We start from the raw sequence: 57671 nt of genomic DNA, 5'->3' as shown, positions 1-57671 counted from the left end.
ACGAGTAGAGGGCCGGCCCGTGTTCCAGATAGAGGTCGCGCAGTGCCCGTTCCTCGGGCGAGACCGCGCTTGCCGATCCGATGGCAGTCACGTTCATGGAAGTGCTCCTGCTCCTCGGGTTGACCGCCCGGGCCGTTCGCGGGCCGGGCGGTGTTCGTGGGGAACGGAGTGTTCCGGGGGACGGTCCACGTCTGTTTGACGCCTGGTGTACGAGGTGATTGACGGGCCGGTCAGCGCGAGTGCGCCGGAGTGCGCGTGGGCGCGCACGAGGCCTCAGATGTGCGCCCCCTCCAGCGTTGTCACGTATCCGTGGACCTCTTCGGCGAGTTCGGCGTGGCCGGACGGAAGCGGACCCCGACGGCCCAACATGTCCCACATGTGCAGCAGTTCGCGTCCATGGGTCACGGCGGCCTGGGAGTCGTCGAGCCGCTGCCAGGCCGCCGCCGCCCGCGCCACGTCCATCGGCGCCCGCTCGTCCCCGGCGCCACACCGCATCCGTGCCACGGCCAGCGCCAGAACGACGGATTCGCGGTGGTCGCCGCGCAGATGCGCGAGGTATGCCTCCATGGCTCGCGCCTCCACCGCGTGCGGATGCTCGGCGCCCAGCGAGCCGGTCAGGCGTTCGCGCAGTGCGGTCGCCCGGGCGAACGCCTCGTCGAGCCGGCCCGCGGCCCCCAACGTGTTGATGTGGCCGATCTGTTCGGCGAGCTCGGTCGGAAGCAGGTCCTCGTCAGGGACGGGCTCCGGCACGGCGGTGCGGGTGGTGGTGGCGGTGGCGTGTGCGCGGGAGACCGCGGTGGCGATGGCGGTGACGGCGGTCACCGTGACGGTGGGCGGGGGCACATCGTCGGCGGACGGCTCGAAGGCCGGCCCGGGTTCCGGCCGGGAAGCCGACCGGGGTTCGGGTTCCGGTGTTTCCCCGGAGTCATACGCGAGGACGTGGCTGGAGCCGTCCGGCAGCACCCGGAGGACGAAGTGGGCCGCGTCGGGGCCGTCGCCGACCGTGGCGTCCACGGCCGCGCCGGACTCTTCGGCGTACCGGTGCAACTGGTCGAGTACGGCCTCGTGCACGGACTGGCCGGGGGCGGGGACGAGCGGATCGCCGTTGATCTCGGCGAGGCCGTCGCCGGAGACGTACACCTTGAAGCGGTCCAGGTCCATGTCTGTACTCCTCGTACGGCAGGTCCGGTCAAGCGGCGGGTGTGTCAGTTCGTGTCTGTCGGCGCCGTGGTGGGTGTGACGCCGGGGGTGGCGCCCGAGGGCGGGGCTGCGATGCCCTGGTATTTGGCGAACTGGGCACGGATGGCGAGGACGTAGCTCAGCGCGTCGTTCGACTGCGGGACGCCTTTGGCCGCCTTCACGGCGTCCATCCCGATGGCGTAGCCGGCCAGGGAGAGGTCCAGGACGCTGTTGGTGGTGTTGCCGTTCCGGTCGGTGGTCTTCACGACCGTGCCGTTGTCGAGCAATGTCTGTCCCTGGCTCGCCAGATCGCACATGTAGCGGCTCAGGGCCATGATCGAGTCCTTGTTGTCCGTCGCCTGCGTCGTCCCGTTGCCGTCGTCGTCTTTGCCGTACTTGCTGAAGATGTCCGGCGTCAGCTGTGAGATGCCCGTCTCGCCGTGCGGGCCGACCAGCGTCGAGTTGAAGCCGGACGCCTTCTCCAGTTGGGAGGCGATGACGATCGGGCCGATCGCGTCGCACTGCTCACCGGCCTTCTGGATGGGGTCCACCAGGTCCGTGGGGACGGTGGCTGTGTCCAACTCGCCCTTCCCGTCGCCCTGGAGGACGCCCACCATCTGGTTTGCGGTGTCGTTGGCGCTGCTGTAGTCGTCGGCGCTGCCGCCGCCTCCTCCGAAAAGAAGGATCAGCGCGATCAGGGGGGCGAACAGGACTCCGAGCCCGCCGAAGATGATGATCAACGGCACGGCGCCCGCCACGGCGATCGGGATCATCACGCAGCCGCCCACGCCTGCGCCTGCCACGCCGTACATGACGGCGTTCGAGCCTGCGCCGCCTTCGCTCTCCTTGGCGCCCATCCGCGTCCCACGCCTTCTTCCGCTCGTCTTGAACCGCTGTGGCCACATGGCCCGTTGTGCTGTCCGTCCGACCCGGTAGACCGAAACGGGCCTGGCGTAGAAAAGGTTCAAAACAGTGGAAACCAGATGAGTCAGAGCAGTGGAAGCACGAGCCAGGAGGGGGGCGGGAAAAACATCGTGGGCACTCCTTCGGCGCCACAACCGATCCCGCAGTCATGGGTACGGGGACCCAAGTCCACACAACCGGCACACCCGGCGACGGACGGCGACACGGCCGCTCCCGCCGGGCGCACGTCATCCTCTCCGCGCCAGGGCCTCGGTGGCGGCCTGCCGTCCCCACCCGCGCGGCAGGGTGCACCGGCAGCGCAGGCGCAGAGCGTCGTACAGCCGGTGCCGAACCCGCTCACTCCGGCCGCTCCCCGGCCCGTCGCACCCGTCGTACGGCAGACCTCCGTCCCTCAGGCCAACGTCCCTACGCGCATGACCACTTCGGGCCGTCCGGCGGAGCAGGACCGGAGCCGGCCGAGGCGACCAAGGACAGCGGCGCGCGGCAGGTCGCGCGAGGACGTCGGGTGGGTCAAGGCACACGGTGGCTCCGGGGCCACCTCGCTGGCCGAGGCCCTCGGAGGCGTGGACGTGGGCGCCCGCTGGCCGGAGCCCGCGCGGGGCGAGCCGTACCGGATCGCCCTGGTCGGCCGGACCAGCGCGAGCGGACTGCGGTCCGTGTCCCAGGCCCTCGGCGCGCTCAAGGACGGCAAGGCCCCGCAGGGACTCGAACTGCTGTCCGTGGTGCTCGTCGCCGACGCCCCAGGGCGGCTGCCGCTCACTCTGCTGCGCCACATCCGGGTCCTGCGCTCCGTCGCCCGTGTGCACCGCGTGCCGTGGATCCCGGCGTGGCGCACGGACAGCCGGATGAGTCACATCCCTCGGCAACTCGTCACGCTCGCCCGGCTGGTGGGCAGCGACGTCTTCGGCGAGGGAGCCGTGTCGTGAGTCGACTCCTGTCTGTCAGGCGGTACGTGGCCGACGGGTACGACCCGGGCGACGACGGTCACCTGATCATCAACACCCTCTGCTGGTGCGCCTCTGCCTGTGGCGTCGCCGGACTGATCATCGTCGGCATAAAGATGGCGCTCCAGTTGCGCCGCGGCGACCCGGGCGAGGGCGCTGAGCACTTCCGCGGTGTCTTCCTCGTCGCCCTCGCCTGCGTGATCGCCACCACGGCCGGTCCGCTCGTCACGTTCCTCGGCGATCTGACCCTTCAAGGTCCCTGAGGCCGACAGGCCGTCCGACACCGCCAGTTCACCTTCTCGCCCACCGCTCGAGCCGGGCGCCGACTCCTCGGAGAACCCTCATGTCCGCAATGCTCCACGAAGCCTCCACCTTCCTCGCCGCCAATGTGCCGCAGCCGACCAGCAACGCCCCCGGTGACCTGACCGCCAAGGTGAACCTCGTCCTCGGCATCCTCGCCTGGGCCGGCACCGCGGCCGGTGTCTGCGGCGTGCTGGTCACCGGCGCGATGATGGCCATCTCCGTCAAGCGGGGCGAGAGTTCGGAGCACATGAGCCGCCTCGGCATGGTGCTCGGCGGCTGTGTCCTGGTGGCCACCGCCGGTCCGCTCGTCCAGTTCGTCTTCAACTAGAGAGCGCGCGACGGTGGGCATCTTCAAGCGCGGAGAACAGCGGTCCGAGGAGTCCGGACCGTACTGGAAGCAGCGCAGTTGGCAGGCGTCGGCGGTATTCCTCGCGCTGGTCGTCGTCCTCGGCGTGATCGGCACGCTGACGTCCGGCTCGGGCCCGGGAGGCCGTGCCGAGGCGTCGGTGTCCAAAGGCCCGCTGTCCGGCACCGTGACCAGGAAGGACGGCCGCCCCGGCGGCTGCCGTACCGACGACAGCGCGGGCGACGCGATACCAGCGTCCGTGCCCAAGGACATCACGTGGTACACGCTCGACATCGGGCGGGTACCGGTATCCGCCTCGGCGGGTCCGACGAAGTTCCAGGGCGCCGTGTGGTGGTGCTTCGCGCACACGCCGATGGGCGCCGTGCTGGCCGCCACCGTGATCCCCACCCGGATGAGCGGATCCGAGTGGCGCACCGTCACCGACCAGCAGGTGGTCGCCGGGCAGGGACGCAGGCTGTTCGTGTTCCAGCGCACCGCCGTGCCGGACACGGACAGTTCCGACGGCGCTCCGGTCTCGTCGTCCTACGCCGGGTTCCGGGTGACCTCGTACACCGGCGAGGCGGCGACCGTCATGCTGTTGATCAAGAACGACCAAGGCTTTGCCAGGACGAGTGTCTCCGTGCGCTGGAGCGGTGGCGACTGGAAGATCCAGCCCGACGGAAGCGGGGGTCTGTACTCGCAGTTGGCCCCCGAGCAGAGCGCCGTCGGCTACACGCTGTGGGGGGTTTGACGTGGCGGCCTGCAACAACGGGAATCCGCTCGCGGACGCGATCACCGGGTTTTTCAGCTTTCTCGGCGACCCGGTCGGGACCGTCATCGGTTTGATCGCGAAATCGATCCTCGCCGCCGCGATCGCGGTGTTCGCGGGGCTGGCCGACAGTGTCCCCACCCTGGAGGACACGACCACTTCGCACGACCTCAGTGGCAAGACGTCGTGGATCGTGGTCTATCTGGCCGTCGGTTCCCTGCTGTTCGCGGCCGGCAAGATGGCGCTGGAGCGCAAGGGCACCGCGGGTATCACCGCTCTGAAAGGCATCCTGCGCGTCGTACTCGTGTCGGGCGCCGCCACCACCATCTGCCTGGCCGCCGCCAGGATCGCGGACAGCTACTCCACCTACCTGTTCAACAACTCCGTCCAGAACACGCTCGACAGTGTCGGCGCCTGCGGGGACAACAGCCGCATCCAGTCCTTCCTGCTGCTGATCCTTGCCTTCCTGCTGCTGCTCGCGGGCATCCTGCACACGATCCTGATGTACATCCGGCTCGGCGTCATGATGATCATGCTCGGCACCTTTCCGATGGCCGCCGCGGCCTCGATGACGGACTGGGGCGCCGGCTGGTGGCGCAAGCACATCGGCTGGACGATCTCCTGGCTGCTCTACAAGCCCGCGGTCGCTCTCGTGCTGAACGCCGGCATGACGATGATCACCGAGGGCAAGACCAGCTCGAACGCCAACGTCAACACCCGTATCGCCGGTATCGGAGTGATGCTGCTCTCGGCCATCGCACTCCCCGCGCTGCTGAAGCTCGTCGTACCCGCCACCGCCGCCATGGGCACCGGCGATCCGATGGCCTCCATGGGCCAGGCGGGCAGCCAGCTGGCGACCGGGGCCGTGACGGTCGCCGTCATGAGCAGCATGTCCGGCAGCAGCGGACAAGCGGGTCCGAGCGGAGCGAGCAGCACCGGTGGCGCCGGTGGTGCAGGCGGGGCGGACGGCGCGGACGGCGCATCCGGTCCGAGCGGTGCGAGCAAGGCCGGTGCCGGCAAGGCCGCGAGCGGCGCGGGCAAGGAAGCCGGAGCGGCGCTGGGCGGCCCCGCAGCCATCGCGATCCTCGGGGGCGTGGCAGTGGCCCAGACCGCCGGTTCGACCGTCTCCGGCGCCGTCGAGGGCGGCGACGGAGACCTCGGCAACAACAAATGAGCCCGGGGGAGTCGACGACACCCAGGCCGTACGCCCGTACGTCCTCCCAGTGTCGCCTCCCCCGACGTATGGCCGCCGGGCGCCCTTCCCCCAGGGCGTCCGGCGGTCTCCCCACCGGCCCGCGACCCACGCCGTACCGGCGTCACGTCACTTCACGAAAGGAAACCGGTCACATGTCCACGGAAGCCGTCTCCCATCCGACCTACGGGAACTGGCGCAGGCCGAGGCGCGCGGGGCTCGGACCGCTCGGACTCGTCGGCACCTTCGTGATCTTCGGGGGTCTCGTCGCCACCCTGCTGGCGTCACTGATCTCGCTGTACGCGGCGCTCGTCGTGTTCGTTCCGGTCGTGCTCTTCCTCATCCCACTGACCATCCGCACCCAGGACGGCCGCAACGTCTACCAGCTGTTCGCGCTGCGCGTCGGCTGGTGGCGCCGGAAGGCCGCGGGCTCGCACCTCTACGTCTCCGGCCCGCTGTCAGCGCGGCCCGGCGGCCGGTTCCGCCCGCCGGGGCTGCTCAACAAGGTCACCGCGAGCGAGGGCCGTGACGCCTACGACCGTCCGTTCGGGATCCTGCACCACCCGCAGCGTGACCTGTACACGATCGTCCTGGGCTGCGATCCCGACGGTGGTTCGCTCATCGACCCGGACCAGGTCGACGTGTGGGTCGCGCTGTGGGGCGAGTGGCTGGCCCGGCTCTCCCACGAACCCGGTCTGAAGGGCGCCACCGTGATCGTGGAGACCGCCCCCGACCCTGGCACCCGGCTCGCCCACGAGGTGCTCCCGCGCATCCACCCCGACGCGCCGGCCGCCGCCCGCGCCGTGATGGAGGAGGTCGTCGACAACTACCCGAGCGCCTCTTCCGAGATGCACACCTACGTCACCCTCACCTACGGCAACCCGGCGGGCCAGCGGCGCAGGAAGGAGGACGTGATGACCGAACTGGCCATCCGCATCCCCGGCCTGCTCAGCGGGCTCGCCGCGGCCGGCGGCGGTGCCGCCTACCCGCTGTCGGTCGAGCGGATCGCCGAGGTCGTCCGGGTGGCCTACGACCCCGCCGTCGCCGCCGACGTCCTCAACGCCCGCGCCCAGGACGGCGGTACGGGCCTGGAGTGGGACGACGCCGGCCCCGCCGCCGCCGTCGAGACCGTGAACGCCTACCAGCACGACTCCGGTGTGTCCCGGACCTGGATGCTGACCCTGGCACCCCGCGGCACCGTCCGCTCCTCGGTGCTGCGCGGCATGCTGGAGGCCGCCCCCGGCACCCGGCGTAAGCGGGTCGCCCTGGTCTACCGGGCCATCGACCCCGCCACCTCGGCCCGGATTGTCGAGGCGGACCGGCGCAGCGCCCAGTTCATGGCCACGTCCGGCAAGGGCATGGTCCAGGCGCGCGCGGCCTCCGAGGTGCGGGCGGCCGAACAGACCGCCGCCGAGGAGGCGGCCGGCGCCGGGCTCGTGGAGTTCTCGCTGATGCTGACGGTCACCGTCGACAACGTGGAGGAACTGGCCGACGCCAGTGTCACCGTACGCAACCTGACCGCCGCGTCCCGGGTGCTGATGCGTCCCGCCGACCGGATGCAGGCAGCCGCGTTCAGCTGCACCCTGCCCGCCGGAATCCTTCCGTGGGAACAGACCCTCGTCCCGTACGAACTCCAGGAGGCGCTGTGAGCCGCCGTAGCGAAGAGAAGCTGGCCGAGCGGGCCGACCTGATGGTCGAGGAGGAGGCGCTCCGGGACCTGGCCGCGGGCGGGTCGGGACTGGTCGGCCTGGACGGACCCGGCGCCGGGACCGCCGCGAAGTCCGCGAAGGCCAAGTCCGGCGGTGGGCGCGGCGGCAAGGAGAAGGACCCGGCCAGGCCCCGGCAGCCGTACGTCCCGGCCCGCGGGTGGCCGGGCGCCGGCGGTGGCCGCGTCGGCTACATGGATCCGCCCACCATGTGGCGTGCCACCACCGTGCAGGCCTGCGGCATGTGGCCGTTCGCCGCGGGTTCGGGCTCGCCCATGACCGGAGTGCCGCTCGGCCAGCACCTGTTCACCGGCGCCACGGTCTGCGGCGACCCGCTGAACTGGTTCACCCGGGCCCGCTACATCTCCAACCCCTCCCTGTTCATGCTCGGCATGCCGGGCCTGGGCAAGTCCACCCTCGTCAACCGGATGCTGATCGGGCTCGCCGCGACCGGTGTCGTCCCGCTCGTCCTCGGCGACCTCAAGCCCGACTACGCCGACACCGTCCGCGCGCTCGGCGGCCAGGTCATCTCCATCGGCCGCGGCCGGGGCGGCATCAACGTCCTGGACCCGGGCGCCATGGGGGAGGCCGCCGCGAGGATCGGCGGCGACGCCGGCGAGGTCCTGAAGGCGGAGGCCCACGGCCGGGTGCTGAACATGGTCGCTGCCCTCATCACCATCGTGCGCGGCCGGCCCATGGACGACCACGAGCAGTCCGTGCTCTCCGCCGTCCTGCACCACCTGCGCGAACGCACCCCGCCCGGCCGCGCCGTGCTGCTGCCCGACGTGCTGCGGGTCCTCACCGAGGGCCCCGACCGGGTCCGCGCGGTCACTCTGGACCGAGGGTCCGACACCCGCTACCGAGACGCCGTCGACCCGCTGCACCGCTCCCTGCTCGGCATTCTCGACGGCCCGCTCGGCGACACCTTCGCCTCCGAGACGTCCACCCGGATCGACGCGAACGCGCCCGCCGTGTGCATCGACATCTCCGGCATCGGCGAGGCCGACACCCAGCTCACCGCCGCCGCGATGCTCGCCGCGTGGTCCGACGGCCTCGGCGCGGTCGCCGCCTCGCACGCCCTCGCGGACGCCGGACTCGCGCCCCGGCGCTGGTTCTTCACCGTCCTCGACGAGCTGTGGCGCCCGTTGCGTGCCGCCTCCGGCATCGTCGACCGTATCGACGCCCTCACCCGCCTCAACCGCTCCCTCGGCCTGGGCGACGCCAAGATCACCCACACCCTCAAGGACGCCGAGGCCCTCGGCACCGACGCCGACCGCGCCAAGGCGCGCGGCTTCGTCGAGCGGGCCGGCATGGTCGTCTGCGCCGGACTGCCGAAGACCGAGATGGAGGACCTCGGCAAGGTCGTCGGACTCTCCCGCCGCGAGATCGACCTCGTGTCGTCCTGGTCCTCGCCGCCCGGCTGGGGCGTGCGGGGCGAGGACGACGAACCTCCGGGCCGCGGCCGTTTCCTCATCAAGGTCGGTGGCCGCCCCGGCATCCCGATCAAGGTCGCCATCACCGACGCCGAACGCGAACTGCACAACACCAACACCCGCTGGACGACCAACGAGGCGGCCGTCGAGCGGGCCGCCGCCCGCATCGCCCGGGAGGTCGCGCGGCCCGCCCAGGAAGGGCCGCCGCCGGCACTCGCGGGCGGCCCGGCCGCCCTCGCCCTCCCCGGCGACCCGGGCTTCCCCGCCGTGGAGGCGTCGGCCGGGGGGTGGACGGCGTGAGCGGACCCCGCGGCACCGACCCCGGTGACCAGGTGCAGTGGGCCGTCGCCGCGCTGGCCGCGTTCGGCATCCTCGCGTTCACCATGGTCTGGGCCGGCGGGACCTTCGGCGCCGGTCTCGCCGGCTACGGCTGGGACGCCCCGCCGTTCGCCCTGTCCACCGTCTCCACCCTGCTCTCCGCCGGGCCGGCCGCGCTGTGGCCGGGCGCCCCGGCCGCCGTGACCTACGCGGGCATGTTCGGTGTGCTGACGATGGTGTCCGTCTCTGTCGTCCTCGTCATCAACCTCTTCATGGACCGCGGCAGGGCACCCAAGGGCCTCGCCGGGAAGCGTGAACTCGCCGCCATGTGCCCCCAGGGCATCGAGGCCCGCGCCCGCGAACTGCGCCCCACCCTCAAGGGCCGCGAAAGGCTCCACCCCGACGAGACCGGCAACCTCCTCGGCGACCTCGACCCCAAGGGCCCCGAACTGCGCAGCAGTTACGAGGACGTGGAGCTCGACCTGATGGCGCCCCGGGCCGGCAAGTCCACCGGCATCGCCGTGCCCCGGGTGCTGCGCGCCCAGGGCGCCGTCCTGCTGACCTCGAACAAGTCCGACGTGTACGCCGTCACCCGCGCCCAGCGGGAAAAGGCGGGCACGGTATGGACGTTCGACCCGCAGGGCATCGCCCACGCCCCGCGCGCCATGTGGTGGAACATCCTCGGCGAGTGCCACACCATCGAGGGCGCCCGCCGGATGGCCGGTCACTTCGTGGCGTCCGTCAACGACGACACCGCGAAGAAGGACTTCTGGATCTCGGCCGCCCAGAACACCCTCACCGCGCTGTTCCTGGCCGCCGCCCGCGGCCGGGCCCCGCTGACCGAAGTGTTGGCCTGGCTCGCCGATCCCGCCGACCGCACCCCCATCGACCTGCTCCGCGAGGTCGGACTCGTCGCGATGGCCGAGCAGTTGCAGGGCACCGTGCGCGGCGCGGTGGAGACCCGGGACGGCATCTACGAGACCGCCCGCCAGACCGCGGCCTGCCTCCTCGACCCCGAGATCCTCGCGTGGGTCACCCCCGACCCGCACCTCCCGGAGTTCCGCCCGCACGAGCACGTCCTGGGCACCGACACCCTCTACCTGCTGTCCAAGGACGGCGGCGGTTCGGCGGCCGGTGTCATCGCGGGTCTCGCCGACGCGACGATGCGGGCGGGTGTCGTGGCCGCCGAGCGGATGGGCGGCCGGCTCGACCCGCCGCTGACCGCGGTCCTCGACGAGGCGGCCAACGTGTGCCGCATCTCCGATCTCCCCGACCTGTACTCCCACTTCGGCTCGCGCGGCATCAACGTCGTGACCCTGCTCCAGAGTTACCGTCAGGGCGCCCGGGTGTGGGGCGAGGTCGGCATGGACGCGCTGTGGAGCGCGGCGACCGTCAAACTCCTCGGCGCGGGCCTGGACGACGCCGACTTCGTGCAGAAGATCTCCACCCTGGTCGGACAGCACGACGTGAGGACCCCGAGCATCTCCCGCAGCAAGGACGGCACTTCACGCTCGTACTCCTACCGCCAGGAGTCCGTCCTGCCGCCCGACCGGATCCGCGCCCTGCCCAAGGGCACCGCCCTGCTCCTCGCCACCGGCGTCAAACCGGCCCTGATCCGGCTGCGCCCCTGGTACAAGGAGCCCGGCGCCGCCGAGATCTCGGCGGCGGCGAAGGCGGAGACGGCGGCGATCACGGAACGCGCAGCGGCTCGGCTGCTGCCGGGCCTGAGCCTGGGGAAGGAGAGCGACCGGGGCGCCGTCCGAGCGTGACGGTCCGCAGCACCAGCTCGGCCGGCCCGTACCGCACTCGCTCCATCAGCCTTGATTCCAGGGTGAGTTGGCTGCCGTGGGGCAGCGCACACCCGGCCAGGACGACGGCGGTGCCGACCCGGTCGTGTCGCCCGAGGCTGTGACCGGTGAGGACGAACGCGAGGGCCAGCGACTGCGAGAGGTACGGGGTGAGGACCATGCGCCCGGAGGCGACCAGCACCCGCGCCGCCGCCGGGCGCGCGCCCGTGAGCAGCAGGAGTAGGCCGCAGGCGTACGACGCCGTCAGCGCGGGCGCGGTCAGCGGCGACACCGCGTGTCCGACCAGGAACCAGCGGCTGTCCAGCGGCCCGTGCGCAGAGCAGGCGGTGACCACACCATCGGCCAGACCGACCGGCAGCCACCGTACGACGACCTTCCAGTCCTAGGACGGCGTACGTCATCAGGATGTCGCCCTGAAGAGCAGCACCGCGTGCAGGAACCAGAGGCCGAACAGCCCTGCCGTACGCCCAAGATGGTGCGCGGCGGACCCGCTGTTCGGCTGCCGGGCGGAGCGTTGCCGGGGGGCGAATCTGTAGCCGAAGGGGAACGAGAGCCGCTGGTAGAGGGTGGTCGTGCGGCCACCGCCCAGGCGGTGGCCCGGTAGGCGCCGGAGGTGTGCGGACCAACGCCGAGCGGGGTGCGAGGACCCGCCATCAGTTGGGCGTTGAGGAACAGGATGCCGACGAGGGCAAATCTGCGCAGTACATCGACGTCCCGGACCCGCCCGGCACCGGCCGCCTCGCGCCCGCTCACCGCGTCAGCCGGGTTCCGCACACGAACACCACCGTTGATGTCAGGAACCAACCGAACGCCGGCGACAGCAGATACCGCGGGGTCCAGAGCCGGGCCGCCGCGGGCCGGTTCCGCGGGTAGCACACGGGCACCGTCCCGCCGACCCGCGGCAGTCCGCGCAACGGCCCGTACGCGCCGGTGTCGACGATGACGGGCCGTCCCAGGTGGTCGGTGAACAGCACCAGCCCGGTCCGCCGCCGGTCGCCCGCGATGCGCGGGATCACCGTGCCCGTCACGAGCACTCCCCGCACCCACAGCCGCGCCACGGCCACCAACTGCCGTACGGCCAGAAGGAGGAACCCCAGACCCACCCCCGTGCACAAGGCGAACAGCAGCAACTTGGCGTCCATACGGTCCCCTTCACCGGCCGTCGTACCTCTTCGCGCACAACGTCCGCCGCGCGCTGTGGGTTCACGCCGTCCCATCTTCATTGAACCGCCGTACGGGTGGCGCCCGTTGTGTCAGGCATCCTCACCGACGCGTACGAAGGGATCTTCGGCTCAGATGAGACGGCCTCTGCGCACCCACAGCCACCGGGCGGCGGCAGCCGTCGCCCTGGCCTGCGTCCTGACGGCGGTGAGCCAACAGGGCGCCCGAGCCGACCCTCAGACCCTCACCGAGGTACAGGACAAGCTGGAGAGCCTGTACCACCAGGCGGAGGTGGCGACCGACAAGTACGACGCGGCCGACGTCAAGGTGAAGGCACAGCAGAGCCGTGTCGCCTCACTCAACTCCCGGGTCCGCACGGCCGAGGGGAAACTGACTCGCCTCAACTCCTACGCCGGAGCGGCGGCCAGGGCCCAGTACCGGGGCGGCGGCATGCCCGCCGAGCTCCAGTTCGCCCTGGCGGGCGACCCCGAACAGGCCCTCAACAACGGGGTGGTGGCGCTCCAGGCCCAGCAGAAGACACAGAACCTCGTCACCGATCTGAAGACGACGAAGTCCGTCCTGCGCCGCCGCACGGACGAGGCGGCGGCCGAACTGAAGCGACTACGGGCGAGCCGCCGCACGATGGCGACACAGCGCACGACGATCGAGCGGCACATCACCGAGGCGAAGGCGCTGGAATCCTCGCTCGCGGCCAAGGAGCGGGCCCGCCTCGCCGACCTGGAGAAGCAGCGGTCGGAACAGGCCCAGGCCGAGTGGGAGAGGACAGGCATCCTCAAGAAGATCGGCACCGAGGCGACGCCCGCCGGTAAGAAGGCCATCGCCTTCGCCAGCCGACAGATCGGCAAGCCCTACGTCTGGGGTGCCGAGGGCCCCGACTCCTACGACTGCTCCGGCCTCACCAGCCAGGCGTGGCTGGCTGCGGGCGTCACGATCCCCCGAACGTCGGAGATGCAGTGGGCCCAGCTGAAGCACATCCCGATCGTGGACATGCGCCCGGGGGACCTGATCATCTACTTCTCCGACGCGAGCCATGTGGCCATCTACGTCGGGCGAGGGAACATCATCTCCGCGCCGCGGCCGGGGCGGTACGTGTACGAGTCCCCGGCGGCCTCGATGCGGATTCTGGGGGTGGTACGGCCCGACGCGTGACACCTCGTCCCCACCGAAAGCCCCGCCGAACGACAGCAGGAGTGCCATGTCGACCACACAGACGGAGAAGCCCGACGTCCCAGCAGCCGGAGGCAACGCACCTCCCGGCGAGAAACCCAGTGCCGGCGGGGACGACGCGGCTCCTCGGGAAAAACCCCTGTCGCCACCGCAGTTCATCCTCTATCTGGAGGGGCCCGCCTACGCCAACTCGCTGCGCCAGCTGACCCTGTGGACGCACCACGTGCTACTCCCCGTCTACGGCAGGGAGATCACGTCGACGGCGCCTTGGTGCGGGCGCTGGTGGGAGCACCCCGAAGCGGTCGCGCAACTCCACTCCCTGTGGCTCGCGTGGGGTGAACTGACCGGCCCGGGTTCCGCGGTGGTCGGTCCCGCCACCTGGCACCGTGACTATCTGACGACCGCCATGACCGCCCTGCGAGACCCTCAGGGCCCCTTCGCCGGATGCAAGCCAGGCATGCATCGCCCGAAAGAAGCGCCCAAGGTCGACGCCATGGATCCGTTCGGGCCGCCTCCTCCACCCCCGGCGTGATGTCGACAAGGCTGGCGAAAAAACGGAACTTGAAGGGAAAGGAGGTGAACCGAAGCTCCAGTGACAGCGTTGTAACGGCCGAGCGGACACGAACCGAATGGTCGCACCGAGTTCGCCGCCTTCACGGAAGTGGTACTCGGCGACCGCCACTCAGAAGGAAGGATCACATGCCACGTTCACAGGGATCAGACGACAGCCGCGACTCCAACGCCAGTTCCTTTCACTCTGTCGAGGTGACTGACAAAGGGAAGGGCAAGGCCATTGCCAAAGAGTCGAGAAAGGAAGTGCCGGAAGATTCCGCCCCTACGCTCTTCAAGGGCGCCGAGGTCGGCATGTACGACCAGGCCAGCAAGAGCTTCTATGCGGTCACCACAAACAACCCTCGGATCCCCAAAGTCTCACGCTGGGACGAGCAGGCGACAAAGTGGGTCGCAGAGAACAGCAAAAAGATCGTGAAAGCTCTGGTCGAGATCGTGCCGACCCTAATCCAGGGTGCCGCCAACCTCGTACCAGAGGGCAAGGCCAAGATGATCACCAACGCGATAGGAGTCGGCGCTCAGGGGGTCGCGGTCGGGACCGAGCTGTACCACGCGTACAAGGCCCACGGTGCCGGCGAGGCCACTGACGCGTGGACGACGACTGCGACGGCGGCCCGGTTCGGCGCATTGGGAGCCAACCTCACCGCTGCTCTGGTCCCCACTGGATCCGTCGCCGCCACGATATCGAGCGGTTTGGGTACCTACGGAACCGCCCTCTCAACCGGGATCAACCTGGCGCATACCCCACAGGGTCGGGGTGGCCCGATGTACCAGCACCCGCGCACAAACATCGGATACGAAATGGGGGATGTCGAACCCGGGCTTGAGACGCCCGACACCCGGTCGTCCCACTCCTCCCTGCCGACTCAGGCCAACGCGGCGTATTACAACCCGACGATGCATGACCAGGCGTACTACGCTCAGCAGCCGAGTTCCAGTGCTGCGGCGTCGTCCTCAAAGGCGAAGGCCCCGGAGCAGTCGCACCTCGTGCGCCGCTGACCGGGACATCCCACTGGCGTGACTCACACGGCCGCACTCCGGAGGGTGCGGCCGTTGCGCCGACGCGTCACGCTCAAGCCCCCGCCCGCACAGTTCAAGACTGCTGCCCCGAACTGCCCGTCGCCCGTCAACTTGTCCGGGACTTCGGCGACATGCCCACTCTCGTAAAGAGGCAGCTCTTCGGCCGCCTCGAACCGTCGGTACCGTTCGCCCGGCGCCCGCGGCGTTGAACCACGCGGCACACGCGATCTGTTGCATGTCTCGAACCGGCACCGGCAGCCGGCCGATACAGCCCGGTCGGCGGAACGGGGAGGAATTCACATGTCCGGGGTCGGGGTACGCGATGGCGTGACGCAGCGCAAGGAGCACGGCAGGCCGGCCTTCGGTCCGGAACGGTTCGCGCCGCAGGGCCTGCTACGGCGTCGCGCGCCGGCGTCCGACGCGGACGGCTGGTACTCCCGTCGGGATCTGCCCCGACCGGCGGGCGGCACTCCGCCCCCTCCCACGATGTCCCTGCCCGCCGGTCTGCTGCCGTTGCCGACGGGATTCGAACCGGCGACGGAACCCGAGGTGCCGTAGCCCGCGACGAATCCCGTGCGGCCTCCCTGACATCCGCGCCGACGAGTGAACCATCCCCCATACCCGTCCGTCGTGCCCCCGGCGGCGAAACCTGACCGCCGATCACCATCACCACGCGCGCCTCCGACGGAGAGGCACCCCGTATGCGCAGACGCGCCTCAATCCTTCAGGCCCCGTTCCTCGTCATAGTTGGAGTCTCCGGTACCGCCGTAGCGATCCAGACCCACCGGTCAAGCAGCGGTACGATCATCGACGGAACCCTCACCGCGGACATCGCCGACCACACCATCACCCTCCAGGACCGCACCGGCAGCCGTATCTGGGTCGGCAGTGAGGTCAACGCGGACGGTTCGGCGGCGATCACTGGGCTGCCGACGCTGGACCCGGGGCAGTCCGCCACGATCAGGGCATCCCGAGCACGAGGGCGCCGGGCACGGGCGCGGCACCTTCTTAGCCCGTCAGGGGTGCGGTGGTGACGTCGGGGGCACGTTCCACTGCGCCGTCGGCGACTGCGGTCCGTATGCCCACCGCTGTTCCGTCGGGCAACAGCTCACCGAACGGGTCGAGTTCAATTCGACCCTGCCGACTCCCTGACGCCCTGGTACGACGTCAGCTGCGTCGACGCTGTCGCCGCGCCGGTCACCATCACACCGAACGACGTGACGCCGCCAGCGAGCGGCGAGCGCGCGGTGGCCGGCTGTGCGCAGGACTTCCTGTCCTCCTGCCCGGCCGATGACCTGACCAAGGATCCGACCACCGGACAGCCGCTCGTCTGTGTCAACCCGAACCGGGACGCGGAGACCCCGCACAGCGACATGGTCAACCAGCAGTGCCCGCGGCGTGCAACTGGTCGAAGCAGGACGCCGAGCCGGGCAACAAGGTCGTGTACCAGTGCACCAGGTGCAGCGGCCTGACCGTCGCCTTCGGAACCGGCACCACTGGACCCTGTCTCTGCCCAGCCCGCCCCGGTCACCGCCTCCGCGACCATCGCCGCCCCGCTCCGCAAGAGCCTCAGTCTCAACCCCGTCGACGCTGCCTCCCAGGCGCTCGCCGCCTCGGGCGCCTCCACCGGCGCGGTCACCAAGCCGGGCGGCGTCCACTACGTCCCGATGATCTGGGGCCCAGGCTCCGTCACCGACGCCGAATTGAACGCTACGACCCAGGGCGGCACCATCGAACTGCTCGGCTGCAACGAGCACGACAACGCAGGACAGTCCAAAATGACGCCCAAGCAAGCCCTCAACCGGTGGCCCAAGTCGGAGGCCGCAGGCCTGCGCCTGGGCGCACCTGCGGTCGCCGCAAACGCCGAATTGGGCGGCGGCTGGCTGGACCGCTTCATGAAGGGAGCCGCCATCCGCCACCTGCGCGTCGCCTTCATCCCGCGGCACTGGCACGGCTCCGCTTCGGCCCGGACGCCGCGAACCAGCTGCGCGGCTATCTGTAAGCCGTCTGGGACCGCGACCACAGGCCGATCTGGCTGACCGAGTACGGCCTGATCGACTTCTCCCGGCCCACTCCCCGCTACCCCGGCGAGCAGGAACAGACCGCCTTCATCACGTCGTCGACACAGATGCTTGACAGCCTGGGCTTCGTGGAGCGCTACGCCTGGTTCACCCTCTCCACGCGGACCAGCCCGACCGGCCTCCACGACGGTACGACCGCCAACGCCAGCGGCCGTACGTACCACGACGAGCTGACCCGGGAGTTGAACTCTCGTCATCTTCGGCCCCTTGTACTGGAAACGGCAGCCACGGACCGCTCCTCAGCCCAGACCGTGTCGAGGAGCTCGGCGAGTGCGACAGCGCGCCCCCGACGGAGCAGCAGCGCCGCCAGGACGGCCTGCTGCTGTGGCGAACCAAGGTCCAGTTCCGTTTCGCCGCTCCAGGCTCGGACCGGCCCCAGGACGGCGAAACGCATGGAAGCTTCATAGCCGGCCGTTCACCCCTCGGACTGGACGTAGCAGCCCGTCAGCAGCGGCCGCCTGACCGCCAGTCACTGCCCGTTCGGATCGTCACTGTCCCGTCGGCCGAGGGATTGAACCGTTCCGCTACGGCGCCCGTTGCGACACCCGGGGACCGTACGACGTTCCCGACCGGGGTCATTCGGCCGGGCAGCGCCAGAAAGGAAGAGCGATGAGCCGGGGTGAAGAGGAAGAACTCGACGAGCGGAGCACGGGAGATGATGACGCCGTGCCGGAGGAACGGCCGGATCTCAGCAAGCCGGAATCCGCCGGGGAGCCGCCCGAGCCGGCGCCACGCCCCGCGGTGGTCATCTCCGGTGACGGCTCGGCCGCCATCGACGGAGAACCCGTTCCGGTCGCGGAAGGGGAGTCGCTCGACGCTGCGATCCTCGACAGGCTGCAGGAGTACGCACGTGACCTGAACGCCGGCGTGAGGGCGACTATCTCCGATCCCGCCGCGGGGTACGTGGCGTACGTCGAGGTCGCCCCGGACGGTTCGAGCAGCCTTCTGGAGCAGCAGCAGCAGGAGGAGCAGGAGCAGCGGGCACAGCCGGGTTTCCCGCCCGAGCCTGCCGTGCCTCACGATCTCGATGACACCGGCACCGGCACCGTTGACAACAACGAAGACGGTGCCGAATGCTTCGACGTCCCGGCGCCCACACCCGAGCAGCCGCCGCAGCTCACCACGCCTCCACTGCCCGTCGTTCGCCTCGGCCCGAAGGTCGCTCCAGGGAAGGGGAGGCGTCAGTCGGACGAGGAGTACAAGTCGCCTGGTCTGCTTCACAAACCCCTGGCCGTCGGGCTGGTGGCGCTCGGCGTGGCCGCCCTGGTCATCGTTCCGTTGGTGGTCCTGGGCAGCGGCGCATCGGACAAGGGAGAGCACCAGAAGCAGGCCGCCCGTTCGAGCAGTAGGAAGGGGAACCCTCTGGAGGTGGTCACGGCGCCTGCCGCCTCCTCGTCCGAGAGCGCCCCGCCAAGCGCGACAGCCACCTCACCGTCTGCCAAGCCGTGGGCCTCGGAGAGTGCGAAGGCCCCGAAGAACGGAGGAACAGCGGGCGGAGCAGGAGGAGCGGGAGGCACCACCGTGACCGCGAAGCCGCCGCAGGCAACCGTGACCGCGAAGCCGCCGCGGGCCACTGTGACCGCGAAGCCCGCCCAGGACACCGCCGCCACCGCGGTGAACCGGCTCCATCGGAGCGACCCGTCAGGGCGCCACATCTGCTACCGCGCGTACCTCTCCGGACAGGGCTGGCAGAAGCCCGTATGCGACGGCACGCTCGCGGGAACGACCAGCGGGAGCCACCCGATCCAGGCTCTCAACATCGCGGTGTACGGCGGCAACGGCTCGGCCGCCAACGCCTTCGTGCACGACGCCAAGTCGGCCAACGGCCAGGGCAAGTGGGAACCACAGTGGACGGCCGTCATCGGTGACGGCAGGAACAACTATGTCGGTAGCACGAAGTCGGGCGCTCCCTATATGACAGGTTTCGCTATCAACATCGGCAGTGGCCGGGTCTGCCGGACGACCAAGGTCCACGGCTACGACTGGGGGAGCGAGGGCTGCACCCAGTCGCGCCCCAGGTACATCTTCGGGGGCGCCCTGGAGAACACGCGCTGGCTCGAGGCCGTCAAGTTCTGGGTGTGATGCGTTGAGAGGGGTGGCCGCTGCTGCGATGGACGTCATTCGATGGTGATCACGTATGCGCCCGCACCGATGCGGGCGCGGTCGTCGAGGGTCGGCACTCCTGGGACCGGGCGCTGGTGGATCGGGACCTGGCGGCCCGCCGACGACGGCGCGCGCGGTCCCGATCGATCTCGCCCAGCCGTTGTCGCTCCTCTCTTTTTGTCGGAAGTGGTTAGTAAGCGACTTCATGGATTGGCTTACATAGTGAGAACGAGAGCTGGACGGCAGAAGACAGTAGCTGTTCTGGGAGGGGGGGTAGCGGGGCTCACTGCCGCCATGGAGCTGAACGAAAGAGGATATGACGTCACGGTATTCGAACCTGCAGGGTGGGGAGGCAAAGCCCGCAGCACCTCCCTTCCTGGGACGGGCATAGGCGGGCGTCTCGATCTCCCAGCTGAGCATGGATTCCGATTTTTCCCGAGCTTCTATAAAAGCCTTCCAGACACGATGCGCCGCATACCGTATCGCAACCTCTCTGACGGCGTGCACGGAAATCTTTGCGAAGCACCCGAGGTGATGCTCGCACGTTCAGGCAGGGTCGGCGAGAGAATGATCGACGTATCGACTGAAACAGGTCCCCGAAATCCGGCGCAGATCCTGCGGTCACTTGGCTTGGAACTTGGAAATGGAAAGGGGCTCAGCCCTGAACTGCTGTACTTCGCGAACCGTGTCATGGTCTACATGTCCAGCAGTGAAGAACGCCGTCTGGGTCAGTGGGAAAATATGTCGTGGTGGGAATTTACCCGAGCCGCGCAAGCCTCGGAGGAATACCGGAAGCTCTGTGTTGTGGGTGTTACGCGTATGGTCGTTGCCGCTCGGGCCGAGGCAAGTAGCACCCACACGGTAGGGGGATTCATCGAAGCCATGGTGCACGGGTTTCTGGGGCAGGGGGAAGCCGCGGCAGACCGCGTTTTAAATGCTCCTACGAACACCGCGTGGATAGACCCGTGGACCGACTGCCTGACTGGTCGAGGCGTGCGTCTCGAGTTTGGATATAGGGCCGAACGTCTGACCGTCCGAAACGGACAGATTAAGGGAGTGACTCTACGAGATTCTCTGGGCCGCGTCCGTCAATTGGAGTCTGACTGGTACGTCTGCGCTTTGCCTGTGGAACGAGTTCGAGGCTTGCTGGAACGCGGACTCGCCCAGGCCGACCATCGACTCACTACCGTGTCTGATTTGCATACGGACTGGATGGTCGGGATCCAGTTCTACCTCAGGGAACGCACTCCCATAGCCCACGGTCATGTAATTTACCTCGACTCGCCCTGGGCCCTGACGTCCATCAGTCAGGCACAGTTCTGGAACGTTCATTTTCCCTCCACATACGGTGATGGGACTGTCGAAGACTGCCTGTCCGTCGATATCTCGGCATGGGACACTCCCGGAATTTTGTACGGAAAGCCAGCACGGGAATGCACACGGGCCGAGGTTGCAGCAGAGGTCTGGGCTCAGCTTAGTGAGGCGCTGGATGACGGGAGCAAGAGTGTAGCGAAATCGTCTTTGGTGCACTCCTGGCACCTAGACCCGGCGGTACACGGTCTGGACGGCCCAGGCCCGGCCTGGAACGAAGAACCTCTGATGATCAATACGAAGGGATCCTGGCGGTTGAGGCCGCAAGCCGCCACCGGAGCATCCAACCTGTTCATGGCCGGAGACTACGTAAGGTGCCCGGTGAATCTTGCCACGATGGAGGGTGCGAACCAGAGCGGCCGTGCTGCGGTTAACGCACTGCTGACTGCGGCGAACGACCCAGCTCCTCCGGCCGTGGTGCATGCACCGTACGAGCCCGAACAACTACGCCGGCTCAAAGAGGTGGACGCTCAGCTCTACTCCCAAGGAAGGGCACATGTCTTCGACACGCCGGCGCCTTGGGAAAAAATAAAAGACAGACTACCGACTCCGCGCGATGAGGTCAGATTTGAGGTCCAAAGGACATCTGCGCCAACACCGCGGCCGTACGGGAATTGATGGTTAATCCCGCTTTTCGACTGAACGGGCTCAGCACATTAGGAAAGACAGGACACACGGCGAACCGATCGGCGACCGAAGCCTATCGTGCCTGTATATGGGGCCGACGTTGGGTGGTGCGGCTGACGCAGCAAGATCGCAAAATGCGGAGCGGATCTAATCAAGAGATGGCCGAGTGTGAACCACCGGCCATGCCATTTGCATGAGGCTGGTCAAGTTGACGATGACAAGAGGCGACAGAGTTCTCGGCTGGACAATCGAAACATGTGCTCCCGAATTGCGCCGGTGGATCGAGGCATTGGGTGGAACTGCGAGCCGGATCACGGCCTATCAGTTTGGTTGGTCCGACGACTACACGGCGAACCCGCGCCATGGCGGCAAGCACATAAGAGCGGCGCTAGCGCTGCTCTGTGCACGCGCTGCGGGCAGCGACCCCCGCCGGGCTCTGCCGGCAGCGGCAGCTGTCGAAATGGTGCACGCCCTATCGCTGCTCTACGACGACGTTCTTGATTCCGACGATATCCGACGGCATCGCCCTACGGCGTGGCGAGTTTTCGGCCGCGGACCCGTAACAGGCGCAGCCGACGGTTTGATATTCCTCGCCTTTGAAGCATTTTCCGGATCTGACGGACCTCCTGAAATCGCCCGAGCGGCGTCGGTCAGTTTGTTCGAAACACTCGTCCAGTTGGCGATAGGCGAGAGTCTCGATCTCCTTTTCGAAGAAAGGCGACATGTGGAGATAGCAGAATGTGCGGAAATGATCTCGGGCAAGACAGCATCCCTGTTCTCCTGCGCCTGTCGGCTGGGTGCGTTGTTCGGCCACGCCGACGACACCGACATCAGGAGGTTCGCCTCCTTCGGTCACGACCTCGGCATGTTATACCAACTGGAGGACGACCTCCTCGGAATCTGGGGCGACAGTAATCTCACTGGAAAGCCGGTCTTCATGGACCTTAATCGCCGCAAGATGTCCATGCCGGTCGTCGCCGCACTGGCGTCGGGTACTCCGGCCGCGAAGGAACTCGCAGATCGGTATGCCCTTCCCCCGGGCGAGGACCTGCGTGAAGAGGGCGAAAAGCTGGCAGCATTGATCGAAGAGGCAGGTGGCAGACAATGGACGAACCGAGTGGCAGGCGCATATCTGGACGCCGCCATGCGATGGCTCAAGGAGCTCCGCGTGCGAGCTGACGTGGAGCGAGAGGACATCGACGATCTGGAAGCAATTTGTGATCTGATGGTGAATCGGTCTCGCTGACCGGTCTCGCTTCTCCGCCCAGGGCTTCGGTGTAGTCGACGGGCGTCCGTTTCGTGAATATTTGAGGCCGGGCAGGGGGAGCGGGCGGACTGCGTTGCGGGCGTTGTATCGCAGAGTTGCGGCGATGTTGGTCGCGCCGTCCAGTGGCAGGGTTCTGAAGGGGCCCGGCGCGTGCGGCGATGGTGTCGAGGAGCGTGTCCCAGTGGGCGTCGGTGAGGACGGGCAAGTGGATGACGGAGCGGTAGGGGAGGGGACTGCTGCCCTGGACGGCGGCTTTGACCTGGCCGGGGGCGATGGTGACGGAGCCAACCATGCCTTTGCGGGCGCGGGTGCGTCCGCGGGACAGGCGCCCCGAGTCCAGGGTGGAGTCCTCCAGGGCTGTCCCCCATGCCTGGCCCCACCAAGTGGCGGCGAAGGCGCGCTTGCCGCAGGCGGGCGCGCGGCGCTGGCCGGTAATGGAAGGGCTCATGTCTGCCTCCCCAAGGCGACGAGTTCGGCGAGCTCGGCGTCGGACAGTTCGGTCAGGGCGGCCTCTCCGGAGCCGGCGACGTTGTCGGCGAGAGTGCGCTTGGCTGCGAGGAGCTGTGCGACCTTGTCCTCCACGGTTTCCTCTGCGAGGAGTTTGTGGACCTGGACAGGCTTGTCCTGGCCGATGCGGTAGGCGCGGTGTCGGCGTACACGTGAACGTGGCCCTGGCAAGATTTTCGTGAAGCGGGGCTGTGCCACCGTGCGCCGGTGACGCTCCGTCACGGATAGTGGCGTCGGCGGTGTGCGATGAGGACGACGCGGTGGCGCAGGAGCGGAACGCCGGCGCGGCTGGCCATGATCCGTTTCTGGAGCTTCAGGTCCGTGATGCGGCCTTCGTTGACGCCGGAGTTGAACGGGGTGGTGATCCCCTGTACGACCGCCAGCTGGTCTTCGCGGATGGCGTTGGCCAGGCTCGCCAAGGCAGAGAGGCCAGAGGCCGCGAGTTGGTCGAGCCAGGCCGGGAGCGGAGGCGTCGAGGGCATCGAGCATGGCCGCGAACTGCCTTGCCAGAGCGTGGGTTTGGTCGAGCTCCGGGCAGTGTTCAAGCAGCCGACGGAGTGCCTCGGTGGGGTGCAGGCCGCGCTTCGGCGGTGTGGTGGTGATCCATCGGGCGACCTGGCGGGGCGATGGTGGCCGCTCGCGCGGCGTGTCGATCGGAAGACCGCGGCGTAGCGGCGCGATGGCCATCTTGACCCGCTGGTAGTGGCCGCCGTAGCCCTTGGCGGCAATCTCCTGGTGCAGCACAGTCGCGGTGTGCTCGCCTTCCTCCCATCGCTGCCTCAGATACTCCAGATACGGGTCGAGGCTCGTGGACCGGCGGGGCGGAGTGCGCCGTACGCACTCCTGCCAACAGGCGGCGCGTGCGTACTTGGCCACAATGCGGCGACATAATTCGTACGCGGGGTGTCACCGGCGCACGGTGGCACAGCCCCGCTTCACGAAAATCTTGCCAGGGCCACTCAGACAAGTACGCGGACAGGTGGCCACCTTGCTTCGGACCATCTTCGAACAGCCCGACACCGACGCCGTTCAAGCCCAGATGAGGCATGTCCTGGAAGCGCTGTAAGCCAAGTTCCCCAAGGCCGTAGCCCATTTGGACACCGCCCAGCACGATCTGCTGGCCTTCACCGCGTTCCCGCGTGAGATCTGGCGGCAGATCGGGTCGAACAATCCGCAGGTACGGCTGAACAAAGAAATCCGCCGACGCACCGACATGGTCGGCATCTTCCGCACCGCCCTGATCCGCCTCGTCGGAGCGGTCCTGGCCGAGCAGAACGACGAATGGACCGAGGCCCGCCGCTACATGGGCCGCGAACTCCTCGCCAAGACCCTCCTCCACCCGATCGAGTCAGGAACCGACGACACCGCCCTGCCCACCGAGCTCACCGCATAGCCTCAAAACGAGATCACCGAGTGGCCGTCGCTACACCACTCCCGCGGACGTGACCCTTGCCACTGGTGGTGAGCCGCTACGAGGTGCTTACCTCATCATCGACTGGTCATTTCGCCGACTGGTTTGGCTTGCCCGTCCTTGTGGGGTGTCGGCAGAGTGTCCTCGTTGATGCTCGCGGCCGGGGTCCTCAGGAAGCCGTCGGTGGTACGTGACCGCAATTACCTGGTCGACCTTCACTGCCGGGAGCTGGTGCTCCGGTCCGAGGAAGGGGGGTTCTGGGAGGGAATGCGTCCTGAGACCCGTCGCGACGCTGCGGCCGGGTCTGGCCGCAGGGCGACCACCGCGAGTAGAGCGGCGGCGAGGAGGGTCCCCCCGCTCAACGCCATGGCCAGGTGGATGCCGTCGGTGAAGGCTCGGCCCGCCGCAGTGACAACGGCGCGAGTCTGCGGTTCGGGAGGCAGTTCCCCCAGGGCCCGCAGGCCGCCTCGGTTCAGCAGGGACTGCGCTCGGTCCGCGGTTTCTGGGTTCACCTGACGTGCAGCGAGTTCGTGAGGCAGCTGGGTGTGGACCCGGCTGGTGACCACGGCGCTCAGCACGGCCGGACCGAGCGCGCCGCCGGTCTGTCGCAGGGTGTTGGTCGCGGCGCCGGCCACGCCCACGAGGGGTGTGGGGACCGCACTGACTGCGATCGCGGTCATCGAGGCAAGGACGAGACCGACACCCGCGCCGATCGCGACGAGCCGCCACCAGACGTCGCCGAGGATGCTGTGTGGGGACAGCCCGATCAGGCTGAGCATGCCGGCACCCCCCAGCACGAGCCCGACTATCAGCGGCACGCGCGGGTGCAGACGCTGGGCCGTGCGGGCGGCCACCGGGCCGGTGATCACGATGGGCCCGGTGACCAGCAGGAACCGCAGGGCGACGGCACCCACCGGTTCCTGCTGGAGGCCGCCGAAGAAGAGGCTCAGCAGAAAGAGTGTTCCCACCAGGCCGAACATCACCAACACGGCCACGATGCAGGCAGCCACGAAGTGCCGGCTACGGAACAGTCGCAGGTCGAGCATGGGCGAGGCCGTGCGACTCTCTCGCCACACGAATCCGGCCAGAGTGGCGGCGCTGAGCACGAAACCGCCCACCACTCGTGGCGAGTTCCATCCGCTGCCCGGTCCCTCAATCACAGCGAACACGAGGAGAGCGATCCCTAGGGCGGCCGTGACCTGCCCCGGCGCGTCGAGGGCACGGCTTGTGCGCCGCGGCGTCTCCTCGACGCCGATACCGGCGATCAGCAGGCCGATGAGGGCGAAGGGCGCGACCCCGGCGTAGATCCATGTCCATCGTGCACCCATCGCGTCGATGACTGCGGTGCTCAGCCATGGTCCGACGACGAGGCCGGACGCCAGCGACGAGGCCCACGCGGCGATCGCCTTCGCACGTCGATGAGGGTCCGGAACAGCATGGGACACCACGGCGAGGGATGACGCGAGGAGAGAGGCCGCGGCCAGCCCGAGGACGGCCTGGGCCGTCCACAGCAGGACCACCGACGAACCGGCGCACAGGCCCAGCAGGGAGCCGCCGCAGATGAGCGAGAGGCCTCCGATTAGAACCCTTTTGTGTCCGTGCCGTTCGCCCAGCGTTCCAGACAGCAGGATGAAGGCGGCCATGGTCAGGACCAACGCGTCGAGCACCCAGGTCAGTTCGCTGGTCGACACGCCGAGATCCGCCTGGATGGACGGCAGCGCCACCGCCACCGCGGTCAGCGGCACGTAGGCGCAGAAGATGGCGACACAGGCGGCCACCACACTCAGCGTCTGCCGACGGCGCAGTGCCCCGTCTTCTGGCTTCCTGGATCGTGCGGTTTTGGACCGTGGGGTAATGGACGTCGGCGATTCGGAACGCGGCGACGAGTTCGACGCGGTGGTCATAAAGCGCACCTCTGGGCACTCGGCGAGACATTTAAAAGGTGGAAGTGAATACTCCGCCACACCTACCAACAGGGCTGCACTGAGGTGTGTAGCGTGGATTCTCATGTGTCCGAGTGTAAAGCAAGCGTGGTCCGCTCATTCAGAGCGGCGACCGACGTAAATCCGTCTTTCATGTAAGCCTCGAAGAGGGATTACGCAGGTCGTGAGGTCGCTCTTTTCAGGCTTGATCGGAACCCGGCACTGGAATCCAAGAGCAGCAGGCTAGGGCCACTACGCATGCCTAGGTCCCGGCTCTGAATGCGGTCCTGGCATCAATGTGATGGTGGAGTGAGGCCGTAACGCTGGATGACGTCATCCAACCATTCTGGGTGCCCGTAGGTGAGGCCGTACTTCGCAGCGAGTTCGGTGAACGCAGGCCGATCGGTCACGCTTGCGGCCATCAACTCACCAAGGTCGCGGAAGTAATATTCGAAGCCACCGGGGATGATGATCTCAATGATCCGTCCGGCAACATTGCCGGCATTCCACATGGCATGCATCTGGCCGCGCGGCTTTACGATATAGCCACCCGGGCCGAGAACCGTTTCAGACTCATCGGAGCGAAATCCGATTTCGCCGTCTATGACGATGGAATACTCGTCCTCACGGCTGTGCATGTGGGGCGCGCTGATGGTACCCACTTCAAACGGGTGCTCAACAATGGACACGGCCTGGTACGTTCGATTGCTCGGAATTTTGAAAGTAGCTCCGAAACCAGGAATGCGCACATGCTCACCCTCCCCTGTAGCCACGACGGTGAGAGGGGGAATGGGGCTTAGGTTCATCTTTTCGACTCCCTATGTCTTGTGTAGCTGAAAAATCTTAGTGATGGGCGCAAACATCCGACTTCGAGGTTACTATTTGCCTACTGGCCCCAGGCAGCTCAAGGAGTATTTTCGATCCACTCCATCGGAGTCGCAAGGCAAAGAGAAACCGTCAACACGAACCGGCCATCCTCTTGCGACACTCCAGAGCAGTCATGATGACCAGAGGAGGGCAGGAGGACAAGGCTGACGAGACCACGGTGAAAATAATCGGTGGCCTTGAAGTTCTGCTCAAGAAACGCAAGAAATGGTGCGGAGTCGAGAATCGTGATCCGGTCCGTTTAGTCCGGGGTTCGGTTCGACTCGGCCGCATTCGATTTGATGCAAGCAGCCCCGACGGTATGACAAACTGGAAGCAGTAGCCACGCGTACAGCGCATGGCTACTTTCTGGAATTGCCTGACGCGGCTGTCTTTTCTCGGTTGCCAGCATGCGATGCCGCTGAGTTGCGCACCGCTCTCTGGGTCAGTTTCCCAGCAGAGTATTTTCGACCTGACGCCTTGGTTACTCTAGTACCTACGCTTGAACAGGTCTGCGAGCAGTACTCGACACCAGGTTGCCGACTGCAATGGAATTCCGCCCAGCGTGGTTCACGGTACCTGCGCGGTCAACGAATAGTCCGCGGGAACCGAATCGTGAGGTCAGCTACGGATTCTTCATCTAGGTATGCGCGAGCAACATTATTGCCTTATGCCAGGGTTTCTATCCCGAGATGACGCTCGGACGGCGATCGAGTCAGGCAACGCAAGCCGGGCGTGCGCGCTCAGCCAGAGTGACGAGCTCGGCGAGCAATGCGCGCAGCAGGCTCTTGGTCACGTCGTCACCGATGAAGCCACCGTTGCTGTCAAAGCGCCGGTGGGATTGGAAGACGGTGACTTCCGGGTGGGCCACGACCGGGACCTGCATGCGGTGCAGGATCTGACGGAGGATCAGTTGACCGCGGGCAGTGCCGAACTGGGAAGGGGACGCACCGAGAATGGCAGCAGGCTTGACACCCAGGACGGGCGGGTCAGCAGGCCGTGACAACCAGTCGAGGGCATTCACCAGAACGCCTGGGATGGCTGAGTTGTATTCGGGGGTCGCGATAATGACACCGTCGGCCTCTCGCACGCGTCGACGGAGGTCCGCGACGGGGGCGGGTTCGGGACCGTTCTCGAGATCCTGATCAAAGAACGGGAGCGCACCAAGCTCCTCGTACAGGTCGATGGTGACGCCGTCCGGAGCCAGGTTCTGCACAGCACGCAACAGGCCAGTGTTGTGGGAGGTGCGGCGCAGGCTGCCCGAAATGGCAAGGAAAGTCGGGTTAGACATCGAGCTGGATCCTCAGGTTGCTCAGGGATAAGTGAGTGCATCGGGTAGCCGACGACTTGGGCCGGGAGTCGGCCGTGAGCTGACGCCGACGACGGTGTGGCTTCAGCGTCTGCCTCGCGTACCTAGCAGCAGTCACTCATCCAAGGTTCGTGGTGTTCGTGCGGTTCCCCTGGGGGGTATGCACCAGCGTCGAGTCGCCTCGCTCTGATCGGGTACTGGTGCCGAAGACGGGCGCGCTCAGCGCTGAGGCGCTGCCTGACGAGTCAATCGTGCAACAGAGTTTCGTTACAGTCAATAGCTGTAATTAAATTGCCCTGCGAGCCTGCCCCAGCGCGCTCGATCCTGCCAGCGACAGGTATCCGCGTGGCGCGCGCCAACGGTCACCGCCTGAACGCCCCCATGCCGGCTCCAGGTTGGTCCGCGGGACAGGTTTCGGGTAAACCTCGCTTCGCCCTCGAAGGTGATGTAGCCCCTGCAAGCCACCCGAGCCCTTTGGACTCCGCCCGATCGCCTCCTTCACGCAATCAACGACCCGCTCGTCACACTCGGCGAACCGCCGTGCGGAGACCTACAGGCCGGAGCCGAACCGGTGCTCAGCCCCGCGGTATCGGAGAACTGGAGGAGACGCACAACTTCCTGCCGATCAGCGTGGCCGCCCTCGATCCTCACGACCGCCGTCCCGCCACAACTGACGCCAACGATGAGCGGACTTCACGCCCACCCGCCGCCGGGCAACCTCCGACGACTTGAACTCCCGCTCGAACACTTCGGCGCTCCCCATCCCCTGCCATCTGCCGGCACCGGCACCCCCGGAGGGGGGGAAGCCCGCTCCCGTCCGCATGTCTTACACCACGCGTGCAGCCCTGCCCACCAACTCATCAGAGGCTTCGCGAAGACTCACTCCGCCAAGCTGAAGTAAGTAATGTAAGGCTTGTGGGTACGCCAACAAGGAGAGACGCGTCGTGAGCAGCAAGGGCCGATCGGTAGCCGGGTCGCATGGCCAGGACACACCAGAAGCAGTGCCCAACGCGTTGGCGCGGCGCCCTCAGCGCACTGGAGGCAGGCCGCGAGATCCTGCGATCGAAGAAGCGATTCTCCAAGCCACCCGCAAACGCCTGGCCACCGATGGCTACTCACGGATGACGCTTGGTGACGTGGTGGCGGACGCCGGCGTGACACGTCCCACTCTGTATCGACGCTGGCCGAACAAGTACGAGCTCGTCGTCGATGCGCTGGCTTATGGGCTGCAGAAGCAGCGCGACGCCTACCCGCCCCTAGACGTGGACGGTATGGCGCCGGTGGAGGCTTTCACCAAAGCCGTCGAACGGCTTGACCCTCGGTACCACAATGAACGCGCCATGGCTTTGCATGGCAACTTCATGGGTGATGCCGAGCGCGAGCCGGCGCTCTTTGAACAGTTCCGCGAGCAGGGCATTTATCCGCGCTGCGCAGAACTGTTGCAGACGTTGCAGCATCTACAGGAGGCAGGCGCAGTGAGGGCGGACGCTGACCTTGACGCCACCGTAGTTCTCTGCTTCGGTAGCTACTTCGGCGACTATCTGCTGACCGGTCGGAGCGCCCCACCAAACCACTCCGACCGAGTGGTCGCTGCCCTCTGGCCTTCGATCCGGGCAGAAGGTTACTAGTCAAGTAGACAAGCTTGAAAGGTCGTTCTGTTTCCGAGTGCCGTGTGTGGGCGCCGCTAGTCAGACCTGACATATGCTGCGGCGCATTGATCAGCTTCCGAGTAACTTAGACAGGGAAGCTTTCTGCATGTGCGTAGAGACACGGGACGGCATTACCCGCCCGCGGTGCTATGCCTGAAAGTCAGGCTTCGATCGCGTTCTGACAGCCTTCATGCATCATGACCCGGCAGACATGGCGCGCCGGTCGAACGAGGTCACCTACAGGCGGCGCAGGCAACTGCACTGATCTGCACGGCTTTCCCCACACAGTAGGGGCGCACCCGCGATCAGCAGATCTCCAGGGAAAGTTGGCTGCGGCCATGACGAGGCTGGCGGGACTGAGATGCGGCATCGAAGCGCACACATTCGGGATCACCATTGATGCGCATCGTTTACGTCATATCGCGAAGATCAGCAAAGCGAGTTACTGGACTTCGCCTCTTCAAGCGAACTGCAGTGATGAGCGTCCGGTCTGTAACAGGGCTACCACGGTCGTTGTGGCTGTCCAGTTGACGCTTGAAGAGACGGCGATACGAGAAGTGTTTGAGGACCCCCACGCGATTACCGAAGAAGGTCGAGTTGACGAGGGACTGGCAAGTCAACTGGCCTTCAGTAGCGTACTTTTCTTACGCTATCCGCGCGGCAGGGAGGAATCGGTGAGAATTCAGCCGAGTTATCAATCCGATACAGGAACTGGCCAGAGCGGCACGTGCGGCGGCGCGAAACCCTCCACCGAAGGTCTCTCGCCACGGTTTTTCAGACTGAGCACAAAAGGCTGGGCTGAGGCCAACTGAAGTGTAAAGTTGATGTGCCCGCAGGAGCATCGCATTACCAGAGTTCTGAGCGTTTGCCAGGCCAGTACGGGGAATGCACACAAGCCTCCGAGTCAACTAGTGCACCGAGTTTCCAAAAATTTCGCATACGTGAGCCTGGCGAGCTCTGGACGGCCGCCGTTGAAACTTGGCGGTTACTAAAGGGTGGCCCCTCAGGCATGGCACGAACATGCCAGGGTCAGCTGATAAGCCTCCATCATTTGATTCTTGGGCAGCCATGAGACATGCCTACTGCATTGTGCGCGGACGCGGAGGCTCGCTTCGAGCAACATGTACAGTCACATACCCTCCCGACGGATCTACGATTAGCTGATAGCTGCAGGCAGCGCCGTCCGTACTGGCCGCTCTGTGTCAGGATCGCTTGACGATTCCTGTTTCACTGATCAGCCCGGAACCGTCCGGCGACGATCCGTCCCTGTGTCGCTGCGGCTGCGTGGGACCGGGAGTCGCAGGGCACCCGTTCGCGCTCTTCCGGCCCGGGGTCGTGGACGGGAGGCTGGTGGGGTGTCGAGGAAGTCCAGGCGGCGGTGTGCGCAGTGCCGGGAGCTACTGCCCGCGGAGGCGAGCGCAGGCCGGCGGTACTGCGATTCCACGTGCCGCAGTCGTCATTGGCGGCGGGTGCGGCGGTACGAAGAGATATGCCGGCGTGCCGTCGAGGAGAGCCGTCACGTCATCAGGGGCGAGTTCCTGTGGGGCCAGGGCCGCTGCCGGGTGTGCCGGGTGTCGGTCTCGCTGCGCAAGCGGACGTATGCGGTGTACTGCTCGCCGACGTGCCGCACCAGAGCGTGGCGCATGCGCCGGGACGCCACCGATGATGCGTGACGCATCCGAACTGCCGTCGCTGTAGCTGGTGGTTGCGCATGTTGCGGCGCCGTCCGGCCGGGGTGGAGAAAAGACGAAAGGCGCCGCGACGGGACGGGGGCCGGATGCCTTCGTGCATCACGCGGCGATTCAGGCCACTGGCTTCAAGGCGTTGAAGGAAGGCCAGAAGGTGACGATGGAGGTCACCCAGGGCAAGAAGGGGCCCCAGGCTGAGAACGTCGTCCCCAGCTGGGCCCGTCTCCTTGAGTGAAGATTGCCTGCAACAACGCCGACGGTTCCTGAGCCGAGCACAGCCCGCCTGCGGCCCCGGCGGGGAAGGGAAACCGCGGGCGCCGCACAGGCGCCCGCAGCGTCCCTCACTCACTCGCCACCGGCTGCGCCCTGCTGCTTCCACCACGATCGGCGGCCAGCGGTGTCCCCGGACGTAGTGATGCGCGGGGAACATCCGTCCCCCTGTCGTCGTTGTGCCAGACGTGGTTGTGGAGGGCACAGTGTGCCCGGGCCTCACCTCTAGTGTGATGCGCCAGAAATTCTGATGCTTAGTTCTGCTCGGTTTTCTGGCCGGTGGTTCCGACCTTGGTGAGGTAGTCGGCGAGGGAGTTGAGGATCTCGTCGGCTGTCTTGGTCCAGGTGAAGGCCCGTGGGTTCTCGTTCCAGGTGTCGATCCAGGCTGAGATGTCGTCCTCCAGAGCCTTCACGGAGGTATGGACGCCGCGGCGGATGAGCTTGTCGGTGAGTAGGCCGAACCAGCGCTCGACCTGGTTCATCCAGGAAGATCCGGTGGGAGTGAAGTGGACGTGGAATCGGGGGTGTTTGGCGAGCCATGCCCTGATGTCGGCAGTGTTGTGGGTGGCGTAGTTGTCACAGACGAGGTGCACGTCCAGGCCGTTGGGCACGGCCTTGTCGATCCGGGTGAGGAACTTCTTGAACTCGATCGCCCGGTGGCGGCGGTGCAGTGCCGGGCGGCCCCGGCCGCTATGGCGGCAGCGCCCGACTGGTACTGGTCGTGGCCAGCGACATCGCCGCCCACCCCGACACCGCCGTCGGTGAGATCGCCGGCCGCACCGGCCTGCCGCAGAGTCAGGTGTCCTCGGCTGTCGCCCGGCTCAAGGAGGCCGGATCCGTGGAAACGGCCGCGGATCCCTCAGACCGGCGTCGGCTGTTGGTGCGTCAGGCCGTCGAGGTGTCTGAGCGCGTGGCACAGATCCGCGCCACCGGCATCGACGAAGCGCTTGTCGCCGCCCTCGGGTCCGACGACCCGCACCGGATGGGGGAGGTCACGGAAGCCCTTGACGTACTCGCCCGCCACCTGCTGCCGTCCTCGGCGGCGCCGGAACCCGGCCGCCCGGATACCGACCCGTCGGTGAGGTAGCCCGGCGACGCAATTCGCCGGAGCAGCACGGTCACTGGGGGCCCGCTGTCCGTGCTGCCCGATGGGATTCTCCGACCCGTCGAGAGCCCGGTCGCGGTGCGTGGGACGCGGGCGAGGCGCGGACCGGGGCTCAGACCGGTGTGTGGGCGGTGCGGGTGTGCGGGGCGCGGCCCCCGGCGATACGGTGAGCGCATTGCCTGGATACCGGGGGGATCATGAACAGGCTTCTGATGTCGACGCTGGGCGTCGCGCTGATCCTGGCCACAGCCTGTACCGGTGGTGGCCGGCCGTCCATGGCGGGGGAACGCAGCCCGACCGTCACGGCCCGCACGGCTTCACCGCAGTCCACAACCGCCCTCCAGGAGAGCGTGATTGAGCGGGCGAGGTCCACCTTGCTTGCCGCGATGTCCACCAAAGACCTTCCTGGCCCCGCGGGGACGGCCACCGCCGGTGTCGGTCCGGGCAGTGCGTTGTTTGTCTGGGCCACCGCCGACGGCCGCTTCTGCTCGGGCTCAGGCGCGTCGAACGGCGGATCCGCCACGTCGAGCTGCACCGCGTCTCCCGGCGACACCGCCTTTTCCCCCGACCCCAAGATCGTCCCCCTCGTCACCATGGTGGCGATCGGCACAAGCCAGAACCTCGTGATCGGCGCGGATCGGGAGACCGTCCAGGCCGTGACGTGCAACGGCACGCCCTTGGCCTTCCGGCGGCTCGCAGCCGTTCTGGACGGCCGACGCGCGCTCTACGCTTTCGACCTCCCTGGCCGGACCGGGGGATCCGTCACCGTGACCGTCAGCCGCGCCCACACCACTGCCACGGAACACGTGGACCTGCTCTGGGACCGGCACAGGAGCAGCCCGTCCTGCCGCTGACCGGGAGCGCCCCCAGCCATTGGCCGCCGCTGCTCGGCCACCGCTGCTTGGCCCCCGCGCCGCCTCCGGGCCGCGAAGATGCCAGCCCGGGGCCGGGCTTTGCGACCTCCGCAGTCACACTGCCGTGGACGGCTGCACACCGCACGCCACTCCGGGCTCCCGAGACCGAAACCCTCTCGACCCCGGACCTGGCGCCGACTGCGGTACCGCAATCGGAGGTAGCGAAGACACCCGTCGGCCTGTCCGTGCCTGACGTGGATCCCGTCGTTCCGGTCGAGGCGTCCGCCGGGCCGGCCGCGTCGGCACCTCCCGCTCGCCCGATGACGTCGCAGCGCCCGGCCGCGAAGGGCGATCGGTAGGTGACTCGACTTGTGAACCGTGGCCTCTCCCTTGAGGAGCTTGAGCGCGACCAGCGCGACCGTTGGTCGGTCCCGTGGGGCGATGGCACCTGGCTGATGGGGACCGTGCGAGGGCTTCGGCGTAGGCCGATCGGCGGTCTGACGGTTGAGGATCTGCGGCTGGGAGATCCCAGCGGCCAACGATGTGATGCGGCGCGTGGTTCCGAAGGCTGGAGGCTGACCTGCGTGGGAGCGTGAGTTGTCCAATGAGGGCCAGGTTGTGGCGCCATGCGATGCCGAGCAGCGCCAGGTGTTCTTCAGCCGGGAGAGAGCGAGTCTTGGTGCCGGCCGAGGCGGTCCCATCTCATCGTTTTGCGGTTCGGGGTGAGTAGATCGGTGCTTTGGTATCCACCGTGCCGCCGACTGGACAGCCGACGTCATCGACCACTTGGACGGATCGCACCCTGACCTTTCCCCGGCCTCCGCCGACGCCGACCGCACTTGGGCGCTGCTGAACGAGGCGCAGGCCGTGAGGTTCGCGGATGTGGTCGCGGGGGGCGGGGGGAGAGAGTTGGGTAACCACGCGATTGAGTGTGCGGCGCCGGTCCTACGGGCCGTCGAGGTACGCCCTGCCTACTAGCAGGTTCCGGGTCGCAGTCCCGGGGGAGTCCACCGGGTCCTGAGCTTCTTGTCCGGGCGCCTTGGCCCCCCGGGGTGCGTCGGGACCGCATTCCTGTGCGTCACTCCTCGAAGTACAGCGCCAGTGCGCGCAGGATGTCAGCAGTCGACACATCCGCGGCGCCGTCGTCGTGCGCCTCAGCGAGGGTGACGAACGCCAGGGCGAATGCGGCTGCCATCTGCTCGATGGCCGGTGACCACTCGCGCTTGACGGCCATGGTCACGTCGCGGACGGTCGCGTCGGGAGCGAACGCCAGCTTCGGCATCAGATCCGTCAGGAGCGACGAGATCATCCCAGATGCTGGTTCGTCGTCCTGCTCCTGGCCTTCGCGGACCAGGCGCCGCCTCTCGAGGGCTTCCGTCAGTACGGCAACGACTCCCTGCAATACCTCGCGCTGCTCCATGCGCGACAGCCTACGACTCCGGTGCGCAGCCACGATTCAGCTACGCGCGGGCTGTTCCTGTGGAGAGGTGACTACTTCAGCCACGGCTGGCGGGGGTGGCCACCAGGCAGTGAGAAACGCGCAGGACTGCGGGCTGCCGACGGTGGGAGAGCCGGGCGGGCATGGGTTGGGGTCGGGGCCTCGCCTTCACCGAACAAGCTGAGGGACTGGAGCACTCGCGCAGGGAAGGCAGCGATACGCAGGTGTCACCGGAGGTCGGGTGAGACCTCACGTCGGGAGAGTGCCAGTCTGCGTCGTTGTCGGTCCATTTCCGTGACGACGGGCCATCCCCGCATGCGCGGGAACGGTCCTGGACGTAGAGCGGGGTGAGGGTCTTCGCGATCTGCACCCCGCCCGCGCGGGGATGGTCCCTGACCTGTCTCGCTGAAGGCGGGCCAATCTCGGTCCATCAGAGCCATCCGGCCGTGCGTCTCAGTCAACCTTGGCCATCTGCTGTTCTGTCTCGCTCTTTCTGAGCCGCTGCCGCACCGGGTGTCCGTTCTCACTGGCCCTTTCAGAGTCTCACTGTGTTATGCGCAGATCCGGCGAGCCCTGGTTTGCACCAGTCTGGGTAGATGTGAGTCTCATCGGAGTTGGCGTTTCTCATCGATGTCTGCCGTGACCGATGAGTTCCGTGCGGATCCGTGGTCGATACGGCTGGATACACCGACAGCGGTGGGCCTGTGCTGGGGACGTTCCAGCGCGGGAGGATGCAGATGGAGGTTGTGATGAGCGTCGACGACTCCGACCAGGGGCACGCGATCCGGACGGGCGGGCAGGGGACGCGGGTGAGCGGTCCCAGGGTGTTGGTGGCGGGGGCGAGCATCGCGGGACCCGCGCTGGCCCACTGGCTGCGCCGGTGGGGGGCCGAGGTGACCGTGGTGGAGCGGGCTCCCGAGCTGCGGCCCGGCGGGCAGGCGGTGGACGCGCGCGGGGTCGCCAGGGAGGTCATCGGGCGCATGGGGTTGGACCCGGCGGTGCGCGCGGCGTGCACCGACACCGCCGGCGCCCACACCATGGACGCGGACGGGCATGTGCTGGAGACCTTCCGTGCCGACGACGACGGTGGCGACGGGTTCATCGCGGACATCGAGATCCTGCGCGGGGACCTGTCCCAGGTGCTCTACGACGACACACGCGACGGCGTCGAGTACGTCTTCGGCGACCGAATCGCCGAGCTCGCGCAGGACGCGGACGGGGTCGACGTGGTCTTCGCGGGCGGCAACCGGCGGCGCTTCGACTTGGTGGTCGGGGCAGACGGGCTGCACTCGGAGCTGCGAGCGATGGTCTTCGGGCCGCATGAGCGGTTCCTCCGCCACCTCGGGCACGCGCTGGCCTTCTACAGTGTGCCCAACGAGTTCGGGCTGGACCGCTGGCTGCTGGAGTACCAGGATCAGGAGTCCGGGCGCTCCGCTCTCCTGCGGCCCATCCAGGACGCTACCCGGGCGATGGCCATGTTCTACTTCGCCTCGGCTGACTTCGACGTCGACCACCGTGACGTCGCGGCCCAGAAGGTCCTGCTGCGGGAGCGGATGGCGGGCCTGGGCTGGTTGACCCCGGACATCCTCGCGCACCTGGACGACACTCCGGACTTCTACCTCGACCAGATCGCCCAGGTGGTGATGGACCGCTGGTCGAGTGGACGGGTGGGGTTGCTCGGGGACGCGGCGTTCAGCTCGTCGCCGATGTCCGGGCAGGGCACCGGGCTGGCACTGGTCGGTGCCTACCTGCTGGCCGGAGAGCTGGCGGCTGCCGGATGGGACCCCGAGGCCGGGTTCGCCCGCTACGAGGCGCGGATGCGCTCGTTCGTCGAGGCCAACCAGGAGATCGGCCGGTTGAACGCCCGCAGTCGCGACCTCCCCGGGCCAGACGCCGAGCCGCGCCCCGATTTCGCCGGTGAATGGTTCACGGAGCTGGTCGGGCGCGCGATCAACGGCGTCGAGCTGCCCGACTACGCGGGGGTGCCGGACTCCGCAGCCCCTGCCGGATCGCCGATCACCTCGTCGGTCAAGCCGTAAGTGCCACATGACGTGTCGAGAGGGACCACGCTTCGACAGGACACCGCCCACGCGGAGTTCACACGGCGACTCCCCAACGACAGCCCTCCGTGCACAACGGCCAAGCCCTGGTTCGTCCAGCAGCTCCGCACCATCGCCCACGCCGTCCAGGACGCCGCTGAACAGTACGTCCTCGCCTGAGACGACGCGGCCAACAACTCCAGGCCCTTTGGCTCAGGTGGGTGAGCCACATTCCCACCTCGCGAACAGGACGTCGCGCCTTGGTGACCTCCTACGCGTCGTTCGACGACTACTCGGTCGACACCATCAAGAACGTGAGCGGAGGCTCGTCGGCGTACTGGAACATCTCGGTCAACGGCACTCCCACCCCAGTCGCCGGCTGCCAGTTCGAGATTCAGGCCGGCGACAAGGTCGCCTTTACCTGGAAGGCACTCTAGAAAGGCCGGGCCTCGGCAGCTGTCACGGGCTCCCCGGCCCGCACCCCGTGCAGTACGTGGGCCAGCACCTCCACCCCGCGGACCACGCGCGGTCCGGGGCGGTTGAAGTACGCGGGGCCGTCCAGGACCCACACCCTGCCGGTCCGGACGGCCGGCAGTTCGCTCCATCCGGGCAGCGAGGTGAGCAGATCGGATTCGCGCAGCGTGCGTTCGGGTGCGGACCCGCAGGGCATGACGAGGACGACGTCCGGATGCGCTGCCCGGACGTCGTCCCACGTCATCGGCTTGGTGTGTTCACCCGGTGAGGCCAGGAGCGGTTCGCCGCCGGCATGGGTGATCTGCTCCGGCACCCAGTGACCCGCCGGCCACAGCGGGTCGAGCCATTCGACGGCGACGACGCGGGGGCGCGGCCGGCCCGAGGTCAGCCGGGCCACCGTGGCCAGCCGGGCCGACAGCTCCGCCGTGTGTCGTTCGGCCCGCTCGCGGACGCCGAGGAGGTCGCCGACGGTGACCAGGCACCGCAGGACGTCCTGGAGGGTGCGGGGTTCCAGGCTCAGGACACGCGTGTCGGCGTCGAGGAGGCGAACGGCGCTGCTGACCTTCTCGTAGGAGACGGCGCACACGGCACACAGGTCCTGAGTGAGCAGGACGTCGGGGCGCAGTGCCGCGAGCGCTCCGGTGTCGAGCGTGTAGAGAGAGGATCCGGAGTGTGCCGAGCCGCCGACGGCCTCCGAGATCTCGCGGCTGGTGAGGTCATCGGGGGTGAACCGGGCGCCGGTCACGACCGGGATGGACGCCACCGCCTCCGGTGGCCAGTCGCATTCGTGGGTGCGGCCGACCAGAGCTCCCAGCAGGCCCAGTTCGGCGACGATATCGGTCGCGGCGGGCAGCAAGGAGACGATACGCATGCGGCGACTGTAGGCGGTGCGCCGCCGTGTGCTGCGTCCCGCGCCGATTGAGGGCTTGGCGCCCCGTGCGGCATGGCACCCACACGGCCGGGCCGGCCGGAAGCACCTGGTCGGCGCCTCCGGCCGGTTCCGACGCGATCGGACCGGTCAGGCGCCCCAGCGCACCGCGATCGTGTCGCCGACGTTGATCACCTGCTGGCGGGTGGCCGCGGCGAAGGAGGAGCCGTCGACGCTGACCTTCCAGGTGTTGGAGCCGCTGTTGGCCTTGCCGTTGACCGTGGTGATCGTGCCGGTGCCGGATGAGGGCGTCACGCCCGTGACGCAGCCCGCGGGTGTGGCTGCGCTCGTCGCGGCGTCGAGCACAGCGCCGAGTGTCGTCGTCGTGCCGGTAGGGGTGAGGGACACCGAGCACACCTTGAGGCCGCCCGCGCCGTCGTCGACGGTCAGCGCCAGCTTCGTCGCCGTGCCCGAGGTGAAGGTGCTCTGGCCGACCCACTGCGGTGCGCCCGAGGTTACGGGGGTCGGCGGGGTGGCGGTGAAACCGCCGCCCGCGACGGCCCGCAGACCGTCGACCGACGCGTACGCCGACGGGGTCGTGTCACTCGGCAGGTACTTGAAGCCGCCGCCCGGGTTGAACTGCTGGGCAATCAGGAAATCGACGGGTGTCTTGCCCATGGAAGTGAGGAAGTCACCGGTCTGCGGGTTGATGCCGCAGGCGTTGAGTCCCGAGACGGCCCAGCCGTTGGAGTCCGTGTTGACTCCGAACATGGAGTTGAACGCGCCGCTGCCCGCGACCAGTTTGCCCTTGAGGAACGTCTTGGCCTGGACGATGTCGGTGTCCGTGTTGGGGACCCCGGAGACGCACAGCGCGGCCATCGCGGCGCCGGTCATGTCGATGTCGCTGGTTGCGGCGAGTTGGGTCGCGTTGCCTTCGGCCTTGCTGTAGTTCCAGCCGCCGTCGTTGTGCTGGTTGGCGCGCAGCCGGGCGATCATCGAGTCGCGCAGGGACTGGGGGATTCGCTGCCCACCGGCCTGCGTCTTGGCGCCGTTGAGGGCCAGGGCCGCGAAGACGGTTCCGTTGAAGTTGGCGGACGGACCGAAGTAGCCGGCCTCCGCGGTCTGCCAATAGCTGTAGATGTCGGCGACCAGGTTACGGGAGGCGGAGACGCGGGCCGGGTCGATGCCTGCCGCGTATCCGTTCAGGGTGGCCCGCTCGTAGTCGGTCACTACGGGGGTGGCCGACGGCCACGCGGAGGTCGCCAACAGGTTCCGGTAGACGGTTCTCGCGTTCTTGCTTGCGTCGCCGCCCGGCGTCACATCCACCGCCGCGGTTCCGGCGCTGGCGAAGGCGCTGAAGGCCCACTCGTTGGACAATCCGGACCCCGCGTACGAACCATCCGCGGCCTGGAGCGACTTGAGATACGTCACACCGTTCGTCTTCGATGTGGCGATCTGAGCGGGGGTCGACGTCGCCGCCGCGGGAAGAGCGGTGAGGACGAGGGCGCCGAGGGCGGCGGCCGTCGTGAGCGTGGCACGACGGATTTTCACATGACGGGACATGGCCTGCTCCTGGGATGAGGGACGCCGGCCGGCCCCGCGTGAACCACTGAGGAAGCGGCGGGTTCGGGCCGCCGTCCAAACGCGTGGATCGGCTTCCAAAAAGAGCTCGCCGTATGGGTGTTCGGGCTCGGAACGGCCCCTCGCCGTCCCACACCGTTGCGCGTCAGCCCCGGATTCGCACCAGGTTCCCCCACATGGCAGCGCAGGACGCTACCCGACGGGCCCGCCACCCGCCAGACACACTCGGGCCGAGCCTCCGGGCACCGTGCGCAATCCGGTGCCTCCACCTTGACGCTCTCTTTGACTCGGTGTTCAATTCCGGCTGATACGTACTCAACTCCAGGGGAAGCCGGTCGAACGCCGGCGCTGACCCGCAACCGTAGGCCCGGCAACGACCGGGCGAGCCGGAACACCTGGAGCCTGATGTTCAGGGACAAACGCCGTCGAGGACTACGGCGTGGTTCGACCAGCTCTCACCGCGGTGACACCGTGTTCGGTGAGAGCCTTTGACCACGCTCGGAATCCTTGCCGGCACACGACAAGGGGCCGGGGGCCGTGGTGGGGACCGACAAGCGCACAGACCGGCGTTCGGGGAAGAGACGCATACCCGTGCTGTCCGCAGCGACGGCACTGCTCGTGCTCGCGGCCTCCGGGTTGACCTTCCTCATGGTGTCTCCCGCGGCGGCGGATCCTCTCGGGGACTGCACCGCGACCAAGGGCGCCGTCGTCGCCGTCGACTTCGGTCCCTTCGGCGGACCGGTGGAACGCGGTTGCGACACCACCCCGACGACCGGCTACGACCTGCTGCACGAGGGCGGCTTCAATACGACCGGGACCGAGCACGACGGCCCGGCCTTCATCTGCCGCATCGGCGCCGGTTCCTTCAACTCCGGCACCCAGTATCCGACTCCGGACAAGGACGACTGCGTCCTCACCCCACCGGCCACCGCCTACTGGTCGTACTGGACCGCCTCCCCGGGACAGGACGACTGGACCTACAGCCAGTACGGCGCGATGGACCGCAAGCTGGGGGACGGAGACGTCGACGCCTGGGTGTACGGCGGCACCGACATCGGCGGCAGCACCGGACAGCCCACGTTCACTCCGGACGACGTACGCGCCGGCGGCACCGACACCCCGGACCCGGGGAACACGCCCACCGGCGCCCCGGGCGACGTCGACCTGGCGGCGGCCGGCGCATGGCTGAAGGGCAGTCTCGTCGACGGTGAGCGCATCGTCGACGACGGCGCCGACACGCCGAACCACCTGCTCACCACGGAGACGGCGTACGCCCTGGCCGCCGCCGACAGGAAAGACGCAACCGTCAGCAAGATCGCGGCGTTCCTCGCCGCCCACACCGATGATTACGCCTACCTCGCGGGCAAGGACGAGGCCCCCGACGCCACCGCCGCCGCCCGACTCGCCCTCCTCGCCGAGATCACCGGCCAGGACCCGACCGGCTTCGGCGGCCACGACCTGATCGGCGACCTGAAGAAGAACGTCTGCGCCGCGGGCCCCGAATCCGGTGAAGCCACCCCGGGCTGCACCGCAAAGGGAGACTTCCGCAACGCGACCTATGCCGACGGCCAGGCCCTGTCCGTTCTGGCCCTGCTGCGCGCCGGCGTGACGCCCCCGGCCGACACCGTCGAACGCCTCACCCAGGTCCAGTGCAAGGACGGCGGCGTCACCAGCATCCTCATCCGGCCCGGCGAGTACTGCGACGGAGACCCGGCCACCACCGGTCTCGTGGCGCTCGTCCTGCAGAAGGCCGGTGGTCACGATGACGAAGTCGCCGAAGCCCGCGTATACCTGAAGAAGGCCCAGCGCGAGGACGGCTCGTTCCCCGGCTACACCGGCGCCACCACCGGCAGCGTCGCCGCGACCGCCTACGCCGCCCAGGCACTGCGGGCCCTCGGTGACACCGGCCGCGCCGACTCGGCGGTCGGCTGGCTGTCGCGGCAGCAACTCGTCGGCGGTGGTTTCGGGTTCGAGGAGGGAGCCACCGACCCCGCCCTCTACCCGACCCCGCCTGCGGTCCTCGCCGGGGCGGGCACCAGCCTGGTCACCCTCACCACCAAGAGCAGCGACCCCACCGAGCCGCCCACCAGCGAACCCCCCACCTCCCAGCAGCCCACCGGCCCGGCGCCAGGTGACGGCCCCGACCTGAAGAAGGGCGTCGCCTACCTCACCAGCGCCGCCAACCTCCGGCAGGGCCAGTACTACACCACCGGAACCGGCTCCTCCCGCGCGGACTTCGGGCTGACCATCGACGGTGCCTACGCGCTCGCCGCCACCGGCCTGAACAACGCCAAGCTGCGCGGCATCGTCGACTTCCTCGACAAGGGCGGCAAGGACGGCGAGGGCCGCACGGTGCAGGACTGGACCGGCAGCGGCACCCCCTACGCGGCGGGCGGATCCATCGGGAAGACCGCTCTCCTCGCCGAGGCGGTGGGCCGTGACCCGCGCGACTTCGGCGGACAGGACCTCATCGACGCCTTGGACAGGGCCGTCTGCACGAAGCCGAGCACCGCGCCCGACCGTTCCTGTGCCGCCAAGGGCGCCTACACCTACGCCCCTTCGGTGTTCTCCCAGTCCCTCGCCGTGATGGCGCAGCTCCGCGCCGGCGAGAAGACGGCAGCCGAGGAACCGATCGCCTACCTGGAGAGCCTTCAGCACGACAACGGCGCCTGGCCGAGCCTGATCCCGTCCACGAACGACTTCGACGTGGACTCCACCGTCATGGCCGCCATGACCCTGGACCTGGTCGGCGGAGACACGGCGGACAAGGCCGTGGACAAGGCCCTCGACTGGATCGCCTCGAAGCAGCTGGCCGGCGGAGGCTTCCCCGGCGCCGCGGGCGACTCGGTGAACTCGGCCGCGCTCGCGGTGCAGGGACTGTCCCTGGATGCCGAGTCCTACCGTGCCGAGATCACCGAGGCGCGCAAGTTCCTCGCCGGACAGCAGAACGCCGACGGCGGCTTCAACGTGGCCAAGGACGGCCAGCGCGGATCCGACCTGCGGGCCTCCACCCAAGCCGTCGGCGGTGCGACGGGCATCTCCTTCGGTGTCCTGGTACGCGACCTCAGCGGCACGTCCGCGCAGCCCACCCCAAGTCCCAGCGGCAGCCTCCCGGAGATCATCACCCCGGGGGACACGGCCGGCTCCGCCGGTGGCACCGGGGGCACGGGGGGCGGCGTGCTCGCCTCCACCGGTGCCCAGGTCAGCGCGCTGGCCGGCATCGCCCTGATCCTCGTTCTCGCCGGCTGGCGCACCGTCGTCGCCGCCCGCCGCCGTGCCGACATGGGAGGTCGCCCGTGATCTCGTCGTCCATTGCCCGTACGGTGGCCCGCGCAGCGGCCGCGCTGGGGCTCGCCGTCGCCGCCCTCGGTGCGACCGGCGCCCCGGCCGCCGCGGACCCGCAGCCCATGGGCCGCTGCACCGCCTCGTCGGGAACGGTCCTGGCTGTCGACTTCAGCCACTGGGGCGGTCCCATCCTGCGCTCCTGCGGCACGACGCCGACGACCGGGTACGAGCTGCTCAACCAGGGCGGCTGGCGCACCACCGGCACCGGGCACGACGGCCCGGCCTTCATCTGCCGCATCGGCTACAGCGGATACAAGGGGGGAAAGCAGTACCCGACGGCGGGCGAGGACAGCTGTGTTCTGACCCCGCCCGCCTCCGCGTACTGGTCGTACTGGCACGCCGACCCCGGATCCCGCGACTGGCAGTACAGCCAGCTCGGAGCGATGCTCTACAAGCCGAAGCCCGGCAGCGTCGACCTGTGGATCTTCGGCGGCACCAACGTCGAGGGCACCGAGGGTCGGCCGAAAATCACCCCCGATCAGCTGCGCGCCCGGAACACCCGTCCGCAGGGCGACGCCGGGAAGCCCGCCTCCACGGCCAAGGCTCCCGCCGTGCCGCCGGGCGTCGACACCGGTCCCGCGCCCGAAGGGCAGCCGAAGCCCGAGCCCACCAAAACGGCCAAGGCCAAGCCGGATCCGAAGCACACGCCGAAGAAACCGTCCACCAAGCCCAGCAAGGCCGCGTCACCGAGTGCGAGCGTGAGTCCGGGCAGCTCGCCGAGCGCCTCCGGCGCGGCCGTACCGTCCGCCACGGCGAGCGCGCACACCCGGATCGTCAACGCCGCGCCCGCCGCGGACGTGGCACACGACACCGGTTCCCTGCTGCCGGTGGCCGCGGGTCTGTCCCTCGTGGTGGTCGTCGGCGGAGCGGCGGTGTTCGTCGCGCGCCGGCGCCGCCGCACCGAGTGACCGCCGTGGAACGCACCACCGTGAAGGCGACCCCGCCCGTGTCCGGTCCCGCACCGGACACGGGCGGCCGCCGCCTGCCCCGCACCCTGCACCCGCTCGCCTGGTGGATCTGGGCGCTCGCGCTGGCAACGGCCGTCAGCCGCACCGCCAACCCGCTGCTGCTGTTCCTCGTCCTGGCCGTGCTCGGCTACGTCGTCACCGCCCGCCGCACCGAAGCGCCTTGGGCCCGAGGCTTCAAGTACTACCTGTACATGGCGCTCACGGTCGTCGCGATCCGGGTCGTCTTCCGGGCCGTCTTCGCCACCGGCATCACCCCCCGCGACCACTTCCTCTTCTCGCTGCCCCACATCCGCACCCCGGACTGGTACGCGGGCATTCAGATCGGCGGCCCGGTCTCCCTGGAAGCCGTGCTGTCCGCCGCTGCCGACGGACTGCGCCTGGCCTGCATGCTGTGCTGTATCGGCGCCGCCAACACCCTGGCCAACCCCAAGCGGGCACTGCGCGTTCTGCCCGGCGCCCTGTACGAACTCGGCGTCGCCGTGACCGTCGCGGTCAGCGTGGCACCCCAACTCGTCCAGAGCGTGCAGCGCGTCTCCCGGGCCCGCAGGCTCCGCGCCGGGCGCAACAGAGGTTTCGCGGCGCTGCGCGGCATCGTGGTACCCGTCCTGGAGGACGCCCTCGAACGCTCCCTGCGCCTGGCCGCCGCCATGGACTCGCGCGGATACGGCAGAGCGGGCAGCGCCACGCACCGCTCCCGCCGCCTCACCGGAGCACTCATGCTGCTCGGCATGTGCGGACTGTGTGCCGGCGCCTACGGCCTTCTCGACGCGACCGCGCCGTGGTTCCTCGGCCTGCCCGCCATGGCGTCGGGCGCCGTGTTGTGCGTTGGGGGCCTGCGCATCGGGGGCCGCAGGGTCACCCGCACCACCTACCGTCCCGACCCGTGGCGACTGCCGGAGTGGGCGGTCGCGGGCAGCGGCGTGCTTTCGGCGGCGCTGCTGTTCAGCAACCTCGGGTACGACGCGGCCGAACTCAACCCCTCCATCTACCCGTTGACGTGGCCGTCCCTGCCGTGGGTGCCGACCGTCGCGATCCTGCTCGCGGGCACGGCGGGATTCCTCTCCCCGCCGCCCGCCGCCGCAACCGGTCCACGCCCCGAACAGCGGCACACCCAGAAAGCCGACGCGACGTGATCACTTTCGACCAGGTCACCGTCCACTACGACGACGCGACCGAACCCGCCCTGCGCGAGGTCGACCTCACGGTGGAGGAGGGCGAACTCTGCCTCGTCGTCGGCCACACCGGCGTCGGCAAGTCCACCCTCCTCGGCGCCGTGAACGGACTCGTCCCGCATTTCACCGGCGGCACCCTCTACGGACGCGTCACCGTGGACGGCCGCGACACCGCCCACCATCCGCCGCGCGAGCTCGCCGACGTCGTGGGCGTGGTCGGCCAGGATCCGCTCGACGGCTTCGTCACCGACATCGTGGAGGAAGAACTCGCCTACGCCATGGAGCAGCTGGCGATCCCGGCCGCCACCATGCGCAAGCGTGTCGAGGAGACCCTCGACCTGCTCGGCCTCGCCGACCTGCGACACCGGGCCCTGCACGAACTCTCCGGCGGACAGCAGCAGCGCGTCGCCATCGGCTCGGTCCTCACCGCCCACCCCCGCGTCCTCGTCCTCGACGAACCCACCTCCGCCCTGGACCCCACCGCCGCGGAAGAGGTCCTGGCCGCCGTCACCCGCCTCGTGCACGACCTCGGCGTCACCGTCCTCATGGCCGAACACCGCCTCGAGCGCGTCGTCCAGTACGCCGACCGCATCGTCCACCTGCCGGGCGAGGGCCGGGTGGTGGGCGGGCTGCCCGCCGACATCCTGCGCAACTCCTCGATCGCGCCCCCGATCGTCGAACTGGGACGTGCGGCAGGCTGGTCCCCGCTGCCCCTGTCGATCCGCGACGCCCGCCGGGCCGCCGCCCCGCTGCGCACCCGGCTGGCCGGCCGCACCCCCGTTCCCGCGCGGCCGCGCCGCGCCGCCGAGGGGTCCCCAGCACTCACGGCGCGCGGAGTGACGGTGAGCTATCACGGCGTTCCCGCCGTCCGGGAGGTCGACCTCGATCTGCGTAGCGGGGAGGTCACAGCCCTCATGGGCCGCAACGGATCCGGCAAGTCCTCGCTGCTGTGGGCCCTCCAAGGCTCAGGGCCCCGCCGGGCGGGAAGCGTGACGGCGGACACCGGAGACGGAGCCACGAGAGATCCGCACACCGTCTCCGCCGCCGAGGCACGCCGCATCATCGGCCTGGTACCCCAGACACCGGCCGACCTGCTCTATCTGGAAAGTGTCAAGCAGGAGCTGGACCAAGCGGACTCGGAGTCGCGCAGGTACGAGTCGGACACCAGCGCGGTCGGCGCGGGGGAGAGGGCCCGGGCGATCCTGGACCGGCTGGTACCGGGCCTCGACGACCACACCCACCCGCGGGACCTGTCCGAGGGACAGAAACTCGCCCTGGTCCTGGCCATCCAGCTCTCCGCCGCTCCCCGGGTCCTCCTCCTGGACGAGCCGACCCGTGGACTCGACTACCGCGCGAAGACCCAGCTCATCGGCATCGTGAACGCGCTGGCGTCCGAGGGGCGGGCCGTCGTGATCTCCACCCACGACGTCGAGTTCGCCGCCCGCGCCGCGGACCGGGTCGTGGTCATGGCCGAGGGGGACATCGTGGCCGACGGGCCGACCGCGGAAGTCATCGTCGCCTCCCCGGTCTTCGCCCCGCAAACAGCGAAGATCCTCTCACCGCTGCCCTATCTGACGGTCGAGCAGTTCACCGCGGCGCTCGACGACACCGACGACACGAAGGCGGGAGCATGACCTCCCCGTTCGCCTCCGCCATCCGTCTCACCCCACGGGCCGGCGTCGTCATCGCCCTGGCCGCGTTCCTCGGGGCGGTCGCGTTCTTCTGGCCGTTCGTCGTGGCGCCGGGAAAGTTCGGCTCCAACTACGCTCCTCCGCTGATCTTCGGCGTGCTGCTGGTGCTCGTGCTGTGCGTGGTGCTCTCCGAGATCGCCGAGGGCGGCATCAACTCCAAAGCACTGGCCATGCTCGGGGTGCTGTCGGCCGTCAACGCGGCCCTGCGGCCACTGGGCGCCGGAACCGCCGGCATCGAGACGGTCTTCTTCGTGCTGGTCCTGGCCGGCCGTGTCTATGGGCCCGGCTTCGGGTTCACCCTCGGCTGCACCTCCCTGTTCGCCTCCGCGCTCATCACCGGCGGGGTCGGGCCGTGGATGCCGTACCAGATGTTCGGCTGTGCCTTCGTGGGCATGCTCGCCGGATTCCTGCCCAGGGCGTCCGGTCGGCGGGAGGTGCTCCTGCTGGCCGTCTACGGATCGGTCTCCGGCTATCTCTTCGGGTTCCTGCTCAACCTGTCGTTCTGGCCGTTCTCCCTCGACCCGAACAGCTCCATCGCCTACCTCCCCGGCCTGCCCTTCACCGAGCAATGGCACCGCTACATCGCCTTCGACCTCGCCACCTCACTGGGCTGGGACACCGGACGCGCGGTCACCAACTTCGTGTGCATCCTGCTGGCCGGCCCAGCCGTGCTCACCACATTCCGACGTGCCGCCCGACGCGCTCGCTTCCAAGCACCTGTGCGGTTCACCGCGTCGAAGCGCGCCGAATCCGAGTCCCACTGACCACGTTCGCCAAATCAGCCGCGTGTCGTAGTGGATTTACTAGGGCGTCCAACCATGTCCTCGTGGGCAAGACCCGCGGTGCAGGGAAGCCGGTGTGAATCCGGCACGGTCCCGCCACTGTGACCGGGGAGTACGTCGTCGAGCAGGACGCCACCGAAGAGCAGGATGCCGGGAAGGTGGACGGCACGCGTTGATCCGGGAGTCAGGATACCGGCCGCGGTTTGTTCCGTGTTTTCCACGAGGATGGAGCAGACACGCAGGGCACCAGTGTGCGCCCATGACCCGACCCGCAGGCCCGGACCGTCTTCGCGTGCTGAACTTCCCGCACGCGCAACGGACACGGTGTCCGTACCGATGCCTGTTGTGCCGGCGTCGCGCACCAGGCGTCGAGCCGCTTCCGTGCTGGCGTACGCGATCAGAGCTTTCTGAACGTCTCTTCGCGTCATACGTCGTCCCGCGTTCTCTCGCGCGTACAGGGCGCTGCCCGTGCGTGCCGATGAGCGACGCGCCATCCCCGGATCCCACCTGACGAGAGCAGGCACTCATGGTCCGTGAACACGACCACGCCCCGGTACGCGAGTTGAACCACTTCATCGGCGGCAAGCACACCCCCGGAACATCGGGAACGTACGCAGACGTCTACGACCCCTACGGGCGAGGTACAGGATGCAGCCGCAGCAGTACATGGACATGTACCTCAGCGACTGGTTCACCGCCTGGGACCGACTCGCACAGCTGCGTACCCCCACCATCGCGGCCGTCGCCGGGTACGCCCTGGGAGGGGGCTGCGAGCCGGCGATGCTCTGCGACATCCTGCTCGCCGCCGACACCGCCGTCTTCGGCCAGCCGGAGATCAAGCTCGACGTGATCCCCGGCATCGGCGGCTCACAGCGACTCACCCGGGCGGTCGGCAAGGCCAAGGCCATGGAGCTGTGCCTGACCGGGCGCACGAGGGACGCGACCGAGGCCGAGCGCGCCGGACTCGTCTCCTGCGTCGTGCCGGCCCAGGAACTGCTGGGGGAGGTCCTCGCCGTCGCGGAGACCGTCGGAGGCATGTCGCTGCCGGTGGCGATGATGGCCAAGGACGCCGTCGGCCGGGCCTTCGAGACCACGCTCGCCGAAGGTGTGCGCTTCGAACGCCGTCTGTTCCACGCCGTGTTCGCGACCGCCGACCAGAAGGAAGGGATGGAGGCCTTCATCGACAAACGGCCGCCGGACTTCAGCCACCGGTGATCAGGGCGCTCGCGCGTCGGACCGCACCACACCACGTGACAGCGAGACCAATGCCGGGTGGTGCGGCCTGGAGCCGGTACCTGCTACGCGGGGATGGCGTCGGAAGGTGAGTGGGTCCCGGAGAGAGCGCTGAACGCCGTGGGAAGGTATGGCGGTCCTCCCACGGCGTTCGGTCTGCATGCGGTCTTCCTACTTCGCCTCGCTCTCGGCCGGGTCCTTGGTGAAGGCCGCGGCCGTGGTGCGCAGCGGCACCTCCTTGATGAAGAAGGCCAGCACGAAGGCGACCACCAGCACCACTGCGCCGACCAGGAACGCCACCGTGACCGCGTTCGTGAAGCCGACCTTGAAGGGGTGGGCGAGGACGGGGTCGAGGTGGCTGAGGAACGACGTGTCGTTGAGCGTGCCGACGGAACCGGAGGACGCGGATGTCAGCGTCTTGAGCTGGTCGGGGTGGGCCTGGGCCGCGGCCTGGAAGGCGGCTGTGCCGCGTGCGTCGGAGAAGGCGTCGCTGATCTTGTCGCCCACCACGGAGTAGACGATCGACAGGAACACGGCGACACCCGCCGTGCCGCCCATCTGCCGGAAGAACGTGGTCGACGAGGTGGCGACGCCGATGTCGCGCGGCGGTACGGCGTTCTGCATGGCCAGCACGATGGTCTGCATGTTCAGACCCAGACCGGCGCCGACCACGAACATCGAGATGTCGGCGTAGAGGAGGCCGCTGTCGGCCGTCAGCCGCCAGAGCATGAGCATGCCGATGACGAGCAGTCCGCCGCCGATGATCGGGAAGATCTTGTACCGGCCGGTGCGAGAGGTGATCTGGCCCGCGACGACGGACAGCGCCATGATGCCCAGCACCAGCGGGAGGGTCAGCAGACCCGCCTTGGTCGGGGAGTTGCCCTTGACGAGCTGGAGGTAGAGCGGCAGCAGGGTGATCCCGCCGAACATACCGATACCGATGATCGTCGACTGGGCGGCCCCGACGGCGAACACACCGTTACGGAAGAGCCGCATCGGCAGCAGCGCGTCATCTCCGGCGCGGTGCTCGGCGAACAGGAAGCTGACGATGCCGAGGGCACCGATGACGTAGCAGACGAGCGAGGAGGTGGAACCCCAGCCCCACGTCCTGCCCTGTTCCGCGACGATCAGCAGGGGTACGAGCGCGACCATGAGCGAGATCGCGCCCGCGAAGTCGATGCGGTGCTCGCGCCGATTGTGCTCCAGGTGGAGGACCTTGGCCACCACGATCAGCGCCACGATGCCGATCGGGACGTTGATGAGGAAGATCCAGCGCCAGCCGTCGATGCCGAGCAGCGTGTTCTGACCGGCCAGCGCGCCGCCGACGACCGGGCCGAGCACGCTGGACGTGCCGAAGACGGCCATGAAGTAGCCCTGGTACTTCGCCCGTTCGCGCGGCGGGATGATGTCGCCGATGATCGCGAAGGCGAGGGAGAACAGGCCGCCGGCGCCTATGCCCTGGAAGGCGCGGAACGCGGCCAGCATGTACATCGAGGTGGAGAGTGTGCAGAGCGCCGAGCCGGTGATGAACACCGCGATGGCGAAGAGGAAGAAGGGTTTGCGTCCGTACTGGTCGGACAGTTTGCCGTACATCGGGGTGGCGATCGTCGAGGTGATGAGGAACGCGGTGGTCACCCATGCCTGCGCGGTCAGCCCGTTGAGGCTTTCACCGATCTTGTAGATCGCGGTCGAGACGACGGTCTGGTCCAGAGCCGCCAGGAACATCCCGAGCAGAAGTCCGGACAGGATCACCATGATCTGCTGGTGGGTGTAGCCGGTTCTCGGCGCTTCCCCCGTACCGGCCGGGCCGATCTCGGCGGACGCGGCACTGGTGGAACTCATGCGGTGGTCTCCTCCTGGCTCACCGGCGGACGGAAGCCCTTCCAGTCCTGGGCCGCGAGCGCGGTTTTGTACGTTTCGAAGTCGTCGATGAAGCGCACCAGCAGTGCGGCCAGCTTCTCGCGATCATGGTTGTCCCATGCGTGGAGCATTTCCTCGAAGTGCGCGTCGCGCGACCGTGTCCGGTCGGCGACGGAGCGCCGGGCCTTGTCGGTGGCCACCAGCTGGCAGGCGCGGCCGTCATCGGCGTCCGAGCGTTTTTCGAGGAAGCCGTCACGTACGAGTTGCGCCACATGACGGCTCACGGTGGAGGGGTCGGAGTCGACCAACTCCGCCAGCTTCTTGACGCGCATGGGCCCGTGTTTCACCAGCACGCTCATCAAGATCTGGACCGACCAGTCGATGTCGTCGCGAGCCCGGTCCAGTAGCTGCGCGCGGGTGCGGATGAACATCCGCATGAGGCGGTCGACGCCCTCGGAGAGTTGCCGGATGGACTCAGGGCCCTCGGACTCTCCAGGTGACGTGCTGTGATCCCCCTCCGGGGGCGGATTGCCCACGTGTGTACCTCTCTTGACGTCACCAACCAGTTGCATGTGTCGCGCAACTATATGCCATCCCGGAGGGGCTCCGGAGCCGGGTGGGTGAGATGCGGTCCTCGGGGAGGGTGGGTCGTCGTGGAGGAGCCACGCGGCGGTCGTCGGTGCCGGAGCGGTCGCGTGACGGGAGGCTGTGGTGGTACCGGTGGCGGCCGTCGCACCTGAGCGCACCGGCTCGTGACCCCATCGATTGATGAGCACATCGGCCGGTGGCTCCGGTGGCTCCGGTGGCTCCGGTGGTCTCCGCGGGGCCGTCGTCGCGCACCGCTCCTCGGGGGCGGTGCGCCCCGCGCAGGGTGGGGGTCAGGGGGTGCGCCTGCGCAGTCCCTCCTCGCGGTGAGCCGGACCGCGGGCGTTGCGCCGTCGTTTTGTGGCGGGCCGTGTCGCAGCGTCCCGTTGTTCCCGCGGTCGGGCTGGAGAAGTCACCAGCCCGAAGCTGATCGCTCACCTCACAGCGGGCGGGACATCACCAACCTCCACGACACCCGAGCTCCACCAGCCCAGGAGCCCGGACCCGGCCTGCTCCCCGAAGTGCCCCGCGAGCACCACGACGTCGGTCATCGTAGGTTGGAGGGGTGGACCGGGCCGTCTCCCTCAGGGCTCTGAGCGCGACCACCCGAGGCTGGATGATCAGGTCTTGGGCGCGCCGACCTTGTTTCCTCTGGCGTGTGCGCAGAGTGGGCAGCCGTCGCCGGGAAGCTCACCCTGCCTGCTGGGATGACGGTGTCAGTGTCGTCGACGCAGGCCACACGCACGGGCAAACGGTCGCCTTCAGCGGAACGTCGCAGGATGCCGGGACCGCTGGGACCGGTCGAGGGCGGCCTGTTCTCGTCGCCCCGCTGTTGGAGGGCGGCCGGCGGCAGGCGCGGTTGGTCACCCGCCGGCTCCGGACGGTAACTGAAACGTGTGCGCGCACCGGGCTCCCCGTAGGGCCGCTTCTTCGTGACGCCCCCTCCACGAGGGTGGTCAGGCGCAACGTGAGGACGTCCGGAGCGACGCCGAGGTTGAGGTTGTCACGGAAGCCGCGAAGCGTGTCACGCTGTGTAGCGCCGCCTAGCGGAGGACCATCATGGTCCAGCGCTCCCCGACGATCTCCGGAGCGCGGGCGATCGGGCAGACCTCTTCGTGGTCGCGAACCTTCCGCGTGCTCGTGGCGTGCCGTGCGTCATGCGAGTCAGCTGCTCCTGAGTTGCTTCTCCGCACCCAGCCGCCTGTGTACCTATTCAGCCGTTCAGGGATGAGGAAATCATGGACATCAGGAATTCGGTGGCGGTCGTGACGGGTGCCAACCGTGGTCTGGGGCGGCACTTCGCGTCCCAACTGCTCGAGCGCGGCGCCGCCAAGGTCTACGCGGGCGCGCGCAACCCGTCGTCGGTCGACCTGCCCGGGGCCGTGCCGCTCGCGATGGACATCACGGACCCCGAGTCCGTGGCACGGGCGGCCGAGGTGGCCGGGGACGCGACGCTGCTCATCAACAACGCCGGCATCAGCACGCACGTCGGGCTCGCCAGTGGCGACATGGGTGACATCCGCCTCGAAATGGAAACGCACTTCTTCGGGTCCCTCAATGTCACCAGGGCCTTCGCCCCGGTGATCACGGCGAACGGCGGCGGAGCCATCCTCAATATGCTTTCCGTGCTCAGCTGGGCGCACTACCCGAACTACGGCGGCTACAGCGCGGCGAAAGCCGCCGAGCTGGCCATGACCAACGTGACACGTCAGGAGCTGGCACCGTCCGGGATCGACGTCATCGCCCTGCACGTGGGCTACATGGACACCGACATGGCGGATTACGTGGACGGCTCCGACAAGGTCGACCCCGCGTGGGTGGCCGGGCTCGCGCTCGACGGCATCCAGGACCGCGCGCTCGAAGTGGTGGCCGACGACAAGAGCCGTACCGTACGCTCCGCACTCTCCGGCGACCTCACGAACCTCTACCCGGGCCTGCCCGTCGCGCGTTGACCCTACGCCGCCGTGTCAGCGGACCGACGAGTCCCTTTGGCGTCTCGAACGCCCTCGCAGTCCGCGATGGCGCTCGCGGAGTGCGGGGCCTTGCGGACACCGAGACGTACTGCCTGCCGCGTGTGTTCGCGTGCTGGGGGGAGGCGTCACCACGGAGTTGAGTTCCGCGGCGTCGCTCGTTTCACCGGGGCCGGTCGACGTCTGTTGCTCGGACACGGTGTGTGGCGACCGACGACGACTGTTCCGGAGCCCGCCGGGAACTGTGGACCCGGCGGGCTCCGGTGCGGGCGCGGCGACAGTGGTGGCCTCGATCGTTGAGACCGACCGGGTGGGCAGAAGTCTCCGAGTCGGTCATGTGTGGCTCGGATGCGGGGGGAGCCCCTGATCGGGCGTGGCCGTCGGGTCAGGTCACGCCGTGGGCGCGGTGACCGCCATGTCACCGGCGGGCAGGGTTTCGGTGCCGTCGGACATCACACCGGTCACCCAGTAGTAGCTGGTCGTGCCGCGCCGGGCGCCGGTGTCGAAGTACTCGAAGGCCCCGGCGGGGGCCTCGTCGATCTTCTCGTAGTCGGCGGTGGCCGGGTTCCATCGGTAGATGCGGAAGCCCAGCGCGGGCGCGGACGGGCCTTCCTCGCTCGCACCGAGTCCGGACCACGTCAGACGGTTTCCTTCGGTGCCCGCTGCGGCGGAGACCTCCAGGCGCAGGGGCGAGCCTTCGGGCGTCGCCACGCTCGGTGTCATGTCGAGCTCCGTCGCGGTCACGATCTGTGCCTCGCCGGTCCACTGGAAGGCGGAGTTCCCGGCATCGTCGATGGCGTCGACGATGAAGCAACTCTCGTCGCCGTCGGGGACGGTGGTGTAGGCGTACGAGGTGGTGTCGGCCGACACGTAGTAGCCCGGGTAGAGGGAGCACACCTTCTCGTCGTCGTCTCCCCAGAGTTCACCGCGGCGGACCACGTAGCGCGCCAGGTCCGGGGTGGGGTTCGCGTCCCAGCTCACCGCGAAACCGTATTCGGTCGGGACGACGGTGACGCCGGTGACGGCGGAAGGCGGCGTGAGGTCCCTGCGCGTGCCGCTGAGGGGGACGGACCGCGCGGACTCGTTGCCCGCCGCGTCGAGGGCGGTTACGCGGTAGGAGTAACTCACGTCCTGGGCTGCCGAGGTGTCCACGTACGACACTTTGCCCGTACTGCCGACCAGGGTGTAGGTCCCCTGAGCGGTCGCCGCCCGGTAGACCCGGTACGACGCCGCTCCCTCGACCGCGCTCCATCCGACCCGCAGACCGGTGGACTCGCCGGTCGCGCTCAGTCCGGTGGGGACGGCGGGTGCGGTGCGGTCGGCGCTCACCACAGCCTGGTCGGTGGAGCCAGCGGAGGCGTTGCCCGCCCTGTCGTAGGCCCGGACCTCGTAGTAGTACACCTCGCCGCTGGCCGGCGGGGTGTCGGTGTACGAGGTGGAAGTGGTGGTGGCCAGAGGAGTGCTGCCGAAGGCCGCGCCCTTCAGACGGCGATAGACGCGGTAGCCGGCGAGGTCCATCTCGTTGTTCTTCGCCCAGCCGAGCTTCGCCTTGCCCGTGGTCTTGTCGTACGACGCCGACGCGCCCGTCGGTGTGAGCGGCTTGACCTTGTCGGCGGTCGCCGAAGTGTTCGGTGTGTAGCCGAACTGGACGTTCGCCGAGCCCGTCCAGTTGACGTAGTCCACGCGCAGGGTGTGCCGGCCTGTCGGGATCGTGACGTTGACGGTCTTCTTCGTCGTCGTCGAGCCGTTCTTCCACAGGTCGACCTTGCGGGAGTTGTCGACGTAGACCCGGATGCCGTCCTGGACGGCGACCGAGAGGGCGAAGGGGCCCCCGGAGCCGAAGTCGCGGGTGACGCTCCAGCGGACCGCGAAGTTGTTCGTCGGCAGGCCGGAGGCGGGGGCGTTGGCACCCCACTTCTCGTCGACCGCGCTGTCGCAGTCGGTGCGCTTCGGGGTGCCCGAGAAGGCGGTGTTCGCGAAGAACTGCCGTTTGTACACCGGCGAGGTGCAGGTCGTCGCGGCGGACGCGGGGACGGCGGCGACGGTGAGCAGACCGCCGGCGGTGGCGAGCACGACGGCGGTTGCGGACGCCGTGGACGTGCATCGTCGAGTTGCGTTCATTCGGCCCTCTGGTTGTGATCGGAACGGGAGTTCTGGCCCGCGGTGATCACGACTCACGATGAGCGCGGTTGGTTGTACGGATCTTTACCCATGCATGAACCCCCCTTGGGTGAGGAGTTCGTAATGGGCGTCTTGGTGAGGATTCCTGATGCTTTCACACGTGGAAGAGCTGGTCGGCGGGCCCCCTGGCGAAGGACCCGCCGATGCTGTCCGACCGCACGCGGTGTCCGACGCCCCCGAAACGGCGGGTCCGGAAACCCGTCTTCGGCAGGGGGAACTACAGCGGGCCACTTCGCCTCGGCTGCGCGTACTCGTGAGCGAGGGCACACATCTCGTCGATGTACTGCCCCAGCTTCGTGGGGGATTGGTTCCGGTCGTTGACCCATCGGTCCCAAAGCCCTTCCGGCTTCAGGAACCCAGCGGCGTGTTCGGTGTCGAGGGCGTGGTCGAGGTGGAGGAGAGCGCCCAGCGCCCATTCTTGGTCGTATCGGCACTCCGGTCGGCGGAGGTAGCGGTCCAGATAGGCGCTGAGCAGGGCCGCGTCTGCAGGGGTGCCTAGCAGTGCGAGCGCGATGCAGTACCCCTGACCTGCGTAGGTGAGTTCGCTGGCGAGCAGGAGTTCACCGATGGGTTCGCGGAACTGCTCCCGGCGGTCAAGTCCGATCATCCATGCCGCGGTGATGCGGGAGCGCCAGTTGGGCTGGAGCATGAATTCGAGTTCCGCGTCAGTGACGCTCCGTGAGTCGAGACCGAGGGCCTGAAGGAACCGCGTGCGTTCCTCGGCGGGCAGCCTGCGGAAGTTTCCGTGGAGCAGGTCCAGATAGCGGCCGGTCTCCGCGCTGGGAGTGGCGATCACGTACCGATGGAGGGTGTCGGTTCCGGGGTCGGGTGTGGGCTCAGGAAAGGACATGCTCGCATCTTGGCTGTGGGACCCGGGACGGTCCAGCGAGTCCATGTGTTGGTCAGGGCGGGTGATGTGGTGGGGCGGCTTGGGGTCGCATCTTTGGGCGGACGGTAGCCGGCGTGGGTGGGGTCTTGGTGGTGGGGTGGTGGGGATTGGGGCCGGTTGCTGGGGCGGTTGGCTTGGGGGCGGTTGGCCGAGTGTCGGGCCGGTGGTTGGTGTGGCTGGGGGTGTGGTTAGTGGGGTGTGGTGGTGATGTGGGCGGTGAAGACGGTGGTGTTGTTTTGGGTGGCGGTGATGTGGGTGGTGTGGGTGCCGGTGTTGGTCCCGGTTGTGGTGTCGGCTGCGGTTCCGTTGTCGGTGTCTGGTTCGGTCCCGTTGTCGGTGCCGGTCCTGGTGGTGGTCCCGGTGGTGTCGGCTGCGGTCCTGGTGTCGGTGGTGGTGTCGGCTGCGGTCCCGGTCCCGGTGGTGGTGTCGGCTGTGGTGGGGGTGTGGGTGGTGGTGATGTAGGTGGGGGTGTGGTGTTCGGTGTAGCGGTGGAAGGTGGCGTGGAGGGTGGTGAGGTGGGTGGGGGTGGGGTGGGTGTGGGTGTGGGTGGCTTGGCGGGCGGCTTCGAGGAGGACCATGCCGGGGATGTGGTCGGTGGTGTGGTCGAAGAGGATGGGGTGGTGGGGGTTGGGGGTGAGTTGCCAGGTGTGGGGTTGTGGGGTGGGGGTGAGGACGAGGTCGAGGGGGAGGTGGCGTCCGTAGGGGG

General features: G+C 68.3%; 48 protein-coding genes, 5 pseudogenes and 2 riboswitches (1 of these 55 running past the window's edge). Of the genes and pseudogenes, 33 read left to right on the top strand and 20 right to left on the bottom strand.

Annotated features, from left to right (window positions below):
• The 3 genes from GFH48_RS00270 to GFH48_RS00260 form a co-directional block, all read right to left on the bottom strand.
• Positions 1-97: the 5' portion of a sigma-70 family RNA polymerase sigma factor gene (locus GFH48_RS00270; protein ID WP_153286283.1), read on the bottom strand. Its footprint begins 500 nt before the window's first position; 97 of the gene's 597 nt are visible here — the first part of the coding sequence; it begins with the start codon at positions 95-97; the stop codon falls past the left edge of the window.
• A gap of 176 nt (positions 98-273) precedes the next feature.
• On the bottom strand, positions 274-1161 hold the full coding sequence (locus GFH48_RS00265) for a hypothetical protein (RefSeq protein WP_153286282.1): 888 nt from the start codon (positions 1159-1161) through the stop codon (positions 274-276).
• A gap of 44 nt (positions 1162-1205) precedes the next feature.
• Positions 1206-2036 carry a lysozyme family protein gene (locus GFH48_RS00260; RefSeq protein ID WP_153286281.1) on the bottom strand — a complete coding sequence of 277 codons (831 nt, stop codon included), beginning with the start codon at positions 2034-2036 and terminating at the stop codon, positions 1206-1208.
• Positions 2037-2516: 480 nt separating this feature from the next.
• Here GFH48_RS00260 and GFH48_RS00255 point away from each other — a divergent pair, with 480 nt between their 5' ends.
• The 8 genes from GFH48_RS00255 to GFH48_RS00220 all read left to right on the top strand — a co-directional run bounded on the left by GFH48_RS00255 (position 2517) and on the right by GFH48_RS00220 (position 10883).
• The gene (locus tag GFH48_RS00255; protein ID WP_228120193.1) at positions 2517-3029 is read left to right on the top strand and encodes a hypothetical protein; all 513 of its coding nucleotides are present in this window, start codon (positions 2517-2519) and stop codon (positions 3027-3029) included.
• Complete coding sequence (locus tag GFH48_RS00250) at positions 3026-3310, top strand: hypothetical protein (protein WP_153286280.1); 285 nt, start codon at positions 3026-3028, stop codon at positions 3308-3310. The genes GFH48_RS00255 and GFH48_RS00250 overlap by 4 nt, the downstream gene beginning before the upstream one ends.
• Positions 3311-3390: 80 nt before the next feature.
• The gene (locus tag GFH48_RS00245; RefSeq protein WP_153286279.1) at positions 3391-3678 is read left to right on the top strand and encodes a hypothetical protein; all 288 of its coding nucleotides are present in this window, start codon (positions 3391-3393) and stop codon (positions 3676-3678) included.
• A 13-nt stretch (positions 3679-3691) separates the two neighbouring features.
• Complete coding sequence (locus tag GFH48_RS00240; RefSeq protein WP_153286278.1) at positions 3692-4447, top strand: hypothetical protein; 756 nt, start codon at positions 3692-3694, stop codon at positions 4445-4447.
• Between the two features lies 1 nt (position 4448).
• Complete coding sequence (locus GFH48_RS00235; RefSeq protein WP_153286277.1) at positions 4449-5639, top strand: hypothetical protein; 1191 nt, start codon at positions 4449-4451, stop codon at positions 5637-5639.
• A 173-nt stretch (positions 5640-5812) separates the two neighbouring features.
• Positions 5813-7306 carry an SCO6880 family protein gene (locus GFH48_RS00230; RefSeq protein ID WP_153286276.1) on the top strand — a complete coding sequence of 498 codons (1494 nt, stop codon included), beginning with the start codon at positions 5813-5815 and terminating at the stop codon, positions 7304-7306.
• 266 nt (positions 7307-7572) lie between these two features.
• Positions 7573-9096, top strand: a complete 1524-nt coding sequence (locus GFH48_RS00225) for an ATP/GTP-binding protein (RefSeq protein WP_407698691.1) — start codon at positions 7573-7575, stop codon at positions 9094-9096.
• Positions 9084-10883 carry a type IV secretory system conjugative DNA transfer family protein gene (locus tag GFH48_RS00220; protein ID WP_153286274.1) on the top strand — a complete coding sequence of 600 codons (1800 nt, stop codon included), beginning with the start codon at positions 9084-9086 and terminating at the stop codon, positions 10881-10883. Before GFH48_RS00225 ends, GFH48_RS00220 begins: the two co-directional genes overlap by 13 nt.
• On the opposite strand, the gene GFH48_RS38820 is transcribed toward GFH48_RS00220, so the two are convergent.
• Complete coding sequence (locus GFH48_RS38820) at positions 10804-11256, bottom strand: DUF418 domain-containing protein (RefSeq protein ID WP_265590160.1); 453 nt, start codon at positions 11254-11256, stop codon at positions 10804-10806. The two genes, GFH48_RS00220 and GFH48_RS38820, sit on opposite strands and share 80 nt — an antisense overlap.
• 415 nt (positions 11257-11671) lie before the next feature.
• Positions 11672-12064 carry a hypothetical protein gene (locus tag GFH48_RS00210; protein WP_153286273.1) on the bottom strand — a complete coding sequence of 131 codons (393 nt, stop codon included), beginning with the start codon at positions 12062-12064 and terminating at the stop codon, positions 11672-11674.
• A 154-nt stretch (positions 12065-12218) separates the two neighbouring features.
• Here GFH48_RS00210 and GFH48_RS00205 point away from each other — a divergent pair, with 154 nt between their 5' ends.
• The 9 genes from GFH48_RS00205 to GFH48_RS00155 all read left to right on the top strand — a co-directional run bounded on the left by GFH48_RS00205 (position 12219) and on the right by GFH48_RS00155 (position 22289).
• The gene (locus GFH48_RS00205) at positions 12219-13253 is read left to right on the top strand and encodes a C40 family peptidase (RefSeq protein ID WP_153286272.1); all 1035 of its coding nucleotides are present in this window, start codon (positions 12219-12221) and stop codon (positions 13251-13253) included.
• A gap of 46 nt (positions 13254-13299) precedes the next feature.
• Entirely contained in the window at positions 13300-13803 is a 504-nt protein-coding gene (locus GFH48_RS00200; protein WP_153286271.1) for a DUF4913 domain-containing protein, read from the top strand.
• Between the two features lie 167 nt (positions 13804-13970).
• Positions 13971-14840, top strand: coding sequence for a hypothetical protein (locus tag GFH48_RS00195; RefSeq protein ID WP_153286270.1), 870 nt, complete (start codon positions 13971-13973; stop codon positions 14838-14840).
• Between the two features lie 348 nt (positions 14841-15188).
• Entirely contained in the window at positions 15189-15419 is a 231-nt protein-coding gene (locus GFH48_RS00190) for a hypothetical protein (RefSeq protein WP_153286269.1), read from the top strand.
• Positions 15420-16528: 1109 nt separating this feature from the next.
• Positions 16529-16900 carry a glycosyl hydrolase gene (locus tag GFH48_RS39655; RefSeq protein ID WP_153286268.1) on the top strand — a complete coding sequence of 124 codons (372 nt, stop codon included), beginning with the start codon at positions 16529-16531 and terminating at the stop codon, positions 16898-16900.
• Positions 16891-17349: a glycosyl hydrolase gene (locus tag GFH48_RS39650; protein WP_322747020.1), complete on the top strand. Its 459-nt coding sequence runs from the start codon at positions 16891-16893 to the stop codon at positions 17347-17349. Before GFH48_RS39655 ends, GFH48_RS39650 begins: the two co-directional genes overlap by 10 nt.
• Before the next feature lie 202 nt (positions 17350-17551).
• On the top strand, positions 17552-19024 hold the full coding sequence (locus GFH48_RS00165) for a hypothetical protein (protein ID WP_153286267.1): 1473 nt from the start codon (positions 17552-17554) through the stop codon (positions 19022-19024).
• A 42-nt stretch (positions 19025-19066) separates the two neighbouring features.
• Positions 19067-21034, top strand: coding sequence for a hydroxysqualene dehydroxylase (locus GFH48_RS00160; RefSeq protein ID WP_322746970.1), 1968 nt, complete (start codon positions 19067-19069; stop codon positions 21032-21034).
• A 202-nt stretch (positions 21035-21236) separates the two neighbouring features.
• Positions 21237-22289 carry a polyprenyl synthetase family protein gene (locus GFH48_RS00155; RefSeq protein ID WP_153286265.1) on the top strand — a complete coding sequence of 351 codons (1053 nt, stop codon included), beginning with the start codon at positions 21237-21239 and terminating at the stop codon, positions 22287-22289.
• Between the two features lie 465 nt (positions 22290-22754).
• On the opposite strand, the pseudogene GFH48_RS00150 reads toward GFH48_RS00155, so the two are convergent.
• Positions 22755-22955 (bottom strand): annotated as a pseudogene (locus GFH48_RS00150) (DEAD/DEAH box helicase); the annotation flags it as partial.
• Positions 22956-23035: 80 nt separating this feature from the next.
• Positions 23036-23236: a hypothetical protein gene (locus GFH48_RS38805; RefSeq protein ID WP_228120191.1), complete on the bottom strand. Its 201-nt coding sequence runs from the start codon at positions 23234-23236 to the stop codon at positions 23036-23038.
• A 560-nt stretch (positions 23237-23796) separates the two neighbouring features.
• Between GFH48_RS38805 and GFH48_RS00140 the strand changes: the two are divergent.
• A pseudogene (locus GFH48_RS00140) lies at positions 23797-24210 on the top strand (transposase); the annotation flags it as partial.
• Positions 24211-24443: 233 nt separating this feature from the next.
• Here the strand turns inward: GFH48_RS00140 and GFH48_RS00135 are convergent.
• The 3 genes from GFH48_RS00135 to GFH48_RS00125 all read right to left on the bottom strand — a co-directional run bounded on the left by GFH48_RS00135 (position 24444) and on the right by GFH48_RS00125 (position 28305).
• The gene (locus tag GFH48_RS00135; protein ID WP_194280436.1) at positions 24444-26006 is read right to left on the bottom strand and encodes an MFS transporter; all 1563 of its coding nucleotides are present in this window, start codon (positions 26004-26006) and stop codon (positions 24444-24446) included.
• A gap of 437 nt (positions 26007-26443) precedes the next feature.
• Positions 26444-26839 (bottom strand): cupin domain-containing protein, encoded by a 396-nt coding sequence (locus tag GFH48_RS00130; RefSeq protein WP_228120189.1) that lies wholly within the window; start codon positions 26837-26839, stop codon positions 26444-26446.
• A gap of 890 nt (positions 26840-27729) precedes the next feature.
• Positions 27730-28305 (bottom strand): NADPH-dependent FMN reductase, encoded by a 576-nt coding sequence (locus tag GFH48_RS00125; RefSeq protein WP_153286262.1) that lies wholly within the window; start codon positions 28303-28305, stop codon positions 27730-27732.
• 962 nt (positions 28306-29267) lie between these two features.
• Between GFH48_RS00125 and GFH48_RS00120 the strand changes: the two genes are divergently transcribed.
• Together GFH48_RS00120 and GFH48_RS00115 are read left to right on the top strand one after the other, a co-directional pair.
• Positions 29268-29951 (top strand): TetR/AcrR family transcriptional regulator, encoded by a 684-nt coding sequence (locus GFH48_RS00120; RefSeq protein WP_228120187.1) that lies wholly within the window; start codon positions 29268-29270, stop codon positions 29949-29951.
• A 359-nt stretch (positions 29952-30310) separates the two neighbouring features.
• Positions 30311-30784, top strand: a complete 474-nt coding sequence (locus tag GFH48_RS00115; protein WP_153286261.1) for a hypothetical protein — start codon at positions 30311-30313, stop codon at positions 30782-30784.
• Between the two features lie 704 nt (positions 30785-31488).
• Here GFH48_RS00115 and GFH48_RS39645 read toward each other — a convergent pair.
• Positions 31489-31617, bottom strand: coding sequence for a hypothetical protein (locus GFH48_RS39645; RefSeq protein WP_265590159.1), 129 nt, complete (start codon positions 31615-31617; stop codon positions 31489-31491).
• Between the two features lie 56 nt (positions 31618-31673).
• On the opposite strand from GFH48_RS39645, the gene GFH48_RS00110 reads away from it, so the two are divergent.
• Positions 31674-31895: a cold-shock protein gene (locus tag GFH48_RS00110; RefSeq protein WP_194280435.1), complete on the top strand. Its 222-nt coding sequence runs from the start codon at positions 31674-31676 to the stop codon at positions 31893-31895.
• Between the two features lie 289 nt (positions 31896-32184).
• On the opposite strand, the pseudogene GFH48_RS00105 reads toward GFH48_RS00110, so the two are convergent.
• Positions 32185-32604: pseudogene (locus tag GFH48_RS00105) on the bottom strand (transposase); the annotation flags it as partial.
• Here GFH48_RS00105 and GFH48_RS00100 point away from each other — a divergent pair.
• A complete protein-coding gene (locus GFH48_RS00100; protein WP_153286259.1) occupies positions 32601-33017 on the top strand; it encodes a MarR family transcriptional regulator in 417 nt (138 codons plus the stop codon). The pseudogene GFH48_RS00105 and the gene GFH48_RS00100 sit on opposite strands and share 4 nt — an antisense overlap.
• Before the next feature lie 230 nt (positions 33018-33247).
• Positions 33248-33889, top strand: coding sequence for a hypothetical protein (locus tag GFH48_RS00095; RefSeq protein ID WP_153286258.1), 642 nt, complete (start codon positions 33248-33250; stop codon positions 33887-33889).
• Between the two features lie 1078 nt (positions 33890-34967).
• Here the strand turns inward: GFH48_RS00095 and GFH48_RS00090 are convergent.
• Entirely contained in the window at positions 34968-35309 is a 342-nt protein-coding gene (locus GFH48_RS00090) for a hypothetical protein (protein ID WP_153286257.1), read from the bottom strand.
• A gap of 767 nt (positions 35310-36076) precedes the next feature.
• Here GFH48_RS00090 and GFH48_RS00085 point away from each other — a divergent pair.
• The 3 genes and pseudogenes from GFH48_RS00085 to GFH48_RS00075 form a co-directional block, all read left to right on the top strand.
• Positions 36077-37366, top strand: a complete 1290-nt coding sequence (locus GFH48_RS00085; RefSeq protein WP_228120186.1) for an FAD-dependent monooxygenase — start codon at positions 36077-36079, stop codon at positions 37364-37366.
• Between the two features lie 12 nt (positions 37367-37378).
• Positions 37379-37546: a hypothetical protein gene (locus GFH48_RS00080; protein ID WP_153286256.1), complete on the top strand. Its 168-nt coding sequence runs from the start codon at positions 37379-37381 to the stop codon at positions 37544-37546.
• An 86-nt stretch (positions 37547-37632) separates the two neighbouring features.
• Positions 37633-37803: pseudogene (locus tag GFH48_RS00075) on the top strand (DUF4430 domain-containing protein); the annotation flags it as partial.
• Here the strand turns inward: GFH48_RS00075 and GFH48_RS00070 are convergent.
• The gene (locus GFH48_RS00070; protein ID WP_153286255.1) at positions 37800-38711 is read right to left on the bottom strand and encodes a cobalamin-binding protein; all 912 of its coding nucleotides are present in this window, start codon (positions 38709-38711) and stop codon (positions 37800-37802) included. The pseudogene GFH48_RS00075 and the gene GFH48_RS00070 overlap by 4 nt on opposite strands.
• A gap of 147 nt (positions 38712-38858) precedes the next feature.
• Positions 38859-40271 (bottom strand): prenyltransferase/squalene oxidase repeat-containing protein, encoded by a 1413-nt coding sequence (locus GFH48_RS00065; RefSeq protein ID WP_153286254.1) that lies wholly within the window; start codon positions 40269-40271, stop codon positions 38859-38861.
• A gap of 95 nt (positions 40272-40366) precedes the next feature.
• Positions 40367-40504: riboswitch (cobalamin riboswitch) on the bottom strand.
• Positions 40505-40937: 433 nt separating this feature from the next.
• Between GFH48_RS00065 and GFH48_RS00060 the strand changes: the two genes are divergently transcribed.
• From GFH48_RS00060 to GFH48_RS00035, 6 genes and pseudogenes are all read left to right on the top strand, one after another.
• Positions 40938-43589, top strand: coding sequence for a prenyltransferase/squalene oxidase repeat-containing protein (locus GFH48_RS00060; RefSeq protein ID WP_153292636.1), 2652 nt, complete (start codon positions 40938-40940; stop codon positions 43587-43589).
• Positions 43586-44542 carry a hypothetical protein gene (locus GFH48_RS00055; RefSeq protein WP_228120184.1) on the top strand — a complete coding sequence of 319 codons (957 nt, stop codon included), beginning with the start codon at positions 43586-43588 and terminating at the stop codon, positions 44540-44542. Before GFH48_RS00060 ends, GFH48_RS00055 begins: the two co-directional genes overlap by 4 nt.
• Positions 44539-45735 (top strand): energy-coupling factor transporter transmembrane component T, encoded by a 1197-nt coding sequence (locus GFH48_RS00050; protein WP_153286253.1) that lies wholly within the window; start codon positions 44539-44541, stop codon positions 45733-45735. Before GFH48_RS00055 ends, GFH48_RS00050 begins: the two co-directional genes overlap by 4 nt.
• Complete coding sequence (locus tag GFH48_RS00045; protein ID WP_153286252.1) at positions 45732-47408, top strand: ABC transporter ATP-binding protein; 1677 nt, start codon at positions 45732-45734, stop codon at positions 47406-47408. The genes GFH48_RS00050 and GFH48_RS00045 overlap by 4 nt, the downstream gene beginning before the upstream one ends.
• Complete coding sequence (locus tag GFH48_RS00040) at positions 47405-48229, top strand: ECF transporter S component (RefSeq protein WP_153286251.1); 825 nt, start codon at positions 47405-47407, stop codon at positions 48227-48229. The genes GFH48_RS00045 and GFH48_RS00040 overlap by 4 nt, the downstream gene beginning before the upstream one ends.
• 59 nt (positions 48230-48288) lie before the next feature.
• Positions 48289-48462, top strand: a riboswitch (cobalamin riboswitch).
• Positions 48463-48895: 433 nt separating this feature from the next.
• A pseudogene (locus GFH48_RS00035) lies at positions 48896-49462 on the top strand (enoyl-CoA hydratase-related protein); the annotation flags it as partial.
• Positions 49463-49651: 189 nt separating this feature from the next.
• On the opposite strand, the gene GFH48_RS00030 reads toward GFH48_RS00035, so the two are convergent.
• Positions 49652-51322: an MDR family MFS transporter gene (locus GFH48_RS00030; RefSeq protein ID WP_228120181.1), complete on the bottom strand. Its 1671-nt coding sequence runs from the start codon at positions 51320-51322 to the stop codon at positions 49652-49654.
• Positions 51319-51771: a MarR family winged helix-turn-helix transcriptional regulator gene (locus GFH48_RS00025; RefSeq protein WP_194280434.1), complete on the bottom strand. Its 453-nt coding sequence runs from the start codon at positions 51769-51771 to the stop codon at positions 51319-51321. Before GFH48_RS00025 ends, GFH48_RS00030 begins: the two co-directional genes overlap by 4 nt.
• A gap of 1392 nt (positions 51772-53163) precedes the next feature.
• Here GFH48_RS00025 and GFH48_RS00020 point away from each other — a divergent pair.
• Positions 53164-53877 (top strand): SDR family oxidoreductase, encoded by a 714-nt coding sequence (locus GFH48_RS00020; protein ID WP_153286248.1) that lies wholly within the window; start codon positions 53164-53166, stop codon positions 53875-53877.
• 408 nt (positions 53878-54285) lie between these two features.
• On the opposite strand, the gene GFH48_RS00015 is transcribed toward GFH48_RS00020, so the two are convergent.
• The 3 genes from GFH48_RS00015 to GFH48_RS00005 form a co-directional block, all read right to left on the bottom strand.
• Positions 54286-56016, bottom strand: coding sequence for a PA14 domain-containing protein (locus tag GFH48_RS00015; protein WP_153286247.1), 1731 nt, complete (start codon positions 56014-56016; stop codon positions 54286-54288).
• 277 nt (positions 56017-56293) lie between these two features.
• The gene (locus GFH48_RS00010; RefSeq protein ID WP_153286246.1) at positions 56294-56926 is read right to left on the bottom strand and encodes a DUF6000 family protein; all 633 of its coding nucleotides are present in this window, start codon (positions 56924-56926) and stop codon (positions 56294-56296) included.
• A gap of 227 nt (positions 56927-57153) precedes the next feature.
• The coding region (locus GFH48_RS00005) for an AfsA-related hotdog domain-containing protein (RefSeq protein ID WP_265590158.1) at positions 57154-57671 on the bottom strand (518 nt) is incomplete at its 5' end.

This window comes from Streptomyces fagopyri, from assembly GCF_009498275.1.
GTDB classification, from domain to species: Bacteria; Actinomycetota; Actinomycetes; order Streptomycetales; family Streptomycetaceae; genus Streptomyces; species Streptomyces fagopyri.
Note: the sequence above shows the minus strand (reverse complement) of the source record. Positions and strands in the feature narration are given on the sequence as shown.

Excerpts from the sequence above, each read along its gene's own strand:
- GFH48_RS00265 (WP_153286282.1), bottom strand. The coding sequence starts at position 1,161 with ATGGACCTGGACCGCTTCAAGGTGTACGTCTCCGGCGACGGCCTCGCC.
- GFH48_RS00260 (WP_153286281.1), bottom strand. The coding sequence starts at position 2,036 with ATGGGCGCCAAGGAGAGCGAAGGCGGCGCAGGCTCGAACGCCGTCATG.
- GFH48_RS00255 (WP_228120193.1), top strand. The coding sequence starts at position 2,517 with ATGACCACTTCGGGCCGTCCGGCGGAGCAGGACCGGAGCCGGCCGAGG.
- GFH48_RS00245 (WP_153286279.1), top strand. The coding sequence starts at position 3,391 with ATGTCCGCAATGCTCCACGAAGCCTCCACCTTCCTCGCCGCCAATGTG.
- GFH48_RS00230 (WP_153286276.1), top strand. The coding sequence starts at position 5,813 with ATGTCCACGGAAGCCGTCTCCCATCCGACCTACGGGAACTGGCGCAGG.
- GFH48_RS00225 (WP_407698691.1), top strand. The coding sequence starts at position 7,573 with ATGTGGCGTGCCACCACCGTGCAGGCCTGCGGCATGTGGCCGTTCGCC.
- GFH48_RS00210 (WP_153286273.1), bottom strand. The coding sequence starts at position 12,064 with ATGGACGCCAAGTTGCTGCTGTTCGCCTTGTGCACGGGGGTGGGTCTG.
- GFH48_RS00205 (WP_153286272.1), top strand. The coding sequence starts at position 12,219 with ATGAGACGGCCTCTGCGCACCCACAGCCACCGGGCGGCGGCAGCCGTC.
- GFH48_RS00200 (WP_153286271.1), top strand. The coding sequence starts at position 13,300 with ATGTCGACCACACAGACGGAGAAGCCCGACGTCCCAGCAGCCGGAGGC.
- GFH48_RS00195 (WP_153286270.1), top strand. The coding sequence starts at position 13,971 with ATGCCACGTTCACAGGGATCAGACGACAGCCGCGACTCCAACGCCAGT.
- GFH48_RS39655 (WP_153286268.1), top strand. The coding sequence starts at position 16,529 with ATGATCTGGGGCCCAGGCTCCGTCACCGACGCCGAATTGAACGCTACG.
- GFH48_RS00165 (WP_153286267.1), top strand. The coding sequence starts at position 17,552 with ATGAGCCGGGGTGAAGAGGAAGAACTCGACGAGCGGAGCACGGGAGAT.
- GFH48_RS00160 (WP_322746970.1), top strand. The coding sequence starts at position 19,067 with ATGGTGATCACGTATGCGCCCGCACCGATGCGGGCGCGGTCGTCGAGG.
- GFH48_RS00155 (WP_153286265.1), top strand. The coding sequence starts at position 21,237 with ATGAGGCTGGTCAAGTTGACGATGACAAGAGGCGACAGAGTTCTCGGC.
- GFH48_RS00125 (WP_153286262.1), bottom strand. The coding sequence starts at position 28,305 with ATGTCTAACCCGACTTTCCTTGCCATTTCGGGCAGCCTGCGCCGCACC.
- GFH48_RS00115 (WP_153286261.1), top strand. The coding sequence starts at position 30,311 with ATGACGAGGCTGGCGGGACTGAGATGCGGCATCGAAGCGCACACATTC.
- GFH48_RS39645 (WP_265590159.1), bottom strand. The coding sequence starts at position 31,617 with ATGCGCCACGCTCTGGTGCGGCACGTCGGCGAGCAGTACACCGCATAC.
- GFH48_RS00095 (WP_153286258.1), top strand. The coding sequence starts at position 33,248 with ATGTCGACGCTGGGCGTCGCGCTGATCCTGGCCACAGCCTGTACCGGT.
- GFH48_RS00090 (WP_153286257.1), bottom strand. The coding sequence starts at position 35,309 with ATGGAGCAGCGCGAGGTATTGCAGGGAGTCGTTGCCGTACTGACGGAA.
- GFH48_RS00085 (WP_228120186.1), top strand. The coding sequence starts at position 36,077 with ATGAGCGTCGACGACTCCGACCAGGGGCACGCGATCCGGACGGGCGGG.
- GFH48_RS00070 (WP_153286255.1), bottom strand. The coding sequence starts at position 38,711 with ATGCGTATCGTCTCCTTGCTGCCCGCCGCGACCGATATCGTCGCCGAA.
- GFH48_RS00065 (WP_153286254.1), bottom strand. The coding sequence starts at position 40,271 with ATGTCCCGTCATGTGAAAATCCGTCGTGCCACGCTCACGACGGCCGCC.
- GFH48_RS00060 (WP_153292636.1), top strand. The coding sequence starts at position 40,938 with ATGGTGTCTCCCGCGGCGGCGGATCCTCTCGGGGACTGCACCGCGACC.
- GFH48_RS00040 (WP_153286251.1), top strand. The coding sequence starts at position 47,405 with ATGACCTCCCCGTTCGCCTCCGCCATCCGTCTCACCCCACGGGCCGGC.
- GFH48_RS00030 (WP_228120181.1), bottom strand. The coding sequence starts at position 51,322 with ATGAGTTCCACCAGTGCCGCGTCCGCCGAGATCGGCCCGGCCGGTACG.
- GFH48_RS00025 (WP_194280434.1), bottom strand. The coding sequence starts at position 51,771 with ATGTTCATCCGCACCCGCGCGCAGCTACTGGACCGGGCTCGCGACGAC.
- GFH48_RS00020 (WP_153286248.1), top strand. The coding sequence starts at position 53,164 with ATGGACATCAGGAATTCGGTGGCGGTCGTGACGGGTGCCAACCGTGGT.
- GFH48_RS00015 (WP_153286247.1), bottom strand. The coding sequence starts at position 56,016 with ATGAACGCAACTCGACGATGCACGTCCACGGCGTCCGCAACCGCCGTC.
- GFH48_RS00010 (WP_153286246.1), bottom strand. The coding sequence starts at position 56,926 with ATGTCCTTTCCTGAGCCCACACCCGACCCCGGAACCGACACCCTCCAT.